We start from the raw sequence: 53,329 nt of genomic DNA on the forward strand, positions 1-53,329 counted from the left end.
GCCGTCCCTGCCGAGGACGCCGCCGCGCCGGAGCCGGCATCGGCCCCGCGCACCCGCAGCGCATCGCGCAGCCGTCGGCGCACGCGCGCCGTCGCCGACCCTGCCCCGGAGGCATCTGCCGCCGCGGACGAGGCGGCGGACCCCGCGTGATGCGTTCCACAGCCTGAGGACGCATCCGCGCAGGTCGCGGGCCGTTTGATGGTTGACCTGGAGGTGGGGGAACCGTAAGCTGTCCCCTGGCGCAATTCTGTGCCGCTGTCGTGTCCGGTGCCCCGGCTTCGCGCGACCGCACCTCCCGCCGCACCGGACCCCCGGTCGGCTCCGGTCGACGGTCGCTGGTCCGCGAGGCTGAGACGGGCAAGGACATATTCGCAAGGAACGATTTGGAGAGCATCGACGTGGCGTACGCAATCATCCGCGCAGGCGGTCGTCAGGAGAAGGTGTCGGTCGGCGACACCATCGTGATCAACCGCGTCGCCGGCGCGGCGGGCGACAGCGTGGAGTTCGCGCCCGTCCTGCTGGTCGACGGCGACAAGGTCACCTCCGCGAAGGCCGACCTCGAGAAGGTCACCGTGACCGGCGAGATCGTCGAGGACCTGCGCGGCCCCAAGATCCGCATCCTGAAGTACAAGAACAAGACCGGCTACAAGAAGCGCCAGGGCCACCGTCAGGAACTGACCCGGCTCACGATCACGGGCATCGCCTGAGCGATCCCCACCCGGCGAGAACCAGACGGAAGAAGGCTCAGACATGGCACATAAGAAGGGCGCAAGCTCCTCCAAGAACGGCCGCGACTCGAACGCCCAGCGCCTCGGCGTGAAGCGCTTCGGCGGCCAGCAGGTCGGCGCGGGCGAGATCATCCTCCGCCAGCGCGGCACGAGCATCCACCCCGGCGACGGCGTGGGCCGCGGCAACGACGACACCCTGTTCGCGCTCACCGCGGGCACGGTCGAGTTCGGCCGCAAGCGCGATCGCCGCGTCGTCAGCGTGGTCGCGAGCGCCTGATCCGGCGCAGCCCCGTACCATCGGGGCGACCAGCACGATCGCTCAAGGGGCGGAGCCGTTGGCTCCGCCCCTTGATCCGTCCGCACCCCTCGCGGCGGATCCCGCCCGCATCTCTCGCGGCGGATCCCGCCCGCACCCCGCACCGAAGCCCCGTCCCCTCCAGGAGGAGAGCCCCATGGTCACGTTCGTCGACCGCGTCGTGCTGCACGTGAAGGGCGGTGACGGCGGCCACGGCGCCGCTTCCATCCGGCGGGAGAAGTTCAAGCCGCTCGCCGGCCCCGACGGCGCCAACGGCGGCCGCGGCGGCAACGTGATCCTCGAGGTCTCCGGGTCCACGACGACGCTGCTGACCTACCACCACAAGCCCCATCAGAAGGCGTCCTCGGGCGACTTCGGCAAGGGCGACCTGCGCCATGGCGCCCACGGCGAGGACCTGATCCTGCCGGTCCCGGACGGCACCGTCGTCCAGACCGAGGACGGCCAGGTGCTCGCGGACCTCGTCGGCATCGGCTCCCGCTTCGTGGCCGCCCGCGGCGGACAGGGCGGCCTGGGCAACGCCGCGCTCGCCTCGACCAAGCGCAAGGCCCCCGGCTTCGCGCTCCTCGGCGAGCCGGGGGAGGAGCGCCGCCTGGTCCTCGAGCTGAAGTCCGTGGCCGACGTCGCTCTCGTGGGCTACCCGAGCGCCGGCAAGAGCTCCCTCATCGCGGCGATGAGCGCGGCCCGCCCCAAGATCGCCGACTACCCGTTCACCACGCTCGTGCCGAACCTCGGCGTCGTCGAGGCCGGCCAGTTCCGGTACACGATCGCCGATGTGCCCGGCCTCATCCCCGGCGCGAGCCAGGGCAAGGGGCTGGGCCTGGACTTCCTGCGCCACATCGAGCGCTGCCACGTGATCGTGCACGTGCTGGATGCCGCGGCCCTCGAGTCGGAGCGCGACCCGCTGGGGGATCTGCGGACGATCGAGGCGGAGCTCGCCGCCTACGCCGAGGGGCTCGACGCCGATGCGGGCGCCCGTGTGCCCCTGCTGGAGCGTCCCACCGTGATCGTCCTGAACAAGACCGATCTCCCCGACGGCGCCGACATGGCGGACCTCGTGCGGGAGTCGCTGGGCGAGCGCGGGCTGCCCGTCCTCGAGGTCAGCGCCGTCTCCCACAAGGGCCTGCGGGAGCTGTCCTTCGTGCTGGGGCGTCTCGTGGAGCAGGCCCGTGCGGCGCTGCCCGAGCCCGCCCGCGCTCCGATCGTGCTCACGCCTCCCTCGGTGGACGCCAAGGGCTTCCGGGTCGTCACCGAGCAGTACGACGGGGCGACCGCGTATCGCGTGATCGGCGACAAGCCCGAGCGCTGGGTCCGCCAGACGCACTTCGCCAACGACGAGGCCGTCGGCTATCTCGCCGACCGCCTGGCACGCCTGGGCGTGGAGGACGAGCTGTACAAGGCGGGCGCCGTCGCCGGCGACACCGTGCTCATCGGTCCCGGGGAGGATGCGGTCGTCTTCGACTGGGAACCCACGATGATCGGCGGCGCGGAGCTGCTGCTGGGACGGCGCGGCACCGACCGCCGCATGGAGGACCATCACCGGCCCACGCGCGAGGAGAAGCGCGAGGAGCAGAAGGCGCGCACCGCCGCCCGCATGGGACGGATCGCCGCGATGGAGGAGGAGCGCCGCTCCGGGCACTGGGCCGATCCCGCCTCTGAGGAGCCCGGTCCGGCGCCGGCCCGCCCGGCGGCCGATCCAGAGGATGAGACCGACCGGACCTCGGAGGTCTGAGGGCCCACGATGGACGGGGCCCGCCGATCGCGGGTCCGCGCTCGGAGGGACGGCTCCCTCCCTCGCCCTGCATCCGCGGAGAGGATCGCCCTGCATGACCGGTTCGGATTTCACCACTCGTCTGCCTGCTCGCCTGAGCGTGCGGAGCCAGATCACGAGCGCCCGCCGCATCGTGATCAAGGTGGGCTCCTCCTCGCTCACCACCCCGGACGGGCACCTGGACGACGAGCGGGTCCGATCCCTGGCCGATGACGTCATCACGCTCACCAAGCGCGGCTGCGACGTGGTGCTCGTCAGCTCCGGGGCGATCGCGGCGGCGCTCGGCGTGCTGGGGCTGCCTGGTAGGCCCTCCGACATCGCCGTGCAGCAGGCGGCCGCGAGCGTCGGCCAGGCCATCCTCGCGCGCGCCTGGTCCCGCGCCTTCGAGCGGCACGACCGGATCACCGGGCAGGTGCTGCTCACCGAATCGGACGTGATCCGCTCCGAGACGTACCGCAACGTGCGCTCGAACCTCGAGGCTCTCCTCGAGCTGGGCGTCATCCCCGTGGTCAACGAGAACGACGCGACCGCCACGCACGAGATCCGCTTCGGCGACAACGACCGCCTCGCCTCGCTCGTGTCCCAGCTGATCGGCGCGGACCTGCTGGTGCTGCTGACCGATGTGGACGCCCTGTACACGGCGCCGCCGAAGGAACCGGGGGCCCGGCGCATCGAGCTGGTGGAGGACGCCTCGCAGCTCGAGGGGGTCTCCGTGGGCTCGGTCGGCTCCACCGTCGGGACGGGCGGCATGGTCACGAAGCTCGCCGCGGCCCAGCATGCCGCCTCGACCGGGACCGCGACGCTGCTGACCTCCGCCGCGAACGCCCGTGCGGTCCTCGAGGGCGCCGAGGTGGGCACCTTCTTCCCCGCCAAGAGCGGCCGTCGCCGCTCCCGTCTGGTGTGGCTGCGCTTCGCGACCCGCGGTGCCGGGACGATCCGGGTGGACGCCGGGGCCGTGGACGCGTTGCGCACGCGGCGGCGATCCCTGCTCGCCGTCGGGATCACCGGGGTGGAGGGGGCGTTCCCGGCGGGTGTCCCCGTGGACGTCGCCGGTCCCGACGGCACGGTGATCGTGCGCGGGCTGGTGGCCTTCTCGAGCGAGGAGATCACCCCGATGATGGGGCTGACCACGGGTTCGGTGCGCCGCACCCTGGGGGAGCGGTACGCGCGCCCCGTCGTCCACCGCGACGACCTCGTGGTCCTCTGAGGCTCGGAGGCTCTGCGCCGACCATCGCGCCGCGCCGATCGTCCGACCGGTGCGCGAGATGCCGATGCCGCCCGCCCTCATCCGCTCCTACGCTGGGGGGATGAGCATCAAGGTGACCGGAACCCCGCAGACCCACGGCACCTCCTCGCCGGTGGAGGAGGCGGTGCTGGCCGCGGCGGCCGCCGCGAAGGCCGCCCAGCCGGCCCTGGCCCGGCTGACCCGGGACCGGAAGGACGCTGTGCTCTTGGCGATGGCCGATGCCCTGGTGGCCCGCGCCGAGGAGATCGTCGCGGCCAACGCCCTCGACCTCGCGGCCGCCGATGACGCCGGGATGGAGGCCGGGCTGCGGGACCGCCTGCTGCTGGACCCCGCGCGCGTCGCGGCCATCGCCCAGCAGCTGCGGGACACTGCTGCCCTCCCCGACCCCGTGGGCGAGGTCGAGCGCGGCTCCCTGCTGCGCAACGGCCTCGAGCTGCGCCAGGTGCGGGTGCCGATCGGAGTGGTCGGCATGGTCTACGAGGCGCGCCCCAACGTCACGGTCGACGCCGCCGGTCTCGCCCTGAAGTCCGGCAGCGCCGTGGTGCTGCGCGGCGGCTCGGCCGCTCTCCACTCCAATACGGCGCTGATCGCCGTGCTGCGTGACGTGCTGCAGGCCCAGGACCTGCCCGCGGACCTCGTGGTCGGGATCGACCAGCACGGGCGCGAGGGCGTGGGGGTGCTGATGACGGCCCGGGGCCTGGTCGACGTGCTCATCCCGCGCGGCGGCGCCGGGCTGATCGCCCGCGTCGTGGAGGGCTCCACCGTCCCGGTGATCGAGACGGGCACCGGGAACACGCACGTCTTCGTCGATGCGAGCGCGGACCTCGAGCAGGCCGTGGAGATCATCGAGAACGCGAAGACCCAGCGCATCGGCGTCTGCAACGCCCTGGAGACCCTGCTGGTGCACCGGGGCATCGCCGAGCGCGCGCTGCCCGTGATCGCCGCGCGCCTGGCTGCGGACGGGGTCGCCCTGCATGCCGATGAGGCGAGCCGTGGGATCCTCGAGGCCTCCGGCACGATCGCCCGGGTGTCCCCGGCGACGCCGGCGGACTGGGAGACGGAGTACCTGTCCCTGGACCTCGCGGTGAAGGTCGTCGAGGATCTCGACGAGGCGCTCGCGCACATCCGCACCTACTCCACCGGGCACACCGAGTCGATCCTGACCCGCGACCTCGAGAGCCAGCGTCGCTTCCTGGCCGAGGTGGACTCCGCAGTGGTGATGGCCAACGCCTCGACGCGCTTCAGCGACGGCGGCGAGTTCGGCTTCGGCGCGGAGATCGGCATCTCGACGCAGAAGCTCCACGCCCGCGGCCCGATGGGCCTGCCGGAGCTGACGACCACGAAGTGGATCGTGGTGGGGCAGGGGCACGTGCGGCCCTGAGCGTCCGCTCCGCCGCTCCCGCGTGACCTGCGCCGCCTCCCGGGCGACGCGCACGCTATCGTCCTGGTCCATCCACGAGGCTGTGGGATGATGGAGCAGACCACCATCGAAAGGCCCCATGCAATGATCGATCAGCTCCTGATCCTCGCCGAGAACGGCTCGCACGCCTCGGAGGCCCTGCCGCCGTACATCGTCGGGGGCGGCATGTTCATCATCCTCATGTGCCTGCTCGGCATCACCTTCCTGTTCAGCGGCCTGAACCAGCCCTCGGCGCGCGGGAAGGGCCCTGCGGCGCCGGCGCAGCGGAGCGGCGACGCCGCGCACACGTCCCCCAAGCACTGACCTCGATGGAAGCGCGGCGCCGCCGGATCGGGGTGATGGGAGGGACCTTCGATCCCATCCATCACGGCCATCTGGTCGCCGCGAGCGAGGTCCAGAGCGTGTTCGGACTGGACGAGGTCGTCTTCGTCCCGACCGGTCGGCCCTGGCAGAAGGCCGCCCGCCGGATCTCCGACCCGGAGCACCGCTACCTCATGACGGTCGTCGCGACGGCCGCGAACCCGGTGTTCACGGTCTCGCGCGCGGACGTGGACCGTCCCGGCGCGACCTACACGATCGACACGCTGCGGGAGCTCTCCGCGCAGCATCCGGACGCGGACCTGTTCTTCATCACGGGGGCCGATGCCCTGCAGTCGATCCTCACGTGGAAGGACAACCAGGAGATCTTCGAGCTCGCGCATTTCGTGGGCGTCACGCGCCCCGGGCACGAGCTCGAGACCGAGGGCCTGCCGGCCGGGAAGGTGACGCTGATCGAGGTCCCGGCCATGGCGATCAGCTCCACCGACTGCCGGCGGCGCGTCGCCGGCGGCGCGCCGGTGTGGTACCTGGTGCCCGACGGCGTGGTCCAATACATCAACAAGTACGCCCTCTACACAGGAGGTGACGGCGTTGACCGAGAGCAGTGATGCGCCCACGTCGCGCCCGCACGGCCGGCGTGCCCGCCGGCTGACCCCCGAGGAGGCGGCCGAGCTCGAGGCGCGCGCCGCGCAGGAGGCCGTCGACCAGACCGGCCCCATCCCGCCGCTGCGCGGGGCCGTCGCGGCCCCGCCCGCCGACGCCCCGGTCCCGAAGCTGCGCAAGTTCGGCCGGCGCGCCCGCGTGGTCGAGCTCGCCGACGCCCCCGACGAGGTCGAGGTGACCGGCGAGAGCGCGGCGGTCGAGGACCATGACGATCTCCAGCTGTCCGGCGGCTCCTCCGCGGGCTCCTGGAGCGCCGGAGACGAGGACACCGTCTCCGTCCCCGTCATCACCGATGCGATGGCGGCCCCCGTGTCGGCGCAGGAGCTCGCCTCCTCGCCCGGCAGCGCGGAGCCCGCGACCGATGTGCTCACCGTCATCCCCGACGACCTCGCCCCCCGGGCGACGGAGTCCCCGGTGGTCGCCGGCTCCGTGCATTCCACGACCGGTCAGCCGATCGCCCCTGCTGCTGGGGCGGCGACAGGCGCCGCCCCGGTGGCGACGCTCCAGCGCACCCCGGCCCGCGACAGCGACGGGGTCGAGCTCGGGGAGCTCGGCGCGGCCGAGGCCCCGGACCCGCGCCCGGCCCCGCGCTTCGACGGCAAGGTGCTGCACCGCCCCGAGCGCACCGCCTCGCACCGGATCCTGTGGCTGGTCTGGATCCTCATCGCCCTTGCCATCGTCGCCCTCGTGATCCTCCTGGTCACCGGCGTGATCGGCTCCGGCCTCGGCGGAAGCGCCGATGCCGCCCCGCACCATGCCGCCCCGGCGCTCCTCGCCGGTCTCGGCCTCGACACTGCACCCTGGAGGGGTATCTCCGCGTGAGCGCTTACGAGGAATCGATCGATCTGGCCCGCGTCGCCGCACAGGCGGCCGCCGACAAGCTCGCCCAGGAGGTGATCGGGCTCGACGTCTCCGAGCAGCTCGCGATCACCGACATCTTCCTGGTCGCCTCCGGCACCTCGGAGCGCCAGGTCTCCGCGATCGTGGACGGGGTCGAGGAGGAGCTGCTCAAGCAGCGCCGGCGCAAGCCGATCCGCCGCGAGGGCGAGCGCGACGCGCGATGGGTGCTGCTGGACTACGGCGACATCGTGGTGCACGTCCAGCACGCCGAGGATCGCGCCTTCTACGCGCTGGAGCGTCTGTGGCGCGACGCGCCGGTCGTGGACCTGCAGATCGACGCCCCGGCATCGGACGACGACGCCTCGTGACCATCGCCCCCGGAACGGGCGCTCCCGCAGCAGCGGGGGCGCCCGTTGCCGCATCGGAGGAAGGACGGTCCGTGGAGACCACCCGCATCATCCTCGCCCGGCACGGGCAGACCGACTACAACAAGGCGCTGCGCCTGCAGGGGCAGATCGACATCCCGCTGAACCCGGCGGGGGAGCGGCAGGCGCAGGTGCTGGGCCGCACCCTCGAGGAGCTCGCCCCCGACCTGATCATCGCCTCCCCGCTGACCCGGGCGCTCGCGACCGCGCACGCGGTGGCCGACCGGCTGGGCGAGGACGTGCGCACGGATCCGGCGCTGATCGAGCGCGGCTTCGGGGACTGGGAGGGCCTGACCCGCGAGGAGATCCGGGCGGGCTGGCCGGAGCTGCACGCCGAATGGATCGCCCACCGTCCCGTCCTCGGGGCGGGCGTCGAATCCCGCACCGCGGTGGCCGAGCGCGTCGGCGGGTTCTGCCGCGACCTCGCCGTGCAGAATCCCGGAGCGACCGTGCTCGTGGTCGCGCACGGCGCCGCGATCACCCTGGGGATCACCGGGCTGCTCGAGCTGGACCCGGAGAGCTTCCGCGGCATCGGCGGTCTCGAGAACTGCCACCGGAGCACGATCGCCGTGCCCGTGGAGGCGGGGCGGACCGGTCCGGTGAGGTTGCTGTCACACAACATCGGCCCGGATTTCGCCTGAGGCCAGGGACGTTGTAGCCTTGACGAGTCGCCGCAGAGCGGGGACGCCCACTACGGGGCTATGGCGCAGTTGGTAGCGCGCTTCCATGGCATGGAAGAGGTCAGGGGTTCGAATCCCCTTAGCTCCACAGGACGATGAGAACCCTGTCCCGCGTGATCGCGGGGCAGGGTTCTCTCGTGTGGCGAGGTGGCGGTACTGGTGAAGGCCGCGCCCATGTGCCTGGCGAACGCCCCGGCGGCCCGAGGCTAGGACAGCTGATCCCGGCTGCAGAACACGTGCGGTGACGGTGCTGGTCGTCTCCACAGCAGGCGCACGATCCCCTGCCGCGCCTCGGAATGTCGGAGCGGGGTGCGACACTCCGGAGATGGACGAGCACAACCCCGCACAGCGCAGCGATCCCGAGCGCCGCCACCCCCTCGAAACGCAGGTCACGGGGGAGGTCGAGCTGGTCGAACGGGTGTCGGCCCTCATCGAGCAGGCCCGCGAGTCGATCGCCTCGTACGCCAACGCGACCTTGACGATGACGTACTGGCGGGTCGGCGCGATCATCGACATCGAGGTGCTGGGGAGCCGACGGGCCGACTACGGAGAGCAGATTGTCGCGTCGCTGGCGCGACAGTTGACCGAGCACTTCGGGCGGGGATTCGAGGAGAAGAACCTGCGTCGCATGATCAAGTTCGCCCAGCAGTTTCCTGACTCAGAGATTGTCGCGTCGCTGGCGCGACAATTGAGCTGGACCCACTTCGTGACGCTCATGCCGCTGAAGTCGGAGGCAGCGCGGACGTTCTACGCAGAGCATGTGGCCGCTGGTCGGCTCACGGTGAGGGAGCTTCGACGGGCGATCCAGCGCAAGGCCTACGAGCGCCGGGAGATCGCCGACTCGCAGATCGGGCCGGGGTCGACGGTTCCGGCCGACACATTCAGCGACCCCTACCTCCTCGACTTCCTCGGCCTGCACGACGGCTACGCCGAAGCAGACCTGGAGGCGGCCATCCTGCGGGACCTGGAGTCGTTCCTGTTGGAGGTGGGAGGCGGCCTCACCTTCGTCGAGCGTCAGAAGCGCATGGTCATCGACGACAAGGACTTCCACCTCGACCTGCTGCTCTACCACCGGACGCTGCGCCGCCTGGTCGCGGTCGAGCTGAAGATCGGCGAGTTCGACGCCCGGCACGAAGGCCAGATGAAGCTCTACCTCAAGTGGCTGGACCGCTACGAGCGACACGACGGCGAGGAGGCGCCGATCGGACTCATCCTGTGCACCGAGGCCAGCCGTGAACAGGTCGAGCTGCTCGAGATGCACAAGGACGGGATCGTCGTCGCGGAGTACTGGACGGCTCTGCCGCCCAAGCACGAACTCGAGCAGCGTCTGCGAGGGATGCTCCGCAGCGCCCGCGAACGCCTCGCACGGCGGCGCCTGCTTCCGACCGGCGACGGCCGGGATGGGGAGGCACCGCCCCACGGCTCCTGACCTGCCCACGAGCCGGTCTGCACGGCTGAGGCCGACCGCCTGGGACTGGCGGAGGCCGTGAGCATCGCCGTCGTGCGCTACCGCGCCGAACGCGGCCTGACCTAGACCGCCCTTGCTGCTGAGTCCGACTGGGTGCAGCCCCCTCGTGCCGGTGCCCCGGTGGCACGGCGCATTCACGCGCCGGCGTCGACCTCCCAGGCGTAGAGGATGTCGGAGTATCCGGTGTAGTTGAGGCAGTAGGTGCCGTCCTCGGACGGATTCTCGAGCGGGAGCACGAGCGTGAAGCCGGAGACGGAGTCTCAGGGGTCGAGGGTGATGTCGTCGCGCTCGACGAGCCATTCGCCCTCGTGGGCGGTCGAGCCGCCGCCGTCGGCGACCGGCTCACTATGACAGCGAACGTCGCACCGATCGCCGAGGGCGGCCGATTCGACCTCGGCGGATCCTGGGACGCTACGCAGGAGCAAACGGCAGGTGGGATCCAGCCGTCGCCGACCGCACCGGGGCCACGGTCTCGGACCAGGCACGAAGCATCTCCCCGACGATGCCGGGCTGATCGAGATGGACGTTGTGCCCGGCGCCATCGAGCACGGCGTAGGTCGATCGGAGGAACTCTTGGGACAGCGCCCACTGGTCCTCATACCCGACGACGGCATCCTGTCTGCCCGCCACGATCAGCACAGGACGGTCGAACTCGCCCCAGGAGTCCGTGAACGACGGCAGCTCGTAGAACTCGCCGATCCGACGCATCGCGTCCTCATCGGCCGCGCGGATGCCGGGCAGAGCCGCCGCCCGGAACCGCTCCCAGGTGTCGCGCGTCTGCACGACGGACAGGGCGCGGTAGTCGTCGGCATCCTGGGCGTCTAGCGATGCCAGCAGCTCCGGGTCCGAGAGGACGACCTCCGGCGCGGGAAGCGTCCGGCGCTCGCGCGCCGGATCCACGACGGGCGCGAGCAGGGCCATCCCCCGGCACTGCTCCGGGCGGCGCGAGACGAGATCTCTGGCCAGCAGCCCGCCCATCGAGTTCCCGACGACCGCGAAGGATGCGTCCCCGAGGAGCCGGTCGAGAGCGCGGTCGAGCCAATCGGCCAGCTCCGGCAGACCTCCCCGGCCGTCGAGCGCGGGCGTGCCGCCGAAGCCCGCGAGGTCGATGTAGATCCGTTCCCACGCCGACTCCTGGAAGACAGGGTCGAGAGCGAGGAGCAGGCGGTGGTCGACGCCGTTGCCGTGGACGAACAGGAGCGGGAGTCCCTCACCGCGACGGACGACATGCGGAATCGGGTCTGTCATGTCTGACCTTTCGGAGGGAGCGGCCTGGCGCGGGACGGCTGTGCGCTCCTGGCGTGCGCGGGCCCGGCTGTCCTCCGGCGCCGCCGTCACCGCAGCGCGCGCCGATCGCGGTCGCCCGTCCCGAGGAGCCACGGTATCGCAGGCGGGCCCTGGGGTGTGCAGTCAGGGGAGGACGCGACCACCGTTCCACGGACGGGGACGCGAGGGTCTGGTCGTCACGGGGCCCGGCTGCCGGACGGCGCGGTCACCTCGGTGGGCCGGGTGGCGAGGCGAACGATGCCGATGATCGCCAGGACGATGCCGCCCAGCGAGACCACCAGCCCTCCTGCCGTCCACCACCAGAGGGGACCGAGGAAGGACCCGACTTCGAAGGGTGGGGCGGCGATGACGTCGGTGCCCGTGTCGCAGGAGAGCGTGTACGTGCCGGTCTCGGGCGCGGTGACGCGCCCGAAGGATTCGTATCGGGTGCCGCGCGCATGCGTGTTCAGGGTGCTCGCCGGCTCGGAGGACACCGCCGCTGCGGGGGCGCCGGCCGTCTCCGCCGTGCAGGCCCGGGCATCGGCCGAATCGAGCTCGTGGACCGGGGCGAGCAGGAGGACGGACTCGCCCGCGTCGAGCTCGACGGCCGCGGCGGGCGCGAGCCGGACCGTGTCATCGGCGTAGCCGAGTGCCGACGGGATGAGGGCGAAGCTGCCGATGAGGATGCCGAGCGTGGGGCCGCTGACGGTGAGCAGGCCGCCGACGACGAGAGCGATGATCGCGCCGACGCGCGAGCGGGCCCGGGGTGAAGGGGGTTGTGCGGTCGCGGACGCCGAGCTTGGCGATGACATGGGAGACATGGGTCTTCACGGTGCCGATCTCGACGAACAGGTCGGCGGCGATCTCGGAGTTGTTCCGGCCCGCGGCGATGCCCGCGAGCACGTCGCGTTCGCGGCCGGTCAGGCTCGGCATCGGCCCGCTGGGGGAGGGGACGGGCCTGCGGCGGGCGAACTCGCCGATCACCCGCCGGGTCACGGCCGGGGAGACGAGGCCGTCACCGGCGGCCGCCGCGCGGATCGCCGTGATGAGCTCATCGGGCGCCGTGTCCTTGAGCAGGAATCCGGCCGCGCCGTTCTCGAGGGCGCCGAAGACGTACTCGTCCAGGTCGAAGGTGGTGATCACCACGACGGGGACGGGGTGCGCGGCCGCGGGCCCGGCCAGCTCGGCCGTGGCGGTGAGGCCGTCCCCGCCGGGCATCCGTACATCCATGAGCACCACGTCCGGCCGGGACCGGCGCGCCTGGGCGACGGCGTCGCGGCCATCGGCGGCCTCGGCGACGACGCGGATGTCGCCGTGCTGCTCGATCAGGGCGGCGAGCGAGCGGCGGACGATGGGCTGGTCATCGGCGATGAGGACGCGGATCATCGTGCCTCCTGCATGCGCGGGGCCTCGGCGGCGAGCGCCGCGCCCGGTGGCAGGGACAGGCGAGCGACCCAGTCGCCGTCCGCGTCCCGGCCCGCATCGAAGCTGCCGCCGAAAAGCCCAGCCCGCTCGGCCGCGCCGATGAGCCCGTAGCCCGTGCTCGAGGCAGGGCGCGAGCGGCGCGGCGCCGTCCGGTTCACGACCTGCAGCCGCACACCGAACGCCCCGGATCCGAGCGAGACCGTCACCGGCATGCCGGGGAGGGCCGGGCGGCGTTCAGCACGGTCTCCGCGAGTATGCTCAGCACCGTCGACGCGCTCGTGGCTCTGAACCAGGTGATCCCGAACGCCACCGATGCCGACCAGTTCGGCGACGACCAGCTCACGGCGCTCAGCCTGGCGTCACCGGGCACCCAGCAGACCGTCGTCGACCTCCTCGGCAACAGCGGAGGCGGCATGAGCGTCCCGGCGATCACCGCCCTGCTGCTGGGCGCCCTCACGATCACCACCGAGTACCGGCGCGGATCGCTCACCACCACGGCACTCGCCGAACCCCGCCGGATCCGTCTGCTCGGCGCGAAGCTGGCCGCGCTCGCGCTCACGGTGCTCATCGCATCGGCCGGGCTGGCCCTCGCGCGGGCGCTGATGCTCGGCATCGGCCTGGGGATCCAGGGCGAGGCGCTCCTGCTCGACCCGGCCCGGGTCGCCGCCTCCTGGGCCCTCGGCGCGCTCGCGCTGATCCTCTACGCGGGCGTCGGCTTCGCGGTCGGGATCCTGGTGCGCAGCCCCATCACCGCGATCCTGACCCTCGGCGCCGCCATCGTCGTCGAGAGCCTGATCCGCCCCTTCGCGATGCTGATCCTCGGGGCCCCGAACCCGGTCCAGTACCTGCCGTTCGGGCTCGTCCCCGATCTCAGCGGCACCAACCCGCTGGCGGCGCTGACCGGATCGGATGCCCCGCTGATGACGGTCCTGCCCACCGGCACGGCGCTCTTCACGCTGCTCTGCTGGACGCTGCTCGTGGTCACCGCCGCATCCCTGCGCTTCCGACGAGCTGACACCCCCGCCCTCATGTGAGCCCGCGGCTGCCGCTTCCATGGTGCGGCGGCGTCGGCGGCGTCTGCAGTCTTCGATGCAGCACTGAGGTCAGAGCGCCGAGGGATCCGTGCCGTCCTCACCGCTCAGAACGGTGCGGGTGCGTGCGCGCAGGAGGATCGAGACCGCGACCGCGAGGGCGAGCGCCCCGATGCCGAGGACGGGAAGGCGGGCGGGGGCGAGCCCGGCGGCGAGGGCGCTGCCGCCGAGCCATCCGGCGGCGGCGATGCCGATGTTGAACGCGGAGCTGCCCACCGCGAGCGCGAGGTCAGGGGCGAGGCCGGCGGCGCTCACCGCGATCCAGGTGTTCAGCGGAGGGAACGTGGCGAAGTACGTGACTCCGACCAGGGCGAGTCCCGCGAGGGCGCCGACCGGGCTGCCGGCGAGGAGGGCGGCGGCGCAGAGCGCGATCCCGGTTCCCAGGAGCGAGATCGTCAGGGCCCGGGGGAGACCGCGATCGGCGAGCCGTCCGCCGAGGACGTTCCCGGTGAGACAGGCGGCACCGTGGACGAGCAGCAGGGGCGCCACGGCGCCATCGCCCCGAGGCCCGCCATCGCGGTCATGGCGACGCCTCCGAGCACCGTGCCCCGGGCGAGCACGCGCAGGGATCGCCAGCCGCTCTCGCCGCGAGGACCGGGATCCTCGGGGAACACCGCCAGCACGATCACGAGCGCGAGGCCGATGAGCACGGCGATGAGCGCGAACGCCCATCTCCACCCGAGGAGCTCGGCGAGGGCGTTGCCGACGGGAACGCCGATGACGGTGGCGACGCCGAGCCCGAGCGTGATGCGGCCGACCGTCCGGCCCTGCTCGCCCTCGCGGGCCAGGCCCAGCGCGGTCAGCAGGAACGCCACCAGCACGGAGGTGTGCACCGCTCCCGTGAGGATCCTGGCCGCCATCAGCACCGCGAAGCTCGGGGCGAGCATGGCCAGCACGGTCCCCGCCGCGTAGACGAGGAGAGCCGCGATCGTGAGGCGGCGCAGCGGCACCGCCGCGGTCAGCAGGGCGAGCGCCGGACCGGCGATCACCGCGGCGCCCGCATATGCCGTCACCAGCAGGCCGACATCGGAGACGGGAGCCGTCAGCCCTTCCGCCAGGCGGGGCAGGATGCCGGCGACCACGTTCTCCGAGGTGCCCAGCGTGAACGCGCCGAGCACGAAGCCGGAGGAGAGCAGATGCGGCACACCGGCCGGACGGGAGGGCGAGGAGGGGGAGACAGCAGCAGGCATGCGCCCGACGCTAGACTCTGACATCCACGTGAGGGTCAAGGCGGGAGGCGTCAGCATGAGGATCGGGGAGCTGTCGAGGCGCACCGGGGTGAGCATCCGGTCGCTGCGCTACTACGAGGAGCAGGGTCTGCTGCAGCCGGAGCGGCTGCCCAGCGGCTACCGCGTCTACGAGGAGGCCGACGGGCTCCGGGTGCGGCGCATCCAGGCGCTGCTGGCCGCCGGGCTCGGCACCCGCATGATCGGGCACATCCTGCCCTGCCTCGCCCAGCACGAGGACGGCATCGCCCTGTCCTGCGGCGATCTGTACGACGAGCTCCTGGCCGAGCGTGACGAGCTGCTCGAGCACATCGGCCGGCTCCGTGCCTCCGTCGACGCCCTGGAGGTCGTCCTCACCGCCAGCCCGCGGCCCATCGCGGGGTGAGGCCGGCGGGCGACGGCCCCGGGCTAGCGGGCGGCGTCCCCGTCGTTCAGCTCGATGTGGATATCGCGGGGTTCGACCGGTTGTCCGCCTGCGGTCTGGAGGACGATCTGGAGAGGCTCTCCGCCGGGCCCGGTCAGCTGCAGCCCGGTGCCGACGCCGGCGAGGTGCCGCTGTCCCCACAGGAACAGGCCGAGGACCACCGGGAGCAGCTCCTCGCCCTGCGCTGTCAGCTCGTACTCGTCCCTCCTGCGGGAGCCGGGCTCCTGGTACGGCACCTTTCGGAGGGCGCCCACGTCGACCAGCTCCTGGAGGCGCTTCGCGACCGTGGCCTCCGAGATGCCGGTGTGCTCCACGAAGGCGTCGAAGCGGCGATCGCCGTAGAAGGCCTGCCGCAGCAGCAGGATCGAGGCCCGAGAGCCCAGAGCCTCGATCGTGCAGTCGACCGGGCATCCGGGCCCGGGTGCGATGAGCAGGTCGGGGTCGACGTGGAGAGGCATGACCCCACCCTACCTGACTTGATGGATCTGCAGTCAGCCCGTACGGTCTGGCTTCATGAAAATAAAGTCATCGGGACTCGCGCCGTGGTCGACCCTGTTGGTGGCCGGGTCCGCCCAGTTCCTCGTGCTCCTGGAGTCCACGATCATCACCGTCGCCATCCCTCCCCTCGGCGCCGCCCTGGGAGACGGCGGCTGGCTCGCATGGGTGCTCAGCGGCTACCTGCTGGCGTTCGGAGCGCTGCTGCTGCCCGGCGGGGTCTGGGCCGACCGCACCGGGCGTCGGCGTGTCTTCCTCGCCGGCCTGGGCGCCTTCGCGATCACCAGCGCGCTGTGCGCGATCGCCCCGACCATCGAGGCCCTGGTCGCGGCACGCGTGCTGCAGGGCGCCTCCGCGGGAGTGCTCGCGGCGAGCGCCCTCGGGATCGTGCTCACCCGCTACACGGAGCCTCGTGAGCGGGCGGTCGCGCTCACGGTGTGGAGCGCCCTCGGGGTGATCGGCGCCGTCGTGGGCAGCCTGATCGCCGGTCCGCTCATCCTCTTCTCGGGCTGGCCGGGCGTGTTCTGGATCAATGTGGTCGCGGCTGCGGGCCTCGTGCCGCTCGCTCTGCGGGTGATCCCCTCCTCCGTGGCTGCGACCGGGACGCTGCGGGTATGGCCCGCGCTCGTCGCCTCGGCGGGAACCGCGGCGATCCTCGCCGGGCTCAGCATCACCGGGCGAGCCGGGTCAGGGGGCATCGCCCTCGCTGTGGTGGGTGCTGTGCTCGTGGTCGGCGTCGTGCTGATGCAGAGCCGGGCGGCATCGCCGATCCTGCCGGTGCGCCTGTTCCGTCTGCCGAGCTACCGGATCGCGGCGAGCGGTCTGTTCCTCGGCAACGGGCTGATGATCGCCACCATGTTCGCCTCCTCCCGGCATCTCCAGGATCACCATGCGCTGTCCGCGGCGACGGCCTCGCTCGCGGTGCTGCCGATGGCGCTCGCCGCCCTGGTCATCGCGTTCCTCGCGGATCCGCTCATCTCCCGGCTCACCGAGGCGGTCGTCCTCCGTGCGGCGGCTCTGAGCCTGGTCGCCGGCGCCGGACTGCTCTGGGCGGTGAGCCTGGTCGATGCCCCCTGGGGCTGGCTGATCCCCGGAGGCGTGCTCATCGGGGCCGGCCTCCCCGCGAGCTTCGTCATCCTCAACCGCCGGGCGTTCGCCCAGGTCGATCCCGTCGAGGCCGGTGCCGCATCGGGGTTCACGACCATGCTCACCACGATCGGCGGAGCCGTCTGTGTCGCGGTCGCCGCGCTCGCCGCAGGCCTGGGCGGACAGGCAGGCGCCTATGGGGTGCTCCTCGTCTCGAGCCTCGTCATCGCCGCGCTCTCGGCGGTCAGGGGTTCGGCAGGGTCAGGATCTCGGCGCCGTCCTCGGTGATCAGGATCGTCTGCTCGCTGTGGGCTGCACGGGCACCGGTCGCGCTGCGCAGGGTCCAGCCGTCCGGGTCCGTGACGAGCTGGTCGGTATCGGCCATCACCCATGGCTCGAGGGCGAGCATCATTCCCGGGCGGAGCCGGTAGCCGCGGCCGGGACGACCGGTGTTCGCGATGTGCGGGTCCTGGTGCATCGACGACCCTATCCCGTGACCGCCGAACTCGAGGTTGATGGGGTATCCCGCCCCGGCGAGGACTGTGCCGATCGCATGCGAGAGATCCCCGACCCGCGCTCCTGGACCGGCGGTGGCGATACCGGCCGCCAGCGCCTGCTCGGTCGTCGCGATCATCCGCTCATCCTGGGCGTCGCGGGCTTCGCCGACGATGAGGCTGATCGCGGCATCGGCAGCGACACCCCGCAGCGACACGGCGAGGTCGAGGGTGAGGAGGTCGCCGCTGCTGAGGCGGAGATCGTGAGGCTTCCCGTGCAGCACGGCATCGTTGACCGCGGTGCAGATCCAGTGTCCGAACGGGCCGCGTCCGAACGCCGGCGCGTAGTCGACGTAGCAGGACTGCGCCCCCGCATCCTCGATCATCCGCCTCGCCCACGCGTCGATCTCGAGCAGGTTCGTCCCGACCTGGGTGCGCCGCGCGAGGGTGCGGAGGATGGTCCCGACGAGGCGGCCGGCATCACGGGCGCGTTCGATGCGGGCAGGGCTGAGAATCTCGATCATGCGGATAACAATACCGGCCAAGAAGTACCGGTACTAGAGTCGAGCCATGGTCAGACTCCCGCTCACGCCTGAGGACATCGCACGGGGCGCGCGCCTCGGCGCACGTCTGCGCCGGGCCCGCGGCGACCGCTCGATCCTCGACGTCGCACTCGAGGCCCGGGTCTCGCCGGAGACGCTTCGCAAGATCGAGACCGGCCGCATCGCGACCCCGGCCTTCTCGACCATCGCCGCTCTCGCGCAGGTGCTCGGGCTCTCGCTGGATGCGCTCTGGGCGCATGCCGTCGCCGAGGATCTGACCGTGCCGGCGGACGACCCCGACCAGTCCCGGGCCCGGGTGCTCCGCTCCGAGCCCGCCGCCCCGTCCCTCTAGGCCGGCCGATGGACCTCTTCTCGCTCTCCTGGACGGCGCTGCGCACCGCGGTCTCGAGCCTCACGGCGCAGGACATGGAGCTGCCCTCGGGGTGCCGGGGCTGGCTGGTGCGGGACCTCGTCTGCCACCTGGTCATCGACGCGCAGGACGTGCTGATCACCCTGGCGACCCCTGCGCAGGGCGCCGCGACGGCGGACGCCGCCACCTACTGGGACGTGCTGGCCGGGCCGCCGGACGGCGAGGACCCCCTCGACGCCCTGATCCCGCGACTGGCCGCCGCATACGGCGATCACCGGCTGCTCCAGTTCCACCTCGAGGACCTGGGCGCCGCGGCGGGACGTGCCGCCGCCCAGGTCGATCCGGAGCTCCTCGTCGGCACCAAGGACCGGGTGCTGCGCGCGGGCGACTACCTCCAGGCCTATGTCCTGGAGTGGACCCTGCATCATCTCGATCTCGGGGCGCACCGCCCCGCGCTGGAGCCTCCGCCCGCCGCGTCGCTCTCCGCCGCCCGGAGGCTGCTCGAGAGGATCCTGGGCGCGCCTCTGCCCGAGCGGATCCCGGATGCTGACGCCTTGCTCATCGGCACCGGACGGCGCATGCCGAGCCCGGCGCAGGTGGAGCAGCTCGGCGAGCTCGCCCCGCGACTCCCGCTGATCCTCGGATAGCGAGCGCGCCGCCGCGAGAGCGGCGCTCAGCCGTGCAGATGCGGCCGATAGCTCAGCTCGAGGATGCGACCGTCGAACGTGCGCTGCCCCAGCAGCTCGAGATCGAAGTCATCGGCCCCCTCGAAGATCCGCTGCGTCCCCGTACGGCCGGTCAGGACGGGGAACACGGTCACCTGGACCACGTCCACCAGCCCGGCCGCCAGGAGGGCGCGATTGAGGGAGAGGCTCCCGTGGGAGCGCAGCGGAACCGCCGATTCCTGCTTGAGCCGCGCGACCGCCGCGGCGGCGTCCCCGGAAATCACCGTGGCATCGGGCCAGTCGAGGACTGCGGGCAGGGTCGAGGAGAGCACCGTGGTCGGGGCGTGCTTCATTCGCACGTTGACGGGATCCTCCGCCTCGTCCTCGGGGCCGAGGTTGCCCAGGAAGCGCTGGAACATCCGCAGAGTGCTGGCACCCAGGACCAGCCGGAACGGCTCGGCGTACTGCGCGGCACGATGATCGAGGAACTCCGGTCCCTGCTTCCCCCAGTAGCCGCCCCAGTCGCCCTCGGGCCCGAAGGAGCCGAAGCCGTCGAGGCTGCAGAAGACATCCCAGGTGTAGGTGGCGCTCATGGCTTCTCCTCGTCGAGCCGATCGGGCCGGTCCCGGGCGCCCGGAGCGCCGGCGCCGCGGCCGAGGAGCTCACCGTACCGCCCCGGCGGCCCGCTGACGAGGCCGCGAGCGCCCCTCGCGCCGCCGGTAGGATCCCGGGCCATGGACGCCGCACCGGATTCCGGACCCTTCTACCACGGGACACGAGCGCAGCTGCAGGCAGGGGAGCTGCTGGCGGCGGGGCACCGCTCGAACTACCGGCCCGAGGTCGTCATGAACCACATCTACTTCACCGCGCTGCGCGACGGCGCCGGCCTCGCCGCGGAGGTCGCCGCGCTCGCCGGCGGGACGCCCCACGTGTACGAGGTCGAGCCCACCGGCCCCTTCGAGGACGATCCGAACGTCACGGACCGAAAGTTCCCCGGCAACCCGACCCGGTCCTATCGCAGCACGGCCCCGCTGCGGGTGCTGCGCGAGGTCGAGGACTGGACCCGGCTCACGCCGCAGGCGCTGCAGCAGTGGAAGGAGCGCCTCGCGGCGATCCGTGAGGACGACAGCGCGGAGATCATCAACTGAGACCGCCGCCGGATCCTCAGCGCCCCGACACGAGCGCCCAGGCGACGAGGAGCGCGAGCACCACGTCGAGGGCGGCGCAGAACAGCGCATAGCTGCGCGGGACGACGGCATCGGCGCGATGGTGCCACAGATCCCACGCCCCATGACCCAGCAGCCCGAGGACGGTCAGGACTCCCGCCCAGGCCCCGGCGCCGACAGTCGCCGCGACGGCGAGGACGCCGAACCCCGCGGCGCCGTACAGCTGCGCCCGAGCCGCGGGCTCCGCGAAGGCCCCGCGCCTCAACCCGACGATCACGAGCGCTGCCTGCACGACCAGCAGGGCGACCAGCGGGATCCACGGGGCATCGAGGACGAACCCGGGCGTGAGCACGAGCCCGGAGGCGGCGAAGCCGGCCCAGGCCGCCCAGCGCCGCCCCGTCGCCGCGGCACCCAGATAGATCGTCGAGCAGACCATGATGAGCGGGGCGAGCTCCGCCTGCGTCCCGGTCGCGAGAGCGACCAGCACCCCGGCAGCCGCCCCGAGGATCCCGCGCCATGCGACGCGCGGCGGGGGAGGAGCGGATCCGCTCGCAGCTTCCATCACGCGCCTCCTCGCACGGTTCCGGACGCGCCCAGGCTAGGCGACCGGCGCGACGGCGACAAGGCACGGTGCACGCGGGGCGCAGCACGAGCCGAGGGCCGTGCATGAGGCTGCTGTCACATCGCGGCGTGCGGTGACGCGAGCACCCCAGGTGAGGCCGTAGTATTGCGAGGTCGGCACGAGCAGTCGCAGAGCCGGCCACCCGCACGGGGCTATGGCGCAGTTGGTAGCGCGCTTCCATGGCATGGAAGAGGTCAGGGGTTCGAATCCCCTTAGCTCCACGTAATATGAAGATTTTTCGCCCTGCCTTGCTTTGTCGCGAGGTGGGTTTTTTGTTTGGGTGAACCGCTGACGTGCTGGCTGGTTCGAGCTGATCTTCGCGCGTTCGCGATGCCGCGTCGCCCCAGGTGCGCCACCATCGTTCCCGAAACAGAAGTCCTTCCGCCGGCAGGGGCGGGGGAGGACACGACGCCCTCGGCCGGGTCGGAGCCGACCTGAGAAGGGTATGTTTGCCGTCACATCGAGGTCGAGTGCGGTCGGACGCGCACGTCGGTCACCGGGACGAGAACCCGCGGCCCGGCTGGCGTACGAGGATGGCAGTGCCCGGCGACGAGGAGGTGCCTGTGCTGACGATCGAGCATGCCACGACGGATCGGTTCGACGACGTCGTCGGACTTCTGCCGAAGGGAAACGGCGCCGGTTGCCTGTGCCAGCCGTGGAGGGGCTTCGAGGCCCGAGCTCTCTCGGGCGGGAGGTCTCGGCGCGATCTCCTCCTCGCGCAGATGGCCGGAGCTCCGCCGGCGCCGGGATACCTGGCCTACCTTCAGGACGAGCCGGTCGGCTGGGTCGGGGTCAGCGTGCGAACCGAGACCCCACGGTTGCAGCGGTCGCGCACGATCCCCGCTGTCGATGATCGGCCGGTCTGGGCGATCGGCTGCTTCCGGATCAGGCCCGGGTTCCGCCGCAGCGGGATCGCGACCGCTCTCCTGGGCGGCGTGATCGAGAAGGCCCGCCGTCAGGGCGCCCCGGGTGTCGAGGCGTATCCGATCGATCCCCAGGACCGACGCGTCGGCGTGGGCGCCGGGTACGTCGGCATCGCCTCGATGTTCGATGCGGCCGGCTTCCGCAGGGTGCTGGTCACGAACGCGCGGAGTGGAGGGCTGCCACGTCTTCTGGTGCGCCTCGACCTCGAGGCGCCGTGAGGGGGAGGGCGAGCGATGGGGGAGCAGGGGCCTCGCCGGCATCTGACGGTGCATCTGGGTGGTGATGCTGCGCGTGCGATCGATGAGCTCCGTGCGGTGTGGGACCCCGTGATGCGTGGCGTCGCTCCCGCGCATGTCACGGTCGTGTACCCGGAGGAGACCGTCGATGCGGAGCTGCTGCTGGAGCGGGCCGCGCACGCCGCCGATGGGACCGCCGCATTCGACATCCGGCTCGGTGCCTTCGGATGCGAGGACGAGGGGTGCGGTGGGGTCTTCGTGATGGTCGAGGATCTGGCCGGCGGCCTGGAGACGCTGCGGGATCGACTGCTTCTTCCTCCTCAGCGATTCAGCGGATACCCCTTCCACGCCACCGTCGCCCATCCGCGGACATCGCCGTCGCCGTCGGCATGCTGGACCCAGCTGCGCGGCCGCGGTATGGATCTGTCGTTCACGGTGCGGGAGCTGCTGTGGACGATCACCGATGCCTCCACGCACACGGTTCTCGAACGGTTCGCCCTCACCGGTCGGCCGGAAGCGACGCGGGTGGCGCTGGCCGGCGCCATGGTCATGGACCACGGTCGGGTGCTGCTGGGGCTGAGGCAGCCGGACCGCGCCTCGTTCCCGAGCGTGTGGGACCTGCCGGGCGGACACGTCGAGCCACGCGAATCGCCCCGGCAGGCCCTGCGCCGCGAGCTGCGCGAGGAGCTGGGCATCGAGGCCACCCTCGCGGAGCCCTGGCGCCGTCTGGTCGATGACGATCTGCAGATCGAGCTGTCGCTGTGGCTCATCCGCCGCTGGCGGGGAGAACTCAGCAACCGCGCCCCTCACGAGCATCAACGGCTTCGATGGCTCACCGCGAACGACCTCGGCTCCCTCCCGCTGGCGCACCCGATCTATCTCCCCCTTCTCCGGGACGCGCTCGCCACCTGACCGCCGGATACCCGGACTCGATCGCATCGAGCAGCCCGGACAGCGACGGACGCGGAGGGTACGCGGCGGTCGGCCGTAATCGCTCAGGCGTCGAGATGTGTGGTCAGGAACCGGTCGATGAGGTCCAGCACGGGATCTCGGAAGAACGCGCCGGCTCCGTGCCCCGCTCCCTCGAGACGGTACAGCTCCACGTCATGCCCTGCCTCGGCCAGCGCGTCACCGAGGGTCACGCTCTGCTCGAAGGGCACCACGACGTCATCGCTGCCGTGCAGGAGGAGGAACGGCGGAAGCGACCGCTCGGCAGCGGACCGGATGTAGGTGACGGGCGCAGCAGGGGCGGCGTGTTCCGGATGCTGCACCGGATCGACGCCGCCGAGGAGCTCGGTGCATGCATCGTCCTCGGGCATGCGTGCGAGATCGCTCGGCCCGTAGACGTCGACCACGGCCCGGACGTCGAGCGGCGTGTCGGCATATGCCCCTGGGGAATCATCGGCCCCATCGGTCACAGCGGCGAGAGCGACCAGATGCCCACCGGAGGAATCGCCCCAGAGCGCGATGCGGGAAGGATCGACGCGATAGTGTTCTGCCTTCTCGCGCAGGACGTGAACGGCCGCTCGCGCATCGTCGAGCTGGGCAGGGAAGGGTGCGACAGCACTCGGCCGATGCTCGACGATCGCGATGACATACCCGCGGCGAGCGAATTGCGAGAGCGGGACGAGCCGTTGTCCGAGCTCTTGTCGTCGCCAGCCCGAGCCCTGGACGAAGACGACCGTGGGATAGCGGGTCGTGCTGAACCAGTCGGGTATCGGCGGTCAGATCACCTGCAGGTGCGCGGGACGTCCCGAGGTTTCGCCGTACGGCACGTTCATCCAGACGACACCGTGCGCATGCTCGGCCGTTCCGTCGAGAGATCGGATGTCCAAAGCGCTCATGGAGGCACGCTAGCGCGGCATGGCTGCGGATCGCGACTGGACTTCCCGTGGGGAGGATCAGCCGGGACGCGGGGTTCACGGTGACGATAGCGGAACGGATCTCGCCACCGGGCGGGCGCGGTCCCGGCGCGCCGGACGCCGATGGCGCCGTGCGTATCGTCCGGTGTTGGCGAGACGGTCGGCAGGCTCGGTCGTCCTCAGTGATCCGGCACGGAATCCCTTGGGGGGACGGCCAGCCCTCGCGGCACGGGATCCGTGCCGCTGTCTGCGCACGCCGTGGCGTGGCTGCGATGCCTGCGCCGCCCCGACGTCGAGGCGCGGCGGAGGGCAGAGGGGAGCGGTCGGGGGAGCGAGGGCCCAGCAGGCATCATGCGGAGCCGATGGCCTTGCCCACTTCCTGGATTCATCGGGAATCCATTCCATACGACTATTGCCCGTCCTCGGGCATCGGCGTCGCCCTCTGCGTCGGGAGCGGAGCTGCGCAGGCCCGGTGCGGATGCGTCGTTCACGAGGGGGGAGCTGCTGCGGACGATCACCGATGCCGCTACGTACGTGATTCTCAGCCGGTTAACCCGCGCAGGACGGTCGGAATCGACGAGGGCAGTGCCGGCCGGCGCCGTGATCGTCGGCCCGAGCCGGGTGCTGCTGGGGCTGAGGCTGCCGGAGCGAGTCTCCGTCCCGAGCGGGCGGGGAACGTTCCGGGCGGGAACGTCGAGCTCGGTGAGTCCGCTCCGGGACGGCCCTATGCCGCGAGGAGCTGGGAGTCGAGGCCACCCTCGCGGAGCCCTTGCACCGTCTGATCGATGAGGATCCGGAGATCGAGCTGTTCCGGTGGCCCGTCCGTCACCGGCGGATCGACCTCAGCAGCCGCGCGCACGACGAGCATCAACGGCTTGGGTGATACACGGCGAACGGCCTGGTCTCCCGCTCCTGGGCGCACCCGACGAGCCTCCCTCGTCTCTGGAACACGCTCACCATCTGACCAGCGGATTCTGAGGTTCAAGGACATCGAACGGCCCTCCGCAGCCCCGCCCACGAGCCCGAGGTATCGATGTACTGGACGACCCATCCCCCCGTGGTGCTCATGGCTCCGGCTCCGCCGGTCGACGATTGGTCAGAATTGCCCGCATCGACGCGAACCTAGGCGAACGGTCATGCCTTCCTCCCCCCGCCCTTCACCCCGGATCCTGACCCGACGAGACCGTCGACACACACGAGGTGGGCCATAAAGTTGTCGACGAGCACCGGCCAACCGTTCCGGCATCGAGAAAGAAAAACCTCGGGTGGAGATTCCCCCCCCCCCGGCGGCGCACCGGATTCTCCGGCCGAACCTGTGCAGGCGAGTTCCCATCGCAAGAAGACCCCTCCGTGAATGTGGCTCGATAGCCCGCGAGAGAAGAGAGACGAGAGCATGACATCTGTCGACGACAATGCCGCAGCGCCGAGCAGAAAGCCTGTTCGCCGCCGTGAGCTCATGCGCGGAGCGGCGTGGGCCGCGCCAGTCGCCGCCGTGAGCGTCGCCGCTCCGGCCGTCGCAGCCTCCCCTGGCAACTGTGTCGGCGTGGAGGACGGCTATGCGACGGTCACGTCCGCATTGCGTGCCGACACCCCACCCTTCAACACGTTCGTCTCGACGGGAGGTGCTTCCGCGGGGCGTACGGTGCACCAGCTGCTGACCACGGAGACCTACTACATCGAGTCGACCGGCACCTTCACGTACTCCGGAAGCACGAACATTCCGATCACCGAGCTGAAGCTTCGGTTCTATGGCACGCCCTCCTTCGACTGGGAGCTCGTCGGCACCCCGACTGTCTCGTCCTCCGCCGGAGGCGTCGCGCTCGGAGCGGCGGTTCCCTCGCCGGACTATCCCAACTCGACTCATGGTTGGACCGACGTGACCCTTGTGAACTCGGGCGGCGACGGCTATCTCCATCCCGGAGACGTCATCACCCTTGAATGGGTCTACACCCCGACCGGAGGGAACATCCAGAACAGCAACGGCGGATGTGGCGGGCGAACCGGATATGCGTACCCGGGGATCTATTTCAGGAGCTGCAGCTCGTGGGAAGGGCCGAACCCGAAGCAGGAGAGCGACGAAGATTTCGACATCTACCAGCTTGTGGAGCCCGAGTGCGAAGCCCTCTGCGAGGCCACGACCACGGCGAGCACTCCTTCGTTCGTAAGGAACAGCAAGACGAACGGGTACTTCCGGTGGTCGAACTTCTTCGAGTCGGGTGACGAGCTGCGCCTTCAGGTGGTCTCGGCGGCGACCCTTGACAACGCTCCTGCGGGGAGCGGTGACGTGATCACCTCGAACAACCTCCAGTGGGATGCGCCGATGAATGCCGATGGGGCCGGGAGCGTGCAGGCATGGGGTGGCTCCGGTGGTCCGGATAACGCCCTTCGCATCTCGCTCGGAAATGTCTCCTATGAACGGCACCTCGAGACGACCTTCAAACTGGTCTACAGGAAGGCCGGATCGACGCAGTTCGTCGACGCGACATTGAGTGATCTCACATTCTCCATCTTCGACATCGATGGCGGAGGCAGCAATCAGCCGCCGTTCGCCGAGCGTGTCGTCGCGAGTACGCCCGGCGGCCGGACCTCGAGCTTCCGGTCTGGCTCGATCCTGACGGGAGATGGATCGGGAGGCGCGCCCTGGCGGGCTATCGGTGGCACCCAGAATAATGAGAACTGGCATCCTCGGGCGACGGTCGACGTTCAGGCCTCGGGGCCCATGAATCAGTTCTCTGTGACCTTCCGTGGTGATGCGACGAACGCCTCGGGAGGCCAGACTCAATCCAATATCTGGATTGCTCCGTTCCACTTCACGGCGGCGAACCCGAGCTGCACGTGAGCCAGAGTCGACGAAGCGCCCGGCGGGCGCCCGGGTCCGTCGCCGCGGGATAGCGCTTCGCCGAGACGCTGCAGGACAGGGTCCGCAGGTGCGCGATGGCGCTCTGCGGGCCTTGTCGTCGGTCCGTCTGGCGACTCGCTCATCGAGGTCGCGCTGCTCTTGGGCCAGCCCGTCGAGCGCAAGAGATGCGGACTGCTCGGCTCGAGGCGGTGGGGCGCCGGGTCGAGTATGGGGTGGAGGATCCTGCGTCTCGCCCGTTCGCTGCGACGTCCCGTGTTCGTATCGGAGTCTCCGGTTCGTGCGTCCTGCGGGCCCGGCGACGTGGTCAGGAACCTCGTTCTCCTGGGCGCCGGTCGTTGCGCTGAATCGGCACGACTCAGAGACGTTCCGGCCGATCAGGGCGCGGTGATCGCCCTGCTGCACCGGAGCACGGAACCGGCGGAGCGTCCGTGCGGTCTTCGCAGGGACGCTCCGCCGTGATGGCGCCGGGTCGGCTGGAGCTCGGAAACTATCCGTTCACGAACTGATAGATCGAGCAGGGCAGCCACGCCTGGGTCGGGTACGGAGCGCTCCACCCGCTGCAGGTGTCGATGTAGAATCCGGGGTAGGCCCAGGCGCTGCCGGTCGAGGGCAGCGACGTGTTGACCGACCCCGTCGTACGGAACCGCCAGGTGAACGTGACCGTCTCTCCGGGGTGCAGGTAGCCGTCCCCGGTGGACGTCGCAGCGAGCTGGATATCGGTCCAGCCATGGTCTTGGGGTTGCCCCGGGGATGGGCCGAACGAGCCCAGCTGGATGCCGCCTGACGACGAGCTGACCTCCGGCGTTCCCTCCAGCGTCCAGTAGAGGGAGTTCGTTCCCCATACCCGCATGCTCACCGCGGACAACGGGACGGGGCTCGTTCCATTGTATGTGAAGGTTCCCGTCGTCTCGATGACATATTCCTCGCCCAGCCGGAACTGGTATGCGGTATATCCCGCGCCACCGGCCCGATGGTTCGGCTTGCTGTTGTACGCCGGCGTGATGGGTTCCGATTCGATCCCCGGCGTGACGTCGGTGGAGGCGACGCAGTCGCTCGGTGAGGCCGCGAGAGCCGGTGCCGCGACGCTCATGCTCACAACCGGAGCGACCCATGCCGCTCCCTTCACGAGGGACCGGCGTCCGATGGGCTTCTGCTCGCGTGGAGGTGCTTCCTTGGTGTTTTTCAGCATGTTCTTCCTTCATCTCCTCATGTCGTGATGGGGGACGGATCCGCGCCGCGTGCGCAAGCAGGATGGATGCTGCTCGTTGCTACCGGCGTGCCAGCGCCACGGATCGACGCCCTCGGCACGTCCTTCGCGGTGGAATAAGCGATATTTCGTTCCGCTCGGGCAGGGCCGGACCACAGGCTATCTCCACGATTCCCTCCATAGGGTCCGACCGTGGATCGGGCTCGGGATGAGATTTTGGGATGACGGGAGAGGGGGTGTGGGTGCGCCAGTCCGCGCGCTGCAGGATCTTCCTACGCGATGTTCACCTGCCATTTCGTTTCGTAGCTGAACATGCGTTTTGTACGCTTCACTCCATACTCTCGCTGGAGCGCACGAAGCTCGGTCGTCTTCGCCGCGATCGCCACCTGATGCTGAGGAGACCTGCCATGGATGTGTCTGTCCGCGCCGTCCGGATCACCACTGCGCAGCAGGCTCGCGCACTGCCGATCGGCACTGTTGCCCGTTGGGAGGAGCCCGACGGCGACGCCTATGTCGCTACCCACGTGCGTGTGCAGGGTCGCCTGCTCTGGGATTCTGCGGACGCCGGGCGGCGCAGCGCCGAAGAGATGATCGGGTGGGTCGCGCTGCTCTCCGACGGACGCATCTCCCCGACGGTGGGGGAGGGGCGCCGTGAGAGCGGGGATGGCTCGCCTGTCCAGGGCGGGGCCGCGGGCTCGGAGGATGGGGGCTCACGGGAGCTCGGCTCCATCGGGAGCCCAGCGGATCTCGAACAGGCCGGGCCCGAAGCCGCTCACCGTGTGGTGCAGGGAGAGGCCACTGGGCGCCAGGGGATGCTCTTCGACTCCGTCGTCCGTCTGCAACCGCACGACTGCCCGATCTGGCAGGGCGCCGGGGAGGAACGAGACCCAGATCGTGAGGTCGCGGACGCGCCGCATCACGCCCAGCGACACCGATCTGTCGACGGGGTACATCTCGGGCATGCGCGCCTCGTACTCGACCATGAACGTGTCCGGTGCCCGTACCGGAGCGTCCAGCTCGACCCGCGCCCCGACGACTGCGCCGGAGCGATGGATGTGCTGGTCGGTGATGCGCCCGCCCGCGATGAGCCCGAGCTCGGGCGGAGCTGGCGAGCCCTGGAGGATCGTGAAGACGAAGGGGAACGCGGATACGGTTCCCGTGGTCACCTGTGTGAGGGCCCGCAACGCATAGTGCCGGACGCTGCCCCGCTCGTCCGTGCGCACGTGCGCGCTCTGGGACAGAGCCCGCAGCTGGTGCGGTGCGTCCGCGCCGAGGATCGCTCGAGTCTCTGCGACGGCGGCATCGACCACTTCGTCGGGGAACGCCTTTCCCACGGGGGGTGCCTGCCCGGTCCTCCGGGACGGGCCGAGAAGCGAGGCCAGCGCCCCCTCCTCGACCCCGAGGATCCTCTCCAGCTCCGCGAGGGCGACCAGGGATTGCGCGCCTTCGGGCCAGTGACGCCCCGTGCGCCAGTTGCTGAGCGTCCCGATGGACACCCGATTCCCGGTCAGAGCGAGGCGTCGCTGGATCTCCCGCAGGGACAGACCACGGCTCCGGAGCGCGAAATCCAGAGCATGTTCGAAATTCGCCATCGGGCCTCCTCAGGTCGGCGAGATGAATGGGCGAGGTTGAGTCGCGCCTCTTCAGCAGGGTCGTGGGAGCGCTCTCGGGCACGAGTCGCAGGATGCAGAAGTGGCGTGCGGAAGGATTCTCAACGATATGCGGGAGAGTTGATTGTCTGATGGAGTCGGTGGGTCACGACGGGGGGCGACGGAGGGTATGTTGGGGGCTCTTTCGGGGCCGCTGAAGTGGGTTGACCGGTCAAGGAGGTGACGCATGCTGGTAATTCGTCATGTTAATCGGGCGTTCCGGACGAACCCCTCTGGATCTGGCGAGGGTCACCCCGCTCTCACCCCATCGAGGAACCGTGATCGACCTCAATGTGGATGTCATGGTTCTTGTGAGGCAGGGTTTTGTGGGTGATGAAGATGACTTTTTGCGCATCTCGGGATTGTTGTAATCTGACGTGCGTCCATGTGGTGGCGGATCAGCAGAAGGGATCGGTATGGGATCAACCCACGTATCTGACGGCGCGGCCACCATGTTGACCGATCACGTGCCTGACGGGTGTCCTGGCCATGGCGAAGCGGGGAGGATCGCACTCCGTCAGCTGCATGATGCCCAGGCGAGCGGCGCTGACGAACGTGTCCGGGAGACCATCGCAGCGCACTTCTTCGTGCTCTCGCTGACGACCCCCGGCATGCTCGACGAGCTCCTTCCCAGGCTTGTCGATGCCGGGACGACCTCGCACGCTGAGGTCCTCTGGCCGCACCTCCTGCGGGTCGACGCCCCGGCTCCGAGCGTGGCATCGGTGCATCTGATGAGCACGTCGTCCGATCAGGGCAGGGCCGGCGTCGAAGAGCGACTGACCGCGTCCTTCCTCCGTCTGCAGCAGCTGGCCTACGACGGCCGCTTCGATCTTGCTCGAGATCTTGCGGATGAGCTGGCGGACGACCTCGCGGCGGTGCCCGACCGGGGCCGGCTGGCGGACGCGCTTCCCATCGCACTGGTCGAGATCGGGATCGTCCTCCTGCTCGCCGGGGACCTCGACGCCGCGATCGGCCGATTCCGCAGCGCGGCGCGCTGGTCCAGGATCAACGGGCATCCCGCCGGGCCGTACGCTGAGCAGTTCATCGAGCTGGTCCGTGCCCTGCGGGGTGGGCCGGCGCCGGCGATGGAACCGGCGGTGTCGCCGGCGCCGCTGCGGGGAGCTCCCGGTCAGCGCGTCTGGGCATGGACGCTCCTGCCCCATCTCCTCCGCGCTCTCGATCAGCTGCACCGCGGTGACCTCGATGGGGTCGACGCGTCCCTGGAGAGCATCGGTTTCGCGAGCCCGACGACGGAGACGAGCCCCCTGGGCGGCCTGTGGTGGCTGCCTCTGCACGTGCACGCTCGCCTGGCCCTCGCACGCGGCGACCAGGAGACGATGCTGCCTGCGCTCCGCAATGCCACCCAGGACTGGTACCCGCAGCTCGGCAGCGACTCCTACGCCGGCAGCCTGCTGCGCGCCGATCATGCCGATCTCCTGCAGGCTGCCGGCGGGTACGAGGAGGCCGCTGCGATCCTCGACGACGGAGCTCACGGCGTGCAGATCCCACAGCTGTCGGCCAGCCGCGCTCGGCTGCTGTGGCTCGCCAGCGAGAACGGAGAACTGGATCGGTTCCTGACGCAGATCGGCCCCCTCCACCTCCTGAACTCCGCCGAGCTGGATGTGATCCGTCTGGTCCGCCGCTTCGAGACTCGTGCACAGCAGGTCGCCTCGGCGGACGACCTGCGGATCTGGACCTCGCTGCGCGACCGCGCCGGGGCGATCGAGCTGAGCCTGATGCCGGACGACGTCCGCTCGGCGCTCGCCGGACCAGCCGATCACGACATCGCGGGGCGGCGGACGGTTCCGAACCCCTACGTCCGCACCCATGTCGTCCGGCTCAGCCCTCGCGAGCGGGAGCTGGTCCTGGAGCTCCAGGCCGAGGACACCATCCCGATGCTCGCAGCCCGACTCTTCCTCTCTCCGAGCACGGTCAAGACGCACCTGCGCGGCATCTACCGCAAGGCCGGGGTCCATTCGAAGGAGGAGCTCTTCCACGCCCGGGAGGATCTGCTCCGACGCGGTCGGTGAGGCGGAGGCGCCGGGACCGCGGCGCGAACCAGCCATCCGGGAGGGACCGCCAGGAGCACCTCGTCCCTCGCACCTCAGGACGTGTCTCCCGTGGATTCCCGAGCTCGGTCCTCCCCGGCGAACCGGTACGGACGCCCAGGGGGCGTCAGCCCTCGTTGCCCCGGATCCGCGCCGCTCGGGGCATGAGCCGTCCGAGTCCGGGGAAGGACCGACGCGAGGCATGCACCTCCAGGTCGCCGTCACGCCAGGCGGTGCGGCTGTCGTATCCCATCGTCGGGCCGTAGCGCTGGGAGAACACGCTGTCGACGTCCTCGGGGCGGGGGCGGCTTCCCGCGCATGGAACGGTACCGCCGGTGACCTCGGCGTCGTCGGTCCGCAGATCGAGCCTCAGACCGCGATGGTCGATGAGACCGAGCGCTCTCGGACTGGGCTCGGGCAGGGTGAAGGCGACGTGCCCGGCGGCGGTCAGGCCGGGTCATCGTCCGCACAGGGCCCCTCGAAGCCGGCAGCACCGCGACCGGGGGAGGGCGCGGCCCGTCGTGCCGAGGACCGTGCAGAGCGTCGTCGTCCGGACGCGGCGCCACCGTAGGCGATGGATCCGGATGCGGCCGCGAGCACGTCCGTTCCCGGCCCTACCGGAGCTTGATCGAGCGGATCGCCGCGAGGGTCAGCGGGACGGCCAGGGCGGTCAGGACGGTCGCCGCCGCGAGGAGGGGGAGGACATCGCCGGGGGTGAGTCCCCCGGACCCGGCGAGGGTCGTCGAGCCCAGGTTGAGCGCCCGTGTGTTGATGGCCTGCGGCAGCACGAAGCTCAGCGGGCGCAGCGCATGGGAGGTGACGGCGGCGATGCCGAGGACGCAGCCCAGCAGGCAGACCGCGACCGGGGCGGCGAAGGACCGCACGAGCATCGACAGCAGCGACTGGACCGCGATCAGCGGCAGCGCGGTGAGGACGGCGAGGCCTCCGACCAGCACGAACTCCCAGGGGATGGGGCCCTCGAGCTGCAGCGCCAGCGTCCCGGAGATCAGCGTCCCGGCGACGAGGACCGCCTGCATAAACGCGACCGGGAGCATGATGACGGCGATCTTGGCCAGCACCAGCGCGAGGGGGCGGCGGCTCGTGGTCAGCAGGAGGTTCCAGTTCGTGCCCCGATGCTCCACGCGCCAGGCGGTGGCGGCGATCAGGCCGATGCCGAGGGAGAAGAAGAGCAGCCCGTAGAAGAGGGTCACCTGGGAGGTGAAGGACGCCCACCCGTTCTCGAGCATCTCGCGATTGTTCGCGAGGTTGATCGTGCCGGTGGTCACGGCCAGCAGGGGGAGGACGAGGGCGATGATCCAGACGGCGGATCGTCTGAGCTTGAGCAGTTCTGCACGCAGCACGGTGCTTACCTTTCGATCCGGTCGAGGTGGTGGGTGGCGACGGCGAACAGTCCGCCCACCAGCAGCAGGAAGCCCGCCACCCACGCGTACGGGGGGCTGATGGCGACGATCTCCCGACCCTGCTGGCCGACAGAGGAGATGAGGGCGTAGTAGCCCCACGGGATCACCCGGGAGACGGCCCCGGGCATGAGGAGCGTGAACACGGCCAGGAAGGCGCCCAGCATGCCGACGCCGACGCTGATGAGCTGGTTCTCGACGACGGCCGCCAGCCAGATGTGCAGCGCCAGGAACGCGACGTCTACCAGGAGCAGCAGCGTCGTGTATCCCATCCAGGGACCGGGATCCAGCGGCACCTGGATGCCGACGACCCGTCCGATGCCGATCAGGACCAGGCTCTGCACCACCACCGCCGGCCCCAGGATCAGGCTGAGGGCCGCGAGCTTGGCGCGGCAGAGCATCCCGGGTGTGAACCCCGCGGTGGAGGCGAGGGTCCAGCCGATCCCCGTGTGCTCGATGTCGGTCTGCCTGCTGGCCAGCACGGCCGTGAGGATGGGCGAGGTCATCGCGGCCATCATCGTGTAGTTGAGCAGCAGGACCGCCCAGGGGGCCGCTCCGGGATCGTCCGCGTTCTCGCGAGCGGAGTCGGTGAAGAGGCTGATGCTCCCGAGCGCGATCACGGCGCAGACCATGACGGCGAGGATCGGGACGGTGCGCAGCCGGCGCATCTTGCGCAGCTCGAGCCGGATCGCGCGTCTCATAGCAGTCCCTCCCGTCCGGTGAGGTCCATGAACACGTCCTCCAGGCTCTGCTGCTCCCGGCGGACCTGGTGGATGGGGATACCGGCGAGGGCGAGCCGGTGCACCACCTGGGCTGTCCGGTCCTTGTCGATGCCGCTGATGCGGATGCCGTCCGCGTCCGGGGCACCGGGGGCGATCGTCGCGACCTGGGCGAGGGCGGCCTGCTGCTCGGGCGTCTCGATGATGAGGTCCGGGACGGAGTGCTCGAAGAGCTGCTCCCGACTGCCCTGGAAGATCATCCGGCCGCCGGCGAGGATGCCCAGGATGCCGGCCATCTTGTCGATCTCGTCGAGCAGATGGCTGGAGACCATGATCGTGATGCCCTGGCCGGACAGCTCCACCAGCAGGGTGCGGATCTCCTCGATGCCCGCCGGGTCGAGGCCGTTGGTCGGCTCGTCCAGCACCAGCAGGGACGGGTCGCGGGCGAGCGCCATCGCGATGCCGAGCCGCTGCTTCATGCCCAGCGAGTAGTTGCGGACCAGCTTGTGCTGCTGCTCGGTCAGCCGCACGGTCGCCAGGGCGCGGTCGATCTGCGGGGTGGACAGCTCCAGCATGTCCTGGACGATCCGCATGTTCTCCCGGCCGGTGAGGTGCCCGTACCCGGGAGGTGCCTCGATCATCGATCCGATCGAGGGGAGCAGGCGGGTGCGCGATGCCCGGGTGAGCGGCTCCCCGAGGATCTCGATCCCGCCGCTGCTCGGCTGGGTGAGCCCGAGCAGCATCTTCATCGTGGTCGACTTGCCCGAGCCGTTCGGCCCGAGGAACCCGTAGATCGTGCCGCGGGGTACGTGGAGGTCCAGGGAGTCGACGGCGGTGTGGGGGCCGAACCTCTTGGTCAGGCCATGGGTGGTGATGACGGCGCTCATGGGCGCCTCGCTTCGATGATCATGCCTGCCACGGTTCCCTGCCGCGTGATCCTGCGGAACGTGCCGGGGGATGAGGCGGCCGGGCGCGCGTGTTCATACCACGGCATGAGCCGCGGCCCGTGCCCGCCGGATACCGTGGGAAGCCATGGAATCCTCAGCGCCCGCGACGCCCGCGACGCCAGCGACGTTCGCGGCCCGGTGCCGGGCCGCGCTCCGCAGGCGGCCGTGGATCCCCGACGCGATGATCGCCCTGGCCGCGTGCGCGCTGGGCGCGGTGAGCCGGCCCGGGTTCTCCCTCGCGACCGGGCCGCAGACGGTCTACACGGCGGTCGTGCTCGGCTGCGGCGTCGCCGTCGTCCTCCGCCGGATCCGGCCGCGGGCCGCGCTCACCGGAATGGCGCTGCTGCTGGTGGTGCACGCCGTCGCCGTGCCCGAGCCCGGGGTCTTCGCCGCGGTGATCTGCCTGATCGCTGCGGCCACCACCCAGACCCAGCTCGTCCCGCCCTGGCGGTGGGCCTTCCTCGCGGTGCTCTACGCGGGAGCGGTCCTCACCATGCTGGTCTCGCCGTTCCCCTCGCTCGGGCTCGACGGGCGTGGCAGGCTCACGGTCATCGTGGCCGTGCTCGCCCTGCTGACCGTGGCCGTCCTGATCGGGGTCGTGCGCCGACATCGGCGGACCCGCCTGGCGCTGGCCCTGGACCGGGCTGCCGTGCTCGAGGCCCAGCAGGAGACAGAGCGGCGGCTCGCCACGATCGAGGAGCGCACCCGCATCGCCCGCGAGATGCACGATGTGCTGGGCCATGCGCTCACCGCGATCGCGGTCCAGGCCGAGGGCGTGCGCTACATCCTGCGGTCCGATGCCGACCGTGCCGATCGTGTGCTGGCAGACATCGGCGGGCTCAGCCGCCGCGCGGTGGACGAGGTGCACGACCTCATCGACGTCCTCGCGGAGGGCTCCGCCGGCCAGGACGCGCGACCGGCGCCGTCGCTGCGCGACCTCTCCGAGCTCATCGGCTCCCTCGAGCACACCCGGGCCATCAGGCTCCGGGTCGATGGTGACCTCGAGGCGGTGCCCGAGACGGTCAGCCTCGCCGGCTACCGGATCGTGCAGGAGAGCCTGACGAACGCGCTCAAGCATGCCGACGCCGCGACGATCGCGGTCCGGGTCGGGGTGGGGGACCAGCAGGTCGACCTCACCGTCCTGAGCACCGGCCGCCGTGACCGGCATCGAGGGGCGCCCTCGGCACGGCGCGGCATCGCCGGGATGCAGGAACGGGCCCGCGCCCTCGGCGGACGTCTCGAGGCCGGTGTGGACCCGATCGGCGGCGGATGGCGCGTGAGCGCGGTCCTCCCGTGGAGCCGCGCATGATCACCATCGGACTCGCCGACGACGAGCCCCTGTTCACCGCGGGCCTGTCCATGATCCTCGACTCCCAGGGGGACATGAGCGTCCTGTGGGAGGCCGTCGACGGCGCCGACGCCGTCCGACGGCACGACCGCCGAGCGCCCGGCATCCTGCTCCTGGACATCCAGATGCCGGGGCTCGACGGCCTCGCCGCGACCCGGCAGCTGGTCGCAGCCTCCACGTCCAGCAGGATCATCATCCTGACCACCTTCGACACCGACGAGCACGTCCTGGCCGCCGTCGAGGCCGGCGCCGCCGGCTTCCTCGTCAAGAACACTCCGCCCGAGGAGCTCCTGGCGGCGATCCGCACCGTCCATGCCGGCGACGCCGTCATCTCGCCCGGCCCGACCCGGAGGCTCTTCGCCTCCCTCCGGCGGGCCGCGCCCCCCGGCACGCCGACTGCGGCGGCAGGCATGCCGACCGAGGCCGCCGGAGCGCCCGCCGGGGCCAGGGACGGCGTCGATCTCACTCCTCGAGAGCGGGACATCCTCGCCCTCGTCGCCCGGGGGCGGTCGAACCAGGAGATCTGCGAGGACCTCTGGCTGTCCATGCCGACCGTCAAGACCCACATCGGCAACCTGCTGGCCAAGACCGGCTCCCGGGACCGGGTCCACCTGGTCCTCTTCGCGCTGAGAACCGGGGCGGCCACGCTCGAGGACGCCCTCGAGACTCGGCGCGCCGACTGATCCGGGCGGGCGAGCGCGGGCCCGTCCCGATCAGCCAGGGTCCGGCGCCTGCGAGGCCGCCTCCGCGGTGACGGGGAGGCGCGGCAGCGAGAGCGCGCCGAGGGCGGCGAGGGCGACCGCCGCGATGACCATCGCCGCCGCGAACCCGGCGTGCTGCACGGCGAACCCCGTCAGCAGCGGTCCGATCGCGAGTCCGCCGGCGTACGCGAGGGTGTACAGGGAGAACGATCCGCCCAGGGTGGGCGGCCGTGCGCGGAAGCCCTGCTCCCTGATGAGCGTGGTCGCCGGCGCGTGCAGGAGCGCTGCGGACAGGCCCATCAGCGCCATGCCGAGGCAGGTCTGCCACAGCTCCCTCGCCCCGCCGATCGCGAGCAGCGAGAGGACCACCGCCAGGACGCCCGCCCCCATGAGGATGCGCGGCGACACCGTCGTGACGAGGCCGCCCATGACCTGGTCGACGAGATCCACCTCATGACCTCGCCGGTCGTCCTCGGCCAGGGCCGCGCTCTCTGGGCACGGACGCCCGACATGAGCGTGTGGCCCCTGACCCAGGCGACGCCCTTCGGTGACAGCACCCTGCTCACGATCTGCACCCGACGGCGAGCACCCGCGGCGCGTGAGAGACTTCGCGCATGGTCGAGGATCGCAGTCTCCCCGCTCGTCTCGCGAGGTCGTGGCGCAGCGGCCGATTCGTGTGCATCGGCCTGGACCCGGACGAGTCGCGGATACCCGAGGCCCTGCACGGCACCGGGATCCAGCGCGTGGACGGGTTCTGCCGAGAGATCGTCGCGGCGACCGCGCCGTTCGCCTCGGCGTTCAAGCTCAACAGCGCGTTCTTCGAGCGCATGGGCGCGGAGGGGGCGCGCCTGCTGGAGGACCTGATCGGGCACATCCGGGCGCAGCACCCCGACCGGCTGATCATCCTCGATGCCAAGCGCGGGGACATCGGCAGCACGAACCGCTCCTACGCCGAGGCGATCTTCGACGTGCTCGGCGCGGATGTGGCCACCGTGCATCCCTATATGGGTCGCGCATCGCTCGCACCGTTCCTGGAACGATCGGACCGGGGAGTGATCGTGATGGCGGCGAACTCCGCCGTGGGCGCGGGGGAGTTCCAGGACCTCCTGGTGGGACAGCCGCCCGTGCCGCTGTACGAGCACATCGGCCGGGTCGTGGCGCAGGAGTGGAACGGCCTCGGCAACTGCGCCGTCACCGCCGGCGCGACCGAGCCCGAGAAGCTCGCCCGCCTGCGCCGAGCAGTGGGCGAGATGCCGATCCTCCTGCTCGGGCTGGGCGCACAGGGCGGAGACCTCGCCGCATGTCTGCGAGCGGGCCGCGCCCCGGAGTCCTTCGGGCTGATCCCGAACTCGTCCCGGGCCATCCTGTACGCCTCGTCCGGGCCGGACTTCGCCCAGGCGGCGCATGAGGCGGCGCGCCGCTTCAACGATCAGCTGTCCGGGTCGTAGCACCGGATGCCAGGTCGCCGCCCTGCCGGGGCGGTCATCGGCGCGGTTCCCAGCGGAACAGCCGGGGCGTGAGGAGGAACCCGACGACGACCCAGGCGAGCGTGGGCAGCAGCAGAGGGAGCATGTCGGCGGCCGGGATGCCCCTCCAGGCCTCGGTCATGAGCTCGGCGGCCGCCCCTCCGGGGATCAGCCGCTTGACCACGGCCAGCTCCTCGGTGCCGGTGAAGGTGATCCAGTAGCCCGCACCGAGGGCGAGGAGGAACAGCGGCATGGTGGTGAACTGGGCGTGCTCGGCCGAGGTGGTGAGCCCCGCGGTCACGATCGCGAAGCCGAGGAACAGGGCGTTCAGCGCGAGGATGCCGAGGACCATGCCGAGCGGGTCGGCGGGAGGGTCGCCGAGGACGCTGATGACGCCGAGGATCACGGCCAGTTGGACGGCGTTCACCACCAGCAGGGGAGCGAGCAGACCGGTGAGGATACCGGGGTCGCCGACGGGGGTGCTGCGGAGCCGCTTGAGGAACAGGCTCTGGCGCCTGGCGGCGAGGGTCGTGGTGGCGGTGATGTAGATGCCGAGGGCCGTGACGGCGAGGACGATCAGCGGGGCGATGACGGCGGCGCCGCCGAAGGTGTCCCGGGCGGCGATGAGCAGGGCGGCGAAGCCGAGCGGGATGCCGATCGCGCTGAGGGCGACGAGGCGGTTGCGCATGAGCATGCGCAGCTCGGCGAGGGCGATGGCGATCATGATTCCTCCTGGGTCGGGGCGGTGTCGGCGGCGAGCTCGCAGAACACGTCGGCGAGGGAGGAGCTGCGGGCCTGGAGGTGGTCGAGGTGGACCCGGTGCTCCGCGGCCCAGCCGAGCAGCCGGTAGAGATCGCGCTGCAGGTGCTCAGTACGGACGGAGACCTGCTCGCCCCTGACGTCGGTGACCTCCAGCGGCAGCGGAGCCGAGGTCCGGGGGATGTCGAACTCGATGGTGGAGGGGAAGGCGGCGACCAGCTCGGGCAGGGTGCCCTCATGGTGCAGGGTGCCGCGGTGCATCATGCCGATGCGATCCGCGTGCTGCTCCGCCTCCTCGAGGTAGTGCGTGGTGAGCACGACCGTGACCCCGTCGGCACGCAGGTCCGTGACGTGGTCCCACAGCGCCTCGCGGGCCGCGGGATCCAGCGCGGTGGTGGGCTCGTCGAGGAAGACCAGCTCGGGCCGGCCGTAGACGGCGGTCGCGAAGTCCAGACGGCGCTTCTCCCCGCCGGAGAGCTGCCCGACCCGCACATCGTGCTTGGAGGCGAGGCCCACGCGCTCCAGCAGGATGCCGGCGTCGTCGGAGCGGCCGGAGAGCCGCCCCATCAGCCGCAGCGTCTCGGCGACGGTCAGGTCTGCGGCGAAGCCGGACTCCTGCAGCATGATGCCCATCCGCGGCCGGGCGGCCTGTCGGTCGCCGGGGTCCGCATCCATCACCCGGACGGTGCCCGAGGCGGGTCTGCGGTGGCCTTCGAGCGTCTCCAGGGTGGTGGTCTTGCCGGCGCCGTTGGTTCCCAGCAGCGCATACAGCTCGCCGCGGCGCACCGCGAAGCTCACATCGTCCACGGCCGTGAACTCGCCGTAGACGCAGCGGAGATGCTCCGCCTCGATGACGTGCTCGTTCCGGGCGGCGGTGGTCATGGCGGTCACCTCCGGGTCCGGTCGATCGCCGCGCCGCGCGTCCCCGTGATCCGGGCGCGAGCGGCGTCGAGGCCGATGAGGAGGGCGGCGGCCACGATCCACACGATCCCGGCGGCGACGACCCAGCCCGCGTTGTCGAGGACCGCGCCGGAGAGGAACGAGTCCCCGTAGAAGCCGTCGGGGATGTCCTCGGCGACGCTGCCGCGCCCGAGCTCCCATCTGCCGGTGCGCACGGCCTCGACGGCCACGGTTGTCACGGCGAACGCCCCGATCAGCATCGCGAGCAGAGCTGCTGTCATGCGGATTTTCATGTCTCCTCCAGGTCCGGTCCTCGGGTGGTGCTCCCAGCCTCGCGTCGCGAGGACGACGGCGGCAGGGCCGCGGATCATGGCCTGCTGTGACCGGTGCAGGTGCGCCGTCTGACAGAAGTCATGCCGGCGGCTGACCCGCCGCACTACCGGCCCTCGCAGGGCTGCGGGATCCTGGAGGAGCAGGACCGCCGCCGGTCCCGCGGATCCGCAGACAGGAGAGCCGATGACCGTCCGACCCTCGCGCGTGCTCATGTGGCCGGGGCGCGTCCCGCCGAAGGAGATCCGCCGGCTGCTCACGGCGCTGATCGTGCTGTTCGCCGGCGCCTCCCTCGCGATCACGCTCGCGAGCGGGCTGGGACCGCCTGCGCTGCCCGTCACGGTCCTGGCGAGCCTGGCGGGCGCCGGCCTCGGCCTGTGGCTCGCCCGGAGCTGCGACGTCCCGCGCCCGGCCGGCGCGCTGGTCCTGATCCTCCTCGCCGCCGCCGCGCTGCTGGCGACGGCGTTCGTCCTCTCCGGTCAGCCGATGACCGTGTTCGCGACCGGGCTGCCCTTCGCCGTGGTCATCGCCTGGCAGCGTCCCGTCTGGCCCTCGCTCGTGATCGCATCGGCGGCCATCGGCGCCGCCGTCCTGCTCAGGGCGGCGCAGGAGGGCGGCTCCTCCCCGGCGACGGAGACGATCGTCATGACCGTGCTGCTCGGTGCGCAGACCATCGGCTTCGCGGGAGCGCACGTCGGCTGGCACATGCAGCGACGGCTCGACCAGCACGACGCCGATCAGCGCGACCTCGCCCTGACCCGCGAGAGGCTGCGCTTTGCCACCGACCTGCACGACATCCAGGGGCACACCCTGCTCGCCATCAAGCTGAAGGCGGAGCTCGCCCGCCGCAGCGTCGAGCGCGACCCCGGCGTCGCGCGGGCGGAGCTGCAGGCCATCGAGGAGCTCGCGGCCGAGGCCGACCGCCGCACCCGCGACCTCGCCGAGGGCTATCGCACCCTCGCCCTCGCCGTCGAGCTCGCCAACGTCGAGCAGCTCCTCGGCGCGGCGGGCATCGAGGTGACCCTCCAGCGCTCCGGCATGCCCCCGCCCGAGCACGAGCAGACCTTCGCGGCCCTGGCCCGGGAGTCCGCGAGCAACATCCTGCGCCATACCGCCGCGACGACGGTGCGCATCCATCTGAGCGACACGACCATGGTCCTCGAGAACGACGGCGCCGATCCCCGCACGGTCGTGACGGATGGCCGGGGCACCGGGCTCACCGGCCTCCACCAGCGCTTCGCCGGACACGGCGGAAGCTTCACCTGGCAGCACGACGGGGACCGGTTCACCGTCACCGGCGAGATCGGGGCCCGGTCATGATCCGCGTCTTCCTCGCCGACGACGAGGACATGCTCCGCACCGCGCTGGTCTCCCTGCTGGACCTCGAGGAGACCATCACCGTGGTCGGGCACGGCGCGGACGGCCAGGCCGCGCTCGACCATGCCGGCGAGGTCGACGTGCACGTGCTGGACCTGGAGATGCCGGGGCTCGACGGCCTCGACGCGGCCCGGGCCCTGCTCGCCCGTGACCCGCACGCCGCCGTCGTCATGATCACCCGGCATGCGCGGCCCGGCATCCTCCGCTCCGCCCTGGCTGCAGGGGTGCGCGGCTTCGTCCCCAAGAGCACCCCCGCCGAGCAGCTCGCCCGGATCATCGAGCGCATCCACGCCGGCAGCCGCTACGTCGACCCGGAGCTCGCCGCGAGCGCCCTCGGCTTCGACTGCCCGCTGACTGAGCGCGAGCTCGACGTGCTGCGGCTGACCCGTCAGGGCCACAACGTCGCCGGCATCGCCGCTGCCCTCCACCTGGCCGCCGGCACCGTCCGCAACTACCTCTCCGACGCCATGACCAAGCTCGACGCCGCCGATCGCCACGCCGCCGCCCTCGCGGCCCACCGGCACGGCTGGATCTGACCGCCCGCCTCCGTCCCCCGCAGGAGCACCCCCATGGATCTCTACCTCGCCACCCTCCAGGTCGTACCGATGCTGTTCATCGCCCTCTTCCTCGACCGTCGGCACGACGCCGACGACGCGCGGGCCGCCTCGCCGTTCCTCCGGTTCTTCCATCTGACGATCGCGATCCTCGGCCTGCTCGCCTTCTCCCTGTCCGTCTTCGTGGTCGGTGCCGAGATCACCCCGCCGGCGTGGATGGGCAGCATCGTGTCCGCGGCCCTCGCCTGCGCCATGGCGGCGCTCAGCTCCCAGGTCCTCCTGGTCCTCCGCAGGAGCTCCGCGGAAGGGTGAGCTGCCAGCAGGGTCACGCCCCGGGGATGCGGCCCTCGAGCGTCGGCACGCCGGGACCGGAGAGATCCTCGAGCGCTGCCCGGCGTCCGGTGACGGCCATGGCGAGAGCCTCCGCCGGGCCGCTGATCTCACCGCGGCGACCGCCGATCCGGGAGCGTGATGACCAGGAGGCGTCGACGGCGAGGAGGCTCAGCCCGTCGAGCCTGCCGGGCGGCAGCAGCGCCGGCACGGGTCGCGGCGAGGTCAGGTGCTCGAGGAGCGTGAGCCAGTCGCCGGTCGGGACATCGGCGTCCAGGCCCAGCGGCCGGGCGATGTCCCGCAGGTGGATGCAGGAATCGGCGAACGGTCCCATCGGTCCGACCCTGGGCGGGTCGACCCGGTCCCCGGCATGGGTGCGGAGCTCGGCGACGAGCTCGGACCGTTCCCGCTGGGCGATCCGCCGGGTGAGGGCGTCGATGGTCGCGGCGGTATCGCCCCGATGCCGCAGGGAGGCGAGGAAGAAGCGCCCGAAGCCGATGAGCATCGGCTGGATCAGATGCGCCGCCATGAGGCGCACGGACCAGCCTGCGCAGAGCGTGGGGGAGTCCCACGCGCACTCCGGGAGGGAGTCGAGGAGGTCGGCCAGGCGCAGCCGGTTCGCGGTGGTGCGGGCGTGGATGTCATCGGTCATCGGTCGCCTCCCGGGCGAGGGTGCGGATATCGTCATCGAGGGCCGCCAGCACCGCCGTGGCGGTGGCGAGGTCCTCCTCGCTCACGCCGGGGAGGAGCTGCTCGAGCCGGCGCCTCTCCCGATCCCTCACAGCGCCGAACACGGAGGCCCCCTCCGCGGTGAGACGGACGAGGACCGACCGGCGATGGGCCGGGTTGGGCGTGGTGACGACGTGCCCGAGCGTCCGCAGGTCGTCGGTGAGGCGCTGGACCGCCTGGCGGGGCAGGTCCAGCTCCGAGGCGATCTGCGGCACCGTCGCAGGTCCGATGCCATCGAGGACTTCCGCGACGGCCCGCATGCCCACCGTCCACCCGGACTGCCTGAGCTGGCGTGCGACGATGCGTTCGGAGTTGAGGACCAGGGGCCGCGTCAGCCGCAGGAGCGCGTGGACGGCATCCCCTCGAGCGCTGATCATGACATCAATGATGTCATATCGGTCGAGTGCTCGCCGCGGCCTGCTCGCCTTCTCCCTGTCCGTCTTCGTGGTCGGTGCCGAGATTACCCCGCCGGCGTGGATGGGCAGCATCGCCACCGCTGCGCTCGCCTGCGCCATGGCGGCGCTCAGCTCGCAGATCGTCCTGGTCCTCAGAAGGCCGGGGGCTCGTCCGGCGGCTGATCCGTCGAGCTCGCGATCCGAGTGCCGGCATACTCCGGCCCGTCGCCGGGAAGCCGGCGTGCTCAGATCTTGGCTCGTCTGCTCTCGTGATCGATCGGAGCGAGCTGCGCAAGGGCGAGGTCGAGCAGCGTGCCGAGGTGCGCGCTGCCGTCCACGGTGCGCGGCTCGTGCAGGTGTCCCGTGATCTGCAGCGCCGCCAGTCCGTGCAGCAGCACCCAGAGCACGGTCGCGAGCTCGCGGGTCGGCGCATCGCGCAGCACCCCGGAGGTCTGCGCCTGGCCGACGATCTCCTCGACGGCGCGCATGGCGTCGTCCGCCGCCGCGTCGAGCTCCGGCCCCGGCTGTGCGAGGGGCGCGTCGCCGAAGATCAGCTGGTAGTGGTGCGGGTTCTCCAGAGCGTGGTCGAGATAGGCCCCGCTTCCCGCCCGGAGCTTCGCGCCCGGCTCGTCTTCCTCTGCGGCAGCGGCCCGGATGTGACGCGCCATCGCGAGCAGCGTGCGCTCGGCGAGGGCGTGCAGCAGCGCCGCCTTGTCGGCGAAGTGGCGGTAGGGCGTCATGCGCGAGACCCCCGCCGTCTCGCCCACGGCCCGGAGCGTGACCGCCTCGGGTCCTCCTGCTTCGAGGAGCTCATCGGCGGCGCGGAGGATCGCTGCAATGGTCGGCGCGGAATCGCGGGGGCTCATGTCCCCATCCTAGCCAGGGATGTTGACGATGTCCGCAAACAGGGTATGCTGACAACGTCAACGTTCGCGTTCCATGCCAGGAGACCACACCATGTCCACAGACCAGAACACCGGGTTCGACGCCGAGTACCTGCGCACCTGGACGGAGCCCGACCCCGAGCGGCGCGCGGCCGTCATCGAGGAGCTCTGGGCGGCCGACGGGACGATGTCCGTCTCCTCGCTCGGCATCACCCTCGAGGGAGTCGACGCGATCACCGCGCACATCGGCCGCGTCCACGACGACATGATCGCCGGCAAGGGGCTGCGGTTCGTGTACGACCAGGAGCTGCAGTCCGGTGACGCGACCCTGCTGCGCTGGTCGATGCTCGCCCCGCACGGCGAGGCCGTGGGTCGCGGTGCGGATCTGGTGTTCCGCGACGAGCGCGGCATGGTGACCGCGGTGCACATGTTCATGGGCGTCGACTGACGACCGGACGAGGCGAAAGACGCGCCCCCGAGGCCCGGCCGATGATCGGTCGGGCCTCGGCCATCCCATCTCCGCAGTCGCTCGGGGCGCACATCGGCCGGCCTCTCCGGCCCACGGCGAAAGCGGCACCCGGCACCCCGCGAGGATGCAGAAGCAGTGCCATCGTGATCGGCTAGTTCCTGCGGTTCTTCGTCTGCGGCGGCGAGGGGTCGGACCAGGACTGCCGCTGTCGGAGATAGGTCAGCACCGCTCGCACGCGCTTGTGGGAGGTCTCGTCCGCGCCGAGGCCGAGCTTGGCGAAGATGCGGTTGATGTGCTTGGCGACTGCTGCATCGCTGACCACGAGGGCGCGGGCGATCGCGGTGTTGGTCCTGCCTTCGGCCATGAGTGCGAGGACCTCGATCTCACGGGGCGTGAGGTCGTCCAGGAGGGATCGGCGGCGCAGCAGCGTGCGGACGACCTGGGGGTCGATGACCTGGCCGCCGTCGGCGATGGTGTCGAGGGCGGACAGGAACTCCTCGACGTTGCCGACGCGGTCCTTGAGCAGGTACCCGATCCCGCCGTCTCCGCTGCTGAGCAGATCGGCGGCGGCGCGCCCGGACACGATCTGGGAGAGCACGAGGATTGGCTCTCGCGGGTTGATGAGCCGCAGCGCGTGCGCGGCCTGGATGCCTTCGTCGGCGTATGTCGGAGGCATCCTCACATCGAGGATCGACACGTCGGGAGCATGGGTGCGGACGGCGTCGAGCAGATCGTCCCCGTTCTCGACAGCGGCGACCACGACATGGCCGGCCGCGTGCAGCAGACTCTTCAGTCCTTCGCGGATGAGCGCGGCGTCCTCGGCGATCACGATGCGCATGGGACCTCCACAGTGATGCGGGTCGGGCCGCCGACCGGACTGACGAGGTGAACACGGCCGCCGAGCGTCTCGATGCGGTCGGTCACGCCGAGCAGGCCCGTCCCGTGGGGATCAGCACCGCCGATTCCGTCGTCCTCGACCGTGACGACGAGGACGCCTGCACCGGTCCGATGGGCGAGCAGCAGGACGCTGGTCGCGCGGGCGTGCTTGAGCACGTTCGTGCACAGCTCGCTCGTGGCGAAATACAGCCCGACCTGCACGTCAGACGCGATATCTGGGGGCAGGTCGATGCTGGCGGTGGTCTCGATGCCTGCGTTCTCCACGCCGGCTGCGAGATCGTCGAGGGCTCCGGCGAGGTCGTTCTCGCGCAGCGCGGACGGGAAGATGCCGTGCACGATCTGGCGGAGCTCTTCCACAGCGCGGCGGGCATCGGTGTCGGCCCGGTCGATCAGCTCGGTCACGTCCTCCCCGCGGTCGTGCTGATAGCGCATCGTGCCGAGCGTCATCACGAGCGCCGTGAGGCGCTGCTGCGCACCGTCGTGCAGATCGCGCTCGATCCTGCGGCGTTCGGCGTCGAAAGCGCCGGTGATGCGAGCACGGGAGCGGGTGAGCCCCTCCAGCTGCGCGGACAGCTCCGCGGAGGGTTCGGTGATCAGCAGCCTGGCGAGATGGCGCTGCCCCTCCGCGAAAAGCGTGACGGGATAGAGACCGGCGAGCAGGAGGACGAGGCCGAGCACGCAGAGCAGAGCTTGGGCGAGTGGGTCGCGCTGGATCGCGGTCGTGCCCGGATCGACGAGGGCGGGGTCGATGCCGAGAATGCTGAACGCGACCAGGAGCCCGCTGGACGCGGCGAGCATCCCTGGCATCAGCAGCACCAGAGTCAGCACGGAGAAGTCCAGCACCGACAGCGGAACGAGGAGCACGCCATGCAGCAGCTCGGTCCAGCTGATCCGCTCTCGTGCCCGGAGCCCGATCCATGCCCTCACTCCGGACCGCGGAGCCGGAATGTGCGGGTTCGGGATCGGCGCGCGGTCGAGCAGCCTGAGACGGCGTCGTTCGAGACGCCCGAGCGGTACACCTGCGAGGGGCAGCATCGGCCAGCAGCTCACGAGCCAGACCGTGGCGATCAGCGGCGTGCTGAGCAGGTACGCGAGAGAGCGCCAAGGCCATGACGTGAACAGCAGCCTGAGCGGATGGCGGCGCAGCGCGAGGCCAGGGGCGGTGACGCTCGGCTGTCCTTCTCGCATGCCTGACATTGTCATGGGTCCGCCTGAAGCTTCGTGGTGTCGCGTGCTCAGCGCCGTGTTCTTCACGCCGATCGCAGACCCACGGCGACATCGGCACGCAGCGAAGGCCGAGCCGGACACCACTGGACGAGGAAGAGGACGGACCAGCCGAGCACGAACCCGAGGGACAGGGGCATCCACGGCACGATGACGATCGGATGACCGGTGTAGGCGTGCGAGCTGATGGCCGTGATCGCCGCGGTGATGGCGATCGGGACGAGTGCGAGCACGGTGCCGGTGAGCGCGAGGAGGAACGACTGCCAGATGTACCAGATCGTGATACGTCGACTCGGCATCCCCGCGACCCTCAGCAGCGAGTGCTCGCGTTCGAGGTCGCGCGAGGCGAGCGAGACGACTGCAGCGGAGGTGACGAGGAGGACGAAGGAGATCAGCGCGGACATCACGAGCGTGTCGGCGAGGTTCGTCTCCGCCGAGCTGTCAGATGCCGTGACCACGGCCGCTGCCGACTCGACGGAGATGAGGATGACGCCCACCCCGCCGATGCCGGCCGCCAGCGGCGCGATGGTGTTCTCGCTGGTCCCCGCCCTCTCGACGGCGGCCTTGGCCGCGAGCTGCCCCGTGACACCGCCCACGGCCCCGGCCAGCCGTCCAAGGCCTGCCAGAACAGCGGGGATGACGAGCGGCCCGACGACATAGACGAAGAGCACCGCCGAGACCCCGCCGTTGACCGCGAGATTGAACATCACCGCGACACCTGCCTCATGCGCGCCGAGCGCTGCCGCAGCCACGAGCATGCCCAGCGAGGACACCAGGAGGATCGCCGCCAGCGGCGCTCGCCACCACCAGCCCTTCCGCCGACGACCGGGGATGGCACGGAAGACCTCGATCGCCTGCGCGCGCGAGGCCCGGTGCGCCGGGCCGAAGGCCCCGAGCATGCAGGTGGCCACGCCGAGGACCAGGGAGATCAGCCACGCGAGGATCGACGGTGGCAGAGCCGGAGCGTCGAAGCCCGGTGCGGCCATCTGATTGAACGTCGGGACGACGACGTAGCTCGCGGCGAGCGCGAGGATCGAGCCGGGCACGGCACCGATGCACGCCGCCGTCGCGACCAGGGCCCAGATGCTGCGCCGGACATCGCTCGGGGTGGCCCCGACAAGACGCCACTGGGAGAAGGTGCGCCGAGTGGACTCCACGGTCGCGGTGCCGACGACGGTCAGCGAGAACAGCGCGAGTGTGGCGACGAGCACGTAGATCGTCTCGGAGACGATGGTGAACTCGGCGATCGCGTGGCCCTGCGCCTCGGCCGCTGCGATGAAGCGTGCGTCGTGGGTCCACGCGAACTGGGCGGCGCAGAGGCCGACCAGCGCTGTCACCGCGGCGACAGCGGCGATGACCGGCCACCAGCTGCTGAGATCGGAGAGGAGAATACGACGGGCGTACCGGTGCATGTCATTCGCCTCCGAGCCGCGCCATGGTGTGGAGGATCTCGTCCGCACCGAGCCGTCCGGTGACGTGGGCGATCATCCCGTCGCGCATGAACACGATCCGGTCGGCCAGCGCAGCGGACTCGACATCGTGGGTGACCATGACGACGGAGCAGCCCTGAACAGCGAGGTCGCGCAGGACTCGCAGCACGATGCCGGTGTTCGCGGTATCGAGCGCCCCGGTGGGCTCATCGGCGAAGATCACCGAGGGCCGGATGAGGATCGCCCGGCACAGCGCCGCTCGCTGCTGCTCACCGCCCGAAAGGGTGCTCACCCTGGCCGCCCGCTTGTCGAGGAGGCCGAACCGGGAAAGGATCTCCTCGACGGCGGCGGCCTCGACCCGCTTCCTGGCCAGAGCCTGAGGGAGCCGTACATTCTCCTCGACGGTGAGGTAGTCGATGAGATTGTACTGCTGGAAGACGAAGCTCGCCGTCTCACGAAGGAATCGGGTGCGCTTCTCATCGGCCAGCGAATAGAGGTTCGTCCCGTTGATGGAGATCTGCCCTTGATCGGGACGCTCAAGGCCGCTGAGACAGTAGAGCAAGGACGTCTTTCCTGCACCGCTGGGACCGACCACCGCCGTGAGCCCACCACCGCTCAGATTCAGAGAGACGCCCCGAAGAATCGGAGGCTGCCCGACGCCGCCGGTGGGAACCTTGACGATCTGGTCGGCATCGATCCTCGGTGCAGCAGGAGATATCGCCTGGTGAAGAGCCATACGTCCATCCCACGCCGCAGGCGCACCGCAGTCGATGACGCTGGCACCCCGATCGGCGGTAACCCCAGCGTTACCCCGACAGGCTCCGCCGGTCGCGCGATCATGATCGCCAGGCCCATGACGCCAGCGCGCGCCCAGCCGCAGCTCCTGCCGGTGCCAGCACGGGGAGCCTCCAGCGCAGGAAGATCGCTGCGCCGACGACGACCACGAGCGCGAGCATGCCCACGAGGGCGCCGGGCGCATCCGCGGAGGGAAGCCACGGCAGCCAGAACACGCCCACGACGACGATGCCGACGCACACGAGGAGCCCGGCCGCGACGGCGAGGACGAGGCGGGCGGGAGCACCGGCCAGAAGCCGAGCTCCGACCGCGCTGCTCGACATCGCCGAGCGCGAGGACCTGGGCCGCATGCACGTCCACGTCGCGAACTGACATGGCAGTTGGCGAAGACCGGGACAGCTCGATTCCGGGCCGTGGTGCCCAGCGTAGACTTGACAATGATCCGTTCCTGATCCAGACCATCCAGGACGCCGGGGGTGCCGAGTGAACACCGGAATCATCATGAGAGCGGAGTTCGCTTCGATCGAGATCGAGGGGCTCATACTTGCGATTCCTTCAGGATCCCGGGTTGCGGGATTGTTGGGAAGCTTCGTCCCGGGCACGATCCAGATCGTGACAGGAATAAACACGGGCCCGTATCCATCGATATCGAGGTGTTGGACGCTCCGCCGGACTGGGAGGAGGATCGCTGGGAGGACGTCGCCCAGGTCCCGGTCCGGAGGAGCCCAGGTTCTCCTGTCGCCATCCACGGGCCGACCGAGAATCCTGCACCCGAGGCTGCGGATATCCTGACGGAGGATGGATCGTGCTTCATGCTCCGTGTGTCGTCGAATGGCAGGGATGCCGCGTACGACGGAGCAGTCGACGAGGTCACGGAGCATTACCTGGTCCAGCTCTGGCGCGTCGTCGACGGCGCCGCATCGATCCGATCGAGAAGAGCCACCCGCAGGGCGTCCGACGGTGCCTTCGTGAACTCGGCATCGCTCGCCAGCTCCATGACGGTCGTGGATGATCCGATGGCAGTTCCGTGGGACGACGCGTTCTCCACCGGGCCCTGATCGCGATGGGGTGAGCGTGTTGCCGTGGTGATCGGCACGAACCTCACCCTGATCCACCGCCTCGGGCCCGTTCTCGAGCGCCACCTGGACGGGCCTGCCTCGGCGACCGGATAGCCATCGGCCGTCCATGCCGGAAAACGAGCCTCCGCGTCGTGCGTGCGGGCGGTCGGCGGGGACCGACGGCCTGTCCGCTCGAGGAGGGCGCGGGCGTCCCGCGGGGCACGATCCGCGTGCTCGCAGGATGCCCGCGGAAGGCGGAGACCTATGCGGCTGCCGCCCCGGATTGCAGAGCGGTCGCCGGAGCGGTCCCGGGCCGGCGGAGGAAGATCGCCAGGACGACCGCGGCTGCGACCGCGACGGCGGCGTTGACGCCGATCGCGAGCTGCAGCCCGGGCAGCAGCGTCGCCGCCGCCACGCCGGTGGCGATCGCGGACATGACCGGCGTACCGAGCGCGATCCCGACCTGCTGGCTCATCGTCACCAGCCCGGTGGCCAGGCCCTGCTGGTGGGCGGGGACGCCGGAGGTGGCGGCGACGACGTAGCCGACGATCGCGACGAGGTTCGCGATCCCGCCCACGAAGGTGAGGATCAGCAGGGGCACCAGCCAGGCCCGGTCACCGCCCGCGAACGCGAGCGGCGCCGTCGCGGCGGCCTGGACCATGAGCCCGGCGACGATCGCGGTCTTCGCGCTAGTCCTCCCGATGATCTTCGGGGCCACCAGCCCGCCGATGACCGTGCCGATCCCGAGCACGCCCAGGATCAGCCCCGCGGTGATCGCGGAGTAGCCCAGGACCTCCTGCAGGTAAAGGGTCAGCAGGAACACGAGCGAGGTGAAGGTGCCGAAGGCGAGCAGGCCCGCCGTGTTGCCCCAGCCGATCGAGCGGCGCCGCAGCAGCCCCGGGGCGACCATGGGCTCGGCGACACGGCTCTCGATCGCCAGGAACACGGCGAACAGGACCAGCGCGGCGAGGATCGGCCCCCAGGCGCCGGGATGCGCCCAGCCGGCATGCCCGGCGGTGTCGATCCCGAGCACCAGCGCGACCAGCGCGAGCGTGATCGTCGCCGCGCCGGGGACGTCGAGCCTCGGGCGGGCCCCGCGGGCGGGCTCGCGCAGCACGACGGGGGCGATGAGGACCACGGCGAGGGCGACGATCACGTTGATGAAGAACGCCCACCGCCAGGACACGGCACCGGTGAGGAGGCCGCCGAGCACGGCGCCCGCGGTGAAGCCGGCGGCCATGAGCGCGCCGTTCAGGCCGAGGGCCTTCGAGCGGGCGGGACCTTCGGGGAACATCGTCGTCATGAGCGACAGGGCCGCGGGAGTGACCATGGCGGTGGCGACGCCCTGGCCGATGCGGGCGATGATCAGCAGCGACGGCTCGGTCGCCAGGCCTCCCGCAAGAGACGCGACGCCGAGCAGCACGATGCCGATCAGGAACAGCCGCTTGCGCCCGAACAGATCGGCCACGCGGCCGAAGAAGAGGGTGAACCCGGCCGCGCACAGCGCGAACGAGGTCACGATCCACTGCAGGGCGGAGGTGGCGAAGCCGAGCTCGGCGCCGATGTGGGGGAGGGCGACGTTCAGGATGGAGAAGTCCACGGCGAGGGTGAAGTTCGCCGTCAGGAGGACGGCCATCGCGATCGTCTGGATCGGGGTGAACCGCTCCGCGGGAGCGTTCATCGAGGAGGGACGGGACGGTGAGGGTGGTGCTTCTGCTGTGCTCATGCGTCCCAGGCTCCGACGGCCCGGCAGGCGCAGCCAGATCCCCGGCGTGCGTGGCCTGCGGGTGCCTGGCACTGCCAGGGGCAGGCTCCGCGGGCACGGGTTCGAGACAATGGGGACATGGCAGCACAGTCCCTCGCCTCATCGCCCGACAGCACCGACGGCCCGGTCACCGAGCTGGGCGAGTTCCTGCGCTCGCGCCGCGACCGCATCACCCCCGAGGAGGCCGGGGTCCGCAGCTACGGGCGCCGCCGCGTCCCGGGGCTGCGCCGCGAGGAGCTGGCGCAGCTCGCCGGGGTCTCGGTGACGTATCTGACCCGCTTGGAGCAGGGGCAGTCGCAGAACGCCTCGGACGCGATCATCGACGCCCTCGCCCGTGCCCTGCAGCTGGACGCCGATGAGCGTGCGCATCTGTACGCGCTCGCGCATCCGGTCTCGGCGAAGCGGCCCCGCGTCGCGTCGAAGCCGGAGGTCGCCAAGCCCGGCGCGGAGCAGCTGCTGCACTCGATGGGCGAGGTCCCCGCGGTGCTGCTGGGCCGCTTCAACGACATCCTGGCGTGGAACCATGCCGGGCATCTGCTGCTGGCCGGGCACCTGGACCGCGATGCTCCGTCACAGGGGGAGGACCGTCCCAACCAGCTCAAGCTGCTGTTCCTGGACGAGCACACCCGCGACCTCTACGTCGACTGGGAGGGCGAGGCCGCGCTCGCGGTCGCGTCCCTGCGGTATGTGGCCGCGCAGTTCGCGGACGACCGCCGCCTCGCGGAGCTCGTGGGTGACCTGTCGATGAACAGCCCCGAGTTCGCCCGGCTCTGGGCGGGGCACGACGTGCGGCTGTGCACGAGCGGTAGCAAGCGGTTCCGGCATCCCGAGGTCGGAGAGCTCGAGCTCGGGTACGAGGTGCTGCACCTCCCGGAGGGCAACGGACAGCGCATCCTCACCCACACCGCCGAACCCGGCAGCGCCTCCTTCGCAGCATTGCGGCTGCTGACCTCCATGGCCTGACCCCGGGCCGGGAGCTGCGGGAGAACGGCGTCGAGATGGATCTGCCCGATGAGGCTCGTCTGCCGGCGGCGGGGCTATCCGGCACGGTGTTCAGCGAGGACCGTGCCATGCGGATGTGCACCGGTATCGGCGGGCGTCTCGACGTGCGCGACGGTGAAGCCTGCCGGACCCGTTGGCGGTGGCGAGGGCGCCGATCGGCGGCGTGCGCCCAGTTCGGCCCCGGGGCCAGCCCCTAGCATCGACGGATGAGAACAACCGCGTCGGGCCCCACGCAGGAACGCAACCCCTTCGGAGTCGCCGCCTTCATCGCCGGTGCTCTCGCCGTCGCGCTCTCGGTGTGC

General features: G+C 70.9%; 60 protein-coding genes and 2 tRNA genes (1 of these 62 cut by a window edge). 32 read left to right on the forward strand and 30 right to left on the reverse strand.

Features of this window, described 5'->3' with window-relative positions; translation table 11 throughout:
• The first annotated feature begins 398 nt into the window (after positions 1-398).
• The 12 genes from rplU to ACFFF6_RS07440 all read left to right on the forward strand — a co-directional run bounded on the left by rplU (position 399) and on the right by ACFFF6_RS07440 (position 9,833).
• Positions 399-707, forward strand: a complete 309-nt coding sequence (rplU, locus tag ACFFF6_RS07385; protein ID WP_376979856.1) for a 50S ribosomal protein L21 — start codon at positions 399-401, stop codon at positions 705-707.
• A 43-nt stretch (positions 708-750) separates the two neighbouring features.
• Positions 751-1,005, forward strand: coding sequence for a 50S ribosomal protein L27 (rpmA, locus tag ACFFF6_RS07390; RefSeq protein WP_376979610.1), 255 nt, complete (start codon positions 751-753; stop codon positions 1,003-1,005).
• A 175-nt stretch (positions 1,006-1,180) separates the two neighbouring features.
• Positions 1,181-2,773 (forward strand): GTPase ObgE, encoded by a 1,593-nt coding sequence (obgE, locus tag ACFFF6_RS07395; protein WP_376979612.1) that lies wholly within the window; start codon positions 1,181-1,183, stop codon positions 2,771-2,773.
• A 94-nt stretch (positions 2,774-2,867) separates the two neighbouring features.
• Complete coding sequence (gene proB / locus ACFFF6_RS07400) at positions 2,868-4,019, forward strand: glutamate 5-kinase (RefSeq protein ID WP_376979614.1); 1,152 nt, start codon at positions 2,868-2,870, stop codon at positions 4,017-4,019.
• A 100-nt stretch (positions 4,020-4,119) separates the two neighbouring features.
• Positions 4,120-5,439: a glutamate-5-semialdehyde dehydrogenase gene (locus ACFFF6_RS07405; protein ID WP_376979616.1), complete on the forward strand. Its 1,320-nt coding sequence runs from the start codon at positions 4,120-4,122 to the stop codon at positions 5,437-5,439.
• A 123-nt stretch (positions 5,440-5,562) separates the two neighbouring features.
• Positions 5,563-5,781, forward strand: a complete 219-nt coding sequence (locus ACFFF6_RS07410; protein WP_376979618.1) for a hypothetical protein — start codon at positions 5,563-5,565, stop codon at positions 5,779-5,781.
• 35 nt (positions 5,782-5,816) lie between these two features.
• Positions 5,817-6,404 (forward strand): nicotinate-nucleotide adenylyltransferase, encoded by a 588-nt coding sequence (gene nadD, locus ACFFF6_RS07415; protein ID WP_376979857.1) that lies wholly within the window; start codon positions 5,817-5,819, stop codon positions 6,402-6,404.
• Positions 6,388-7,281, forward strand: a complete 894-nt coding sequence (locus ACFFF6_RS07420) for a hypothetical protein (RefSeq protein ID WP_376979620.1) — start codon at positions 6,388-6,390, stop codon at positions 7,279-7,281. Before nadD ends, ACFFF6_RS07420 begins: the two co-directional genes overlap by 17 nt.
• Complete coding sequence (rsfS, locus tag ACFFF6_RS07425) at positions 7,278-7,667, forward strand: ribosome silencing factor (RefSeq protein WP_376979622.1); 390 nt, start codon at positions 7,278-7,280, stop codon at positions 7,665-7,667. The genes ACFFF6_RS07420 and rsfS overlap by 4 nt, the downstream gene beginning before the upstream one ends.
• Positions 7,668-7,738: 71 nt before the next feature.
• Positions 7,739-8,365: a histidine phosphatase family protein gene (locus ACFFF6_RS07430; RefSeq protein WP_376979624.1), complete on the forward strand. Its 627-nt coding sequence runs from the start codon at positions 7,739-7,741 to the stop codon at positions 8,363-8,365.
• A 54-nt stretch (positions 8,366-8,419) separates the two neighbouring features.
• A tRNA-Ala gene (locus ACFFF6_RS07435) sits at positions 8,420-8,492 on the forward strand.
• A gap of 237 nt (positions 8,493-8,729) precedes the next feature.
• The gene (locus ACFFF6_RS07440) at positions 8,730-9,833 is read left to right on the forward strand and encodes a PDDEXK nuclease domain-containing protein (protein ID WP_376979626.1); all 1,104 of its coding nucleotides are present in this window, start codon (positions 8,730-8,732) and stop codon (positions 9,831-9,833) included.
• A 450-nt stretch (positions 9,834-10,283) separates the two neighbouring features.
• Here ACFFF6_RS07440 and ACFFF6_RS07445 read toward each other — a convergent pair whose 3' ends face one another.
• The 4 genes from ACFFF6_RS07445 to ACFFF6_RS07460 form a co-directional block, all read right to left on the reverse strand.
• The gene (locus ACFFF6_RS07445) at positions 10,284-11,120 is read right to left on the reverse strand and encodes an alpha/beta fold hydrolase (RefSeq protein WP_376979628.1); all 837 of its coding nucleotides are present in this window, start codon (positions 11,118-11,120) and stop codon (positions 10,284-10,286) included.
• A 215-nt stretch (positions 11,121-11,335) separates the two neighbouring features.
• Positions 11,336-11,632: a hypothetical protein gene (locus ACFFF6_RS07450; protein WP_376979630.1), complete on the reverse strand. Its 297-nt coding sequence runs from the start codon at positions 11,630-11,632 to the stop codon at positions 11,336-11,338.
• Between the two features lie 139 nt (positions 11,633-11,771).
• Positions 11,772-12,524, reverse strand: coding sequence for a response regulator (locus ACFFF6_RS07455; RefSeq protein WP_376979632.1), 753 nt, complete (start codon positions 12,522-12,524; stop codon positions 11,772-11,774).
• Positions 12,521-12,769, reverse strand: a complete 249-nt coding sequence (locus ACFFF6_RS07460; RefSeq protein ID WP_376979634.1) for an ATP-binding protein — start codon at positions 12,767-12,769, stop codon at positions 12,521-12,523. Before ACFFF6_RS07460 ends, ACFFF6_RS07455 begins: the two co-directional genes overlap by 4 nt.
• A 48-nt stretch (positions 12,770-12,817) precedes the next feature.
• On the opposite strand from ACFFF6_RS07460, the gene ACFFF6_RS07465 reads away from it, so the two are divergent.
• Positions 12,818-13,597 carry an ABC transporter permease subunit gene (locus tag ACFFF6_RS07465; protein WP_376979636.1) on the forward strand — a complete coding sequence of 260 codons (780 nt, stop codon included), beginning with the start codon at positions 12,818-12,820 and terminating at the stop codon, positions 13,595-13,597.
• Positions 13,598-13,666: 69 nt separating this feature from the next.
• Here the strand turns inward: ACFFF6_RS07465 and ACFFF6_RS07470 are convergent, their stop codons facing one another.
• Positions 13,667-14,143 carry an MFS transporter gene (locus ACFFF6_RS07470; protein WP_376979638.1) on the reverse strand — a complete coding sequence of 159 codons (477 nt, stop codon included), beginning with the start codon at positions 14,141-14,143 and terminating at the stop codon, positions 13,667-13,669.
• Positions 14,050-14,844 (reverse strand): MFS transporter, encoded by a 795-nt coding sequence (locus ACFFF6_RS07475; protein WP_376979640.1) that lies wholly within the window; start codon positions 14,842-14,844, stop codon positions 14,050-14,052. Before ACFFF6_RS07475 ends, ACFFF6_RS07470 begins: the two co-directional genes overlap by 94 nt.
• 55 nt (positions 14,845-14,899) lie before the next feature.
• Here ACFFF6_RS07475 and ACFFF6_RS07480 point away from each other — a divergent pair, with 55 nt between their 5' ends.
• Entirely contained in the window at positions 14,900-15,265 is a 366-nt protein-coding gene (locus ACFFF6_RS07480) for a MerR family transcriptional regulator (protein WP_376979642.1), read from the forward strand.
• A gap of 23 nt (positions 15,266-15,288) precedes the next feature.
• Here the strand turns inward: ACFFF6_RS07480 and ACFFF6_RS07485 are convergent, their stop codons facing one another.
• Positions 15,289-15,762: a winged helix-turn-helix transcriptional regulator gene (locus tag ACFFF6_RS07485; RefSeq protein WP_376979644.1), complete on the reverse strand. Its 474-nt coding sequence runs from the start codon at positions 15,760-15,762 to the stop codon at positions 15,289-15,291.
• Between the two features lie 55 nt (positions 15,763-15,817).
• On the opposite strand from ACFFF6_RS07485, the gene ACFFF6_RS07490 reads away from it, so the two are divergent.
• Positions 15,818-17,173 (forward strand): MFS transporter, encoded by a 1,356-nt coding sequence (locus ACFFF6_RS07490; protein WP_376979646.1) that lies wholly within the window; start codon positions 15,818-15,820, stop codon positions 17,171-17,173.
• Here ACFFF6_RS07490 and map read toward each other — a convergent pair.
• Positions 17,130-17,903 carry a type I methionyl aminopeptidase gene (gene map, locus ACFFF6_RS07495; RefSeq protein ID WP_376979648.1) on the reverse strand — a complete coding sequence of 258 codons (774 nt, stop codon included), beginning with the start codon at positions 17,901-17,903 and terminating at the stop codon, positions 17,130-17,132. The genes ACFFF6_RS07490 and map overlap by 44 nt on opposite strands.
• 46 nt (positions 17,904-17,949) lie before the next feature.
• Here map and ACFFF6_RS07500 point away from each other — a divergent pair, with 46 nt between their 5' ends.
• Together ACFFF6_RS07500 and ACFFF6_RS07505 are read left to right on the forward strand one after the other, a co-directional pair.
• Complete coding sequence (locus ACFFF6_RS07500; protein WP_376979650.1) at positions 17,950-18,273, forward strand: helix-turn-helix transcriptional regulator; 324 nt, start codon at positions 17,950-17,952, stop codon at positions 18,271-18,273.
• A gap of 8 nt (positions 18,274-18,281) precedes the next feature.
• On the forward strand, positions 18,282-18,938 hold the full coding sequence (locus ACFFF6_RS07505) for a maleylpyruvate isomerase N-terminal domain-containing protein (protein ID WP_376979652.1): 657 nt from the start codon (positions 18,282-18,284) through the stop codon (positions 18,936-18,938).
• 26 nt (positions 18,939-18,964) lie between these two features.
• Here ACFFF6_RS07505 and ACFFF6_RS07510 read toward each other — a convergent pair whose 3' ends face one another.
• Positions 18,965-19,549, reverse strand: a complete 585-nt coding sequence (locus ACFFF6_RS07510) for a dihydrofolate reductase family protein (protein ID WP_376979654.1) — start codon at positions 19,547-19,549, stop codon at positions 18,965-18,967.
• Positions 19,550-19,690: 141 nt separating this feature from the next.
• Here ACFFF6_RS07510 and arr point away from each other — a divergent pair, with 141 nt between their 5' ends.
• On the forward strand, positions 19,691-20,104 hold the full coding sequence (gene arr, locus ACFFF6_RS07515; protein ID WP_376979656.1) for an NAD(+)--rifampin ADP-ribosyltransferase: 414 nt from the start codon (positions 19,691-19,693) through the stop codon (positions 20,102-20,104).
• 16 nt (positions 20,105-20,120) lie between these two features.
• On the opposite strand, the gene ACFFF6_RS07520 is transcribed toward arr, so the two are convergent.
• Complete coding sequence (locus ACFFF6_RS07520; protein ID WP_376979658.1) at positions 20,121-20,684, reverse strand: hypothetical protein; 564 nt, start codon at positions 20,682-20,684, stop codon at positions 20,121-20,123.
• Positions 20,685-20,892: 208 nt separating this feature from the next.
• On the opposite strand from ACFFF6_RS07520, the gene ACFFF6_RS07525 reads away from it, so the two are divergent.
• The 3 genes from ACFFF6_RS07525 (at position 20,893) to ACFFF6_RS07535 (ending at position 22,816) form a co-directional block, all read left to right on the forward strand.
• Positions 20,893-20,965 (forward strand) — tRNA-Ala (locus ACFFF6_RS07525).
• Positions 20,966-21,466: 501 nt separating this feature from the next.
• Positions 21,467-21,886 (forward strand): GNAT family N-acetyltransferase, encoded by a 420-nt coding sequence (locus tag ACFFF6_RS07530; protein WP_376979660.1) that lies wholly within the window; start codon positions 21,467-21,469, stop codon positions 21,884-21,886.
• A gap of 15 nt (positions 21,887-21,901) precedes the next feature.
• Positions 21,902-22,816, forward strand: a complete 915-nt coding sequence (locus ACFFF6_RS07535) for an NUDIX domain-containing protein (protein ID WP_376979662.1) — start codon at positions 21,902-21,904, stop codon at positions 22,814-22,816.
• Positions 22,817-22,899: 83 nt separating this feature from the next.
• Here the strand turns inward: ACFFF6_RS07535 and ACFFF6_RS07540 are convergent, their stop codons facing one another.
• Positions 22,900-23,622 carry an alpha/beta hydrolase fold domain-containing protein gene (locus tag ACFFF6_RS07540; RefSeq protein ID WP_376979858.1) on the reverse strand — a complete coding sequence of 241 codons (723 nt, stop codon included), beginning with the start codon at positions 23,620-23,622 and terminating at the stop codon, positions 22,900-22,902.
• Between the two features lie 1,537 nt (positions 23,623-25,159).
• Between ACFFF6_RS07540 and ACFFF6_RS07545 the strand changes: the two genes are divergently transcribed.
• Positions 25,160-26,605: a hypothetical protein gene (locus ACFFF6_RS07545; RefSeq protein ID WP_376979664.1), complete on the forward strand. Its 1,446-nt coding sequence runs from the start codon at positions 25,160-25,162 to the stop codon at positions 26,603-26,605.
• Positions 26,606-27,113: 508 nt separating this feature from the next.
• Here ACFFF6_RS07545 and ACFFF6_RS07550 read toward each other — a convergent pair.
• Positions 27,114-27,815, reverse strand: coding sequence for a hypothetical protein (locus ACFFF6_RS07550; RefSeq protein WP_376979666.1), 702 nt, complete (start codon positions 27,813-27,815; stop codon positions 27,114-27,116).
• 728 nt (positions 27,816-28,543) lie between these two features.
• On the reverse strand, positions 28,544-29,425 hold the full coding sequence (locus ACFFF6_RS07555; protein WP_376979668.1) for a hypothetical protein: 882 nt from the start codon (positions 29,423-29,425) through the stop codon (positions 28,544-28,546).
• Positions 29,426-30,213: 788 nt separating this feature from the next.
• Between ACFFF6_RS07555 and ACFFF6_RS07560 the strand changes: the two genes are divergently transcribed.
• Positions 30,214-31,512, forward strand: a complete 1,299-nt coding sequence (locus ACFFF6_RS07560; protein WP_376979670.1) for a helix-turn-helix transcriptional regulator — start codon at positions 30,214-30,216, stop codon at positions 31,510-31,512.
• 145 nt (positions 31,513-31,657) lie between these two features.
• Here the strand turns inward: ACFFF6_RS07560 and ACFFF6_RS07565 are convergent, their stop codons facing one another.
• From ACFFF6_RS07565 to ACFFF6_RS07580, 4 genes are all read right to left on the reverse strand, one after another.
• Positions 31,658-31,810: a hypothetical protein gene (locus tag ACFFF6_RS07565; protein ID WP_376979672.1), complete on the reverse strand. Its 153-nt coding sequence runs from the start codon at positions 31,808-31,810 to the stop codon at positions 31,658-31,660.
• Positions 31,811-32,144: 334 nt separating this feature from the next.
• Positions 32,145-32,891 (reverse strand): ABC transporter permease, encoded by a 747-nt coding sequence (locus ACFFF6_RS07570; RefSeq protein ID WP_376979674.1) that lies wholly within the window; start codon positions 32,889-32,891, stop codon positions 32,145-32,147.
• 5 nt (positions 32,892-32,896) lie between these two features.
• Positions 32,897-33,649, reverse strand: coding sequence for an ABC transporter permease (locus tag ACFFF6_RS07575; RefSeq protein WP_376979675.1), 753 nt, complete (start codon positions 33,647-33,649; stop codon positions 32,897-32,899).
• A complete protein-coding gene (locus tag ACFFF6_RS07580) occupies positions 33,646-34,554 on the reverse strand; it encodes an ABC transporter ATP-binding protein (RefSeq protein ID WP_376979677.1) in 909 nt (302 codons plus the stop codon). The genes ACFFF6_RS07575 and ACFFF6_RS07580 overlap by 4 nt, the downstream gene beginning before the upstream one ends.
• 145 nt (positions 34,555-34,699) lie before the next feature.
• On the opposite strand from ACFFF6_RS07580, the gene ACFFF6_RS07585 reads away from it, so the two are divergent.
• Both ACFFF6_RS07585 and ACFFF6_RS07590 read left to right on the forward strand, forming a co-directional pair.
• Positions 34,700-35,923: a sensor histidine kinase gene (locus ACFFF6_RS07585; RefSeq protein WP_376979679.1), complete on the forward strand. Its 1,224-nt coding sequence runs from the start codon at positions 34,700-34,702 to the stop codon at positions 35,921-35,923.
• Positions 35,920-36,645 (forward strand): response regulator, encoded by a 726-nt coding sequence (locus ACFFF6_RS07590; protein WP_376979681.1) that lies wholly within the window; start codon positions 35,920-35,922, stop codon positions 36,643-36,645. The genes ACFFF6_RS07585 and ACFFF6_RS07590 overlap by 4 nt, the downstream gene beginning before the upstream one ends.
• Before the next feature lie 30 nt (positions 36,646-36,675).
• Here the strand turns inward: ACFFF6_RS07590 and ACFFF6_RS07595 are convergent, their stop codons facing one another.
• Positions 36,676-37,113 (reverse strand): MFS transporter, encoded by a 438-nt coding sequence (locus ACFFF6_RS07595; protein ID WP_376979683.1) that lies wholly within the window; start codon positions 37,111-37,113, stop codon positions 36,676-36,678.
• 164 nt (positions 37,114-37,277) lie between these two features.
• Here ACFFF6_RS07595 and pyrF point away from each other — a divergent pair, with 164 nt between their 5' ends.
• Positions 37,278-38,111 (forward strand): orotidine-5'-phosphate decarboxylase, encoded by an 834-nt coding sequence (pyrF, locus tag ACFFF6_RS07600; RefSeq protein ID WP_376979685.1) that lies wholly within the window; start codon positions 37,278-37,280, stop codon positions 38,109-38,111.
• 34 nt (positions 38,112-38,145) lie between these two features.
• On the opposite strand, the gene ACFFF6_RS07605 is transcribed toward pyrF, so the two are convergent.
• Genes ACFFF6_RS07605 through ACFFF6_RS07615 form a run of 3 tightly spaced genes read right to left on the reverse strand, consistent with a single transcriptional unit; the run spans position 38,146 to position 40,069 of the window.
• On the reverse strand, positions 38,146-38,853 hold the full coding sequence (locus ACFFF6_RS07605; RefSeq protein WP_376979687.1) for an ABC transporter permease: 708 nt from the start codon (positions 38,851-38,853) through the stop codon (positions 38,146-38,148).
• A complete protein-coding gene (locus tag ACFFF6_RS07610; RefSeq protein WP_376979689.1) occupies positions 38,850-39,770 on the reverse strand; it encodes an ABC transporter ATP-binding protein in 921 nt (306 codons plus the stop codon). The genes ACFFF6_RS07605 and ACFFF6_RS07610 overlap by 4 nt, the downstream gene beginning before the upstream one ends.
• A 5-nt stretch (positions 39,771-39,775) precedes the next feature.
• Positions 39,776-40,069: a hypothetical protein gene (locus ACFFF6_RS07615; RefSeq protein WP_376979691.1), complete on the reverse strand. Its 294-nt coding sequence runs from the start codon at positions 40,067-40,069 to the stop codon at positions 39,776-39,778.
• A 235-nt stretch (positions 40,070-40,304) separates the two neighbouring features.
• Here ACFFF6_RS07615 and ACFFF6_RS07620 point away from each other — a divergent pair, with 235 nt between their 5' ends.
• From ACFFF6_RS07620 to ACFFF6_RS07630, 3 genes are read left to right on the forward strand one after another with little or no spacing between them, the layout of a single operon-like run.
• On the forward strand, positions 40,305-41,438 hold the full coding sequence (locus ACFFF6_RS07620; protein ID WP_376979693.1) for a sensor histidine kinase: 1,134 nt from the start codon (positions 40,305-40,307) through the stop codon (positions 41,436-41,438).
• The gene (locus tag ACFFF6_RS07625) at positions 41,435-42,031 is read left to right on the forward strand and encodes a response regulator transcription factor (RefSeq protein ID WP_376979695.1); all 597 of its coding nucleotides are present in this window, start codon (positions 41,435-41,437) and stop codon (positions 42,029-42,031) included. Before ACFFF6_RS07620 ends, ACFFF6_RS07625 begins: the two co-directional genes overlap by 4 nt.
• A gap of 33 nt (positions 42,032-42,064) precedes the next feature.
• The gene (locus tag ACFFF6_RS07630; protein ID WP_376979697.1) at positions 42,065-42,361 is read left to right on the forward strand and encodes a hypothetical protein; all 297 of its coding nucleotides are present in this window, start codon (positions 42,065-42,067) and stop codon (positions 42,359-42,361) included.
• A gap of 13 nt (positions 42,362-42,374) precedes the next feature.
• Here ACFFF6_RS07630 and ACFFF6_RS07635 read toward each other — a convergent pair whose 3' ends face one another.
• The 3 genes from ACFFF6_RS07635 to ACFFF6_RS07645 all read right to left on the reverse strand — a co-directional run bounded on the left by ACFFF6_RS07635 (position 42,375) and on the right by ACFFF6_RS07645 (position 44,369).
• The gene (locus ACFFF6_RS07635; RefSeq protein WP_376979699.1) at positions 42,375-43,031 is read right to left on the reverse strand and encodes a maleylpyruvate isomerase family mycothiol-dependent enzyme; all 657 of its coding nucleotides are present in this window, start codon (positions 43,029-43,031) and stop codon (positions 42,375-42,377) included.
• Positions 43,021-43,485 carry a MarR family winged helix-turn-helix transcriptional regulator gene (locus ACFFF6_RS07640; RefSeq protein WP_376979701.1) on the reverse strand — a complete coding sequence of 155 codons (465 nt, stop codon included), beginning with the start codon at positions 43,483-43,485 and terminating at the stop codon, positions 43,021-43,023. Before ACFFF6_RS07640 ends, ACFFF6_RS07635 begins: the two co-directional genes overlap by 11 nt.
• Before the next feature lie 263 nt (positions 43,486-43,748).
• Positions 43,749-44,369 (reverse strand): TetR/AcrR family transcriptional regulator, encoded by a 621-nt coding sequence (locus tag ACFFF6_RS07645; RefSeq protein ID WP_376979703.1) that lies wholly within the window; start codon positions 44,367-44,369, stop codon positions 43,749-43,751.
• 91 nt (positions 44,370-44,460) lie between these two features.
• On the opposite strand from ACFFF6_RS07645, the gene ACFFF6_RS07650 reads away from it, so the two are divergent.
• Positions 44,461-44,835, forward strand: a complete 375-nt coding sequence (locus tag ACFFF6_RS07650; protein ID WP_376979705.1) for a nuclear transport factor 2 family protein — start codon at positions 44,461-44,463, stop codon at positions 44,833-44,835.
• A gap of 172 nt (positions 44,836-45,007) precedes the next feature.
• Here the strand turns inward: ACFFF6_RS07650 and ACFFF6_RS07655 are convergent, their stop codons facing one another.
• The 6 genes from ACFFF6_RS07655 to ACFFF6_RS07680 all read right to left on the reverse strand — a co-directional run bounded on the left by ACFFF6_RS07655 (position 45,008) and on the right by ACFFF6_RS07680 (position 51,986).
• The gene (locus ACFFF6_RS07655) at positions 45,008-45,694 is read right to left on the reverse strand and encodes a response regulator transcription factor (protein ID WP_376979707.1); all 687 of its coding nucleotides are present in this window, start codon (positions 45,692-45,694) and stop codon (positions 45,008-45,010) included.
• Positions 45,682-46,941, reverse strand: coding sequence for a sensor histidine kinase (locus ACFFF6_RS07660; RefSeq protein ID WP_376979709.1), 1,260 nt, complete (start codon positions 46,939-46,941; stop codon positions 45,682-45,684). The genes ACFFF6_RS07655 and ACFFF6_RS07660 overlap by 13 nt, the downstream gene beginning before the upstream one ends.
• Before the next feature lie 62 nt (positions 46,942-47,003).
• A complete protein-coding gene (locus ACFFF6_RS07665; protein ID WP_376979711.1) occupies positions 47,004-48,389 on the reverse strand; it encodes an FtsX-like permease family protein in 1,386 nt (461 codons plus the stop codon).
• A 1-nt stretch (position 48,390) separates the two neighbouring features.
• Positions 48,391-49,143, reverse strand: coding sequence for an ABC transporter ATP-binding protein (locus tag ACFFF6_RS07670; RefSeq protein ID WP_376979713.1), 753 nt, complete (start codon positions 49,141-49,143; stop codon positions 48,391-48,393).
• A gap of 100 nt (positions 49,144-49,243) precedes the next feature.
• Entirely contained in the window at positions 49,244-49,525 is a 282-nt protein-coding gene (locus tag ACFFF6_RS07675) for a hypothetical protein (protein WP_376979715.1), read from the reverse strand.
• A gap of 997 nt (positions 49,526-50,522) precedes the next feature.
• Positions 50,523-51,986 carry an MFS transporter gene (locus tag ACFFF6_RS07680; RefSeq protein ID WP_376979717.1) on the reverse strand — a complete coding sequence of 488 codons (1,464 nt, stop codon included), beginning with the start codon at positions 51,984-51,986 and terminating at the stop codon, positions 50,523-50,525.
• 117 nt (positions 51,987-52,103) lie between these two features.
• Between ACFFF6_RS07680 and ACFFF6_RS07685 the strand changes: the two genes are divergently transcribed.
• Together ACFFF6_RS07685 and ACFFF6_RS07690 are read left to right on the forward strand one after the other, a co-directional pair.
• Positions 52,104-52,988: a helix-turn-helix transcriptional regulator gene (locus tag ACFFF6_RS07685; protein WP_376979718.1), complete on the forward strand. Its 885-nt coding sequence runs from the start codon at positions 52,104-52,106 to the stop codon at positions 52,986-52,988.
• A 245-nt stretch (positions 52,989-53,233) separates the two neighbouring features.
• Positions 53,234-53,329 carry the beginning of a hypothetical protein gene (locus ACFFF6_RS07690; protein ID WP_376979720.1) on the forward strand. The gene runs 282 nt beyond the window's last position, so the window shows 96 of its 378 coding nt (coding positions 1-96); the start codon lies at positions 53,234-53,236; its stop codon lies off the right edge, out of view.

Source organism: Brachybacterium hainanense (assembly GCF_042434575.1).
Classification (GTDB): domain Bacteria; phylum Actinomycetota; class Actinomycetes; order Actinomycetales; family Dermabacteraceae; genus Brachybacterium; species Brachybacterium hainanense.

Excerpts from the sequence above, each read along its gene's own strand:
- rpmA (WP_376979610.1), top strand. The coding sequence starts at position 751 with ATGGCACATAAGAAGGGCGCAAGCTCCTCCAAGAACGGCCGCGACTCG.
- obgE (WP_376979612.1), top strand. The coding sequence starts at position 1,181 with ATGGTCACGTTCGTCGACCGCGTCGTGCTGCACGTGAAGGGCGGTGAC.
- proB (WP_376979614.1), top strand. The coding sequence starts at position 2,868 with ATGACCGGTTCGGATTTCACCACTCGTCTGCCTGCTCGCCTGAGCGTG.
- ACFFF6_RS07405 (WP_376979616.1), top strand. The coding sequence starts at position 4,120 with ATGAGCATCAAGGTGACCGGAACCCCGCAGACCCACGGCACCTCCTCG.
- ACFFF6_RS07410 (WP_376979618.1), top strand. The coding sequence starts at position 5,563 with ATGATCGATCAGCTCCTGATCCTCGCCGAGAACGGCTCGCACGCCTCG.
- nadD (WP_376979857.1), top strand. The coding sequence starts at position 5,817 with ATGGGAGGGACCTTCGATCCCATCCATCACGGCCATCTGGTCGCCGCG.
- ACFFF6_RS07440 (WP_376979626.1), top strand. The coding sequence starts at position 8,730 with ATGGACGAGCACAACCCCGCACAGCGCAGCGATCCCGAGCGCCGCCAC.
- ACFFF6_RS07445 (WP_376979628.1), bottom strand. The coding sequence starts at position 11,120 with ATGACAGACCCGATTCCGCATGTCGTCCGTCGCGGTGAGGGACTCCCG.
- ACFFF6_RS07455 (WP_376979632.1), bottom strand. The coding sequence starts at position 12,524 with ATGATCCGCGTCCTCATCGCCGATGACCAGCCCATCGTCCGCCGCTCG.
- ACFFF6_RS07465 (WP_376979636.1), top strand. The coding sequence starts at position 12,818 with ATGCTCAGCACCGTCGACGCGCTCGTGGCTCTGAACCAGGTGATCCCG.
- ACFFF6_RS07475 (WP_376979640.1), bottom strand. The coding sequence starts at position 14,844 with ATGCCTGCTGCTGTCTCCCCCTCCTCGCCCTCCCGTCCGGCCGGTGTG.
- ACFFF6_RS07480 (WP_376979642.1), top strand. The coding sequence starts at position 14,900 with ATGAGGATCGGGGAGCTGTCGAGGCGCACCGGGGTGAGCATCCGGTCG.
- ACFFF6_RS07485 (WP_376979644.1), bottom strand. The coding sequence starts at position 15,762 with ATGCCTCTCCACGTCGACCCCGACCTGCTCATCGCACCCGGGCCCGGA.
- ACFFF6_RS07490 (WP_376979646.1), top strand. The coding sequence starts at position 15,818 with ATGAAAATAAAGTCATCGGGACTCGCGCCGTGGTCGACCCTGTTGGTG.
- map (WP_376979648.1), bottom strand. The coding sequence starts at position 17,903 with ATGATCGAGATTCTCAGCCCTGCCCGCATCGAACGCGCCCGTGATGCC.
- ACFFF6_RS07500 (WP_376979650.1), top strand. The coding sequence starts at position 17,950 with ATGGTCAGACTCCCGCTCACGCCTGAGGACATCGCACGGGGCGCGCGC.
- ACFFF6_RS07505 (WP_376979652.1), top strand. The coding sequence starts at position 18,282 with ATGGACCTCTTCTCGCTCTCCTGGACGGCGCTGCGCACCGCGGTCTCG.
- ACFFF6_RS07510 (WP_376979654.1), bottom strand. The coding sequence starts at position 19,549 with ATGAGCGCCACCTACACCTGGGATGTCTTCTGCAGCCTCGACGGCTTC.
- arr (WP_376979656.1), top strand. The coding sequence starts at position 19,691 with ATGGACGCCGCACCGGATTCCGGACCCTTCTACCACGGGACACGAGCG.
- ACFFF6_RS07520 (WP_376979658.1), bottom strand. The coding sequence starts at position 20,684 with ATGGAAGCTGCGAGCGGATCCGCTCCTCCCCCGCCGCGCGTCGCATGG.
- ACFFF6_RS07530 (WP_376979660.1), top strand. The coding sequence starts at position 21,467 with ATGGCCGGAGCTCCGCCGGCGCCGGGATACCTGGCCTACCTTCAGGAC.
- ACFFF6_RS07535 (WP_376979662.1), top strand. The coding sequence starts at position 21,902 with ATGGGGGAGCAGGGGCCTCGCCGGCATCTGACGGTGCATCTGGGTGGT.
- ACFFF6_RS07545 (WP_376979664.1), top strand. The coding sequence starts at position 25,160 with ATGACATCTGTCGACGACAATGCCGCAGCGCCGAGCAGAAAGCCTGTT.
- ACFFF6_RS07550 (WP_376979666.1), bottom strand. The coding sequence starts at position 27,815 with ATGCTGAAAAACACCAAGGAAGCACCTCCACGCGAGCAGAAGCCCATC.
- ACFFF6_RS07555 (WP_376979668.1), bottom strand. The coding sequence starts at position 29,425 with ATGGCGAATTTCGAACATGCTCTGGATTTCGCGCTCCGGAGCCGTGGT.
- ACFFF6_RS07560 (WP_376979670.1), top strand. The coding sequence starts at position 30,214 with ATGAGCACGTCGTCCGATCAGGGCAGGGCCGGCGTCGAAGAGCGACTG.
- ACFFF6_RS07575 (WP_376979675.1), bottom strand. The coding sequence starts at position 33,649 with ATGAGACGCGCGATCCGGCTCGAGCTGCGCAAGATGCGCCGGCTGCGC.
- ACFFF6_RS07580 (WP_376979677.1), bottom strand. The coding sequence starts at position 34,554 with ATGAGCGCCGTCATCACCACCCATGGCCTGACCAAGAGGTTCGGCCCC.
- ACFFF6_RS07585 (WP_376979679.1), top strand. The coding sequence starts at position 34,700 with ATGGAATCCTCAGCGCCCGCGACGCCCGCGACGCCAGCGACGTTCGCG.
- ACFFF6_RS07590 (WP_376979681.1), top strand. The coding sequence starts at position 35,920 with ATGATCACCATCGGACTCGCCGACGACGAGCCCCTGTTCACCGCGGGC.
- pyrF (WP_376979685.1), top strand. The coding sequence starts at position 37,278 with ATGGTCGAGGATCGCAGTCTCCCCGCTCGTCTCGCGAGGTCGTGGCGC.
- ACFFF6_RS07605 (WP_376979687.1), bottom strand. The coding sequence starts at position 38,853 with ATGATCGCCATCGCCCTCGCCGAGCTGCGCATGCTCATGCGCAACCGC.
- ACFFF6_RS07610 (WP_376979689.1), bottom strand. The coding sequence starts at position 39,770 with ATGACCACCGCCGCCCGGAACGAGCACGTCATCGAGGCGGAGCATCTC.
- ACFFF6_RS07615 (WP_376979691.1), bottom strand. The coding sequence starts at position 40,069 with ATGACAGCAGCTCTGCTCGCGATGCTGATCGGGGCGTTCGCCGTGACA.
- ACFFF6_RS07620 (WP_376979693.1), top strand. The coding sequence starts at position 40,305 with ATGACCGTCCGACCCTCGCGCGTGCTCATGTGGCCGGGGCGCGTCCCG.
- ACFFF6_RS07625 (WP_376979695.1), top strand. The coding sequence starts at position 41,435 with ATGATCCGCGTCTTCCTCGCCGACGACGAGGACATGCTCCGCACCGCG.
- ACFFF6_RS07630 (WP_376979697.1), top strand. The coding sequence starts at position 42,065 with ATGGATCTCTACCTCGCCACCCTCCAGGTCGTACCGATGCTGTTCATC.
- ACFFF6_RS07635 (WP_376979699.1), bottom strand. The coding sequence starts at position 43,031 with ATGACCGATGACATCCACGCCCGCACCACCGCGAACCGGCTGCGCCTG.
- ACFFF6_RS07640 (WP_376979701.1), bottom strand. The coding sequence starts at position 43,485 with ATGATCAGCGCTCGAGGGGATGCCGTCCACGCGCTCCTGCGGCTGACG.
- ACFFF6_RS07645 (WP_376979703.1), bottom strand. The coding sequence starts at position 44,369 with ATGAGCCCCCGCGATTCCGCGCCGACCATTGCAGCGATCCTCCGCGCC.
- ACFFF6_RS07650 (WP_376979705.1), top strand. The coding sequence starts at position 44,461 with ATGTCCACAGACCAGAACACCGGGTTCGACGCCGAGTACCTGCGCACC.
- ACFFF6_RS07655 (WP_376979707.1), bottom strand. The coding sequence starts at position 45,694 with ATGCGCATCGTGATCGCCGAGGACGCCGCGCTCATCCGCGAAGGACTG.
- ACFFF6_RS07660 (WP_376979709.1), bottom strand. The coding sequence starts at position 46,941 with ATGCGAGAAGGACAGCCGAGCGTCACCGCCCCTGGCCTCGCGCTGCGC.
- ACFFF6_RS07665 (WP_376979711.1), bottom strand. The coding sequence starts at position 48,389 with ATGCACCGGTACGCCCGTCGTATTCTCCTCTCCGATCTCAGCAGCTGG.
- ACFFF6_RS07670 (WP_376979713.1), bottom strand. The coding sequence starts at position 49,143 with ATGGCTCTTCACCAGGCGATATCTCCTGCTGCACCGAGGATCGATGCC.
- ACFFF6_RS07675 (WP_376979715.1), bottom strand. The coding sequence starts at position 49,525 with ATGTCGAGCAGCGCGGTCGGAGCTCGGCTTCTGGCCGGTGCTCCCGCC.
- ACFFF6_RS07680 (WP_376979717.1), bottom strand. The coding sequence starts at position 51,986 with ATGAGCACAGCAGAAGCACCACCCTCACCGTCCCGTCCCTCCTCGATG.
- ACFFF6_RS07685 (WP_376979718.1), top strand. The coding sequence starts at position 52,104 with ATGGCAGCACAGTCCCTCGCCTCATCGCCCGACAGCACCGACGGCCCG.